Here is a 54,656-nt window from a genome sequence, read left to right as displayed (position 1 = left end):
GGCTCTGGAAGAAACCGGCATTCTGGTCGACGGGCTTTGCCGCCTCGATCATGGCATTGGCGGCGGCATCGGCTTCCGAAGCGATGGTGGCGCGGGTCGGCACGCCCTTCTCGGCATAGGAGCGCAGCGCCGCGAGCTCAGGCGCATCCGGCGCGATCGCAGCGAAGGTGTCGAGTTCGGTCGCGAATGGCGCACCGCGGTCGAGCGCCGATTTCAGCGCCGAGGCGGCGATCGCCAGTGCGATCTTGGGCTGCGAGGCCTGCGCCTCGACCTTGCCGGAAAGCTGCGACACGGATTGCTCCAGCGCCGTGACCCGGCCGTCCTCGGCCTTGGCCGCGTCACCGGTCGATTTCACCAATGCGTCGAGCCCGGCGATCTTCTCGTTGAGCGGACCGAGATCGACGGGCGCCGCGTTACCGTTCTTCTGCAGGTCGGCGAGGGTCGTCTCGATCTGGCCGACCTTGTCGCCGAGCGCCTTGAGGGCCGTGCCGTCGCCGCTCTGTCCTGCGGTGGATTTCAGCGCCGCGATATCGGCCTTGACCTGCTCGAGCGCCGAGGAAAGACCGTCGACCTTGGCGGACGCGCCGGTGTCGCCGCTTTCCTTCAGCGCCGCGATTTCGCTCTTCAGCGAAGCGAGCTCGCCATTGACGCCGTCGAGCGATCCGCCGCCCGACCCCGGCGCGCCGAGCAGGCCGACCGACTGCAGCAGGCCGGCGCCGGCAAGCGCGATCACGCCGCCAATGACGCCCGCGGCGATGGCGTTGACGCCGGTCTTGCGCGATGGCTGCAGCACGCGATCCTCACCCCGTGTCTCGCTTGATTTCGTTGCCGAAGCGGCAACGCCGGCAGCGGACGCGTCCTCGAAATTGTACTCGAAGCCCTTGGCCTGGCTCTTCGGGGCATCGGAGCCGCCGGGATACGGCGCCTCCGGCTCGTCCTTGCCGGCCTCGGGCTTGTCGGCCGCTGCCTGCGTGGCGTCGCTATGCTCCCACGGCTCGATATCGGCCTGCTCGGCATGGATCGGCTCTTCCGGCGCCTCCGGCTGCGAAGCGGCGACGGCCTCCTCAGCCTTCGCCTCGTCGGTCTGCGCGGCATTGGCCTCGGCCTTGGCGGCATCCTCGTCGGTGATTCGCGAGACGGCGCCGGGCTCGAGTTCGATGGTCACCGGCTCGCGCCGGGTCTTCGAATGTCGCATCTTCGGCGTCTTGACCATGCTTGGGCTCCGCGAACTGGCTTGGGGATGGTTCAAAGGGTCCAGGGGATGCTCTAGCACATCACCAAGCGGTGAAAAGGGGCGGTGTGATGACGCGGCCTAGCGCGGTTGCGACAAAAGCGCGAGAAGCGCATCCTCATCCGGTTGCAGCGCGATCTGGATCCTGCGCCCAGCGACCCTATCTAACGGCTCGGCGACGCGCGCGGAGAGCATCAAAAATTCCGTTTTTTCAAAAAGATGCTGCAAAGCCGGCCGGGCTATCAGCTTGACCAGCGCGGCGCTGGCCTTGACCGAATAAAGCAGCGCGGCCTCGACCGGATGGTCCGAGAGGCGGCCGACCACGTCGGCATCGCCATAGTCGATCCCGACCGTGTCGTAAGTCTCGATCGCCTGGACATGCGCGCCGGCCGCCGCCAGCCGTTGCTCGAATCCCGGGAAGCGGATGCGGCCGCACAAATACACGATTGCCTTGCCGGCAAGGCCGTCGGCGATGGCGTCGGCCAGCGCCTCGGCATCGCCCGGACCATCCGTGACGGACACAAATCCCGCTGCGCGGCAGGCTTCGGCCGTCCTTTTTCCAACCGCGTGGCAGGGCAGGTTTGCAAGCGCCGCGATCAGCACTTTCGGCGCATGCCGCACCGCATTGGCGCTGGTGACGGCGACCGCGACGGGATCGCCGCCGATGGTCACCTCGGCAGGCAATGCGCTCGTCTCCGTCAGCGGCAGCAGGACGGGCTGAAATCCCAGGGTTTCGAGGCGTCGTGCCGTGCGCGACGCGCCGGGTTCCGGCCTCGTCACCAGGACGCGGACCATGTCAGGCCCAGCCGTCGAAGAATTTAGCACCAGCCCTGGCGCGCACCGTCCGCGCGGCGTCGAGGCCGATCTCGGCAGCGTCCGCGGCCTCGCCTTCCAGCCGGACCTCGTGCGATTCCGTGCCGTCGGGTGAGATGATCAGCCCGGTGAAGGACAGTTTCTCGCCCGATACCGTCGCATGGCCGGCGATCGGCGTGCGGCACGAGCCGTCGAGCGCGGCGAGGAAGGCGCGCTCGCACGCCAATGCCTGGCCCGTCGGCACGTGATGGATCGCCGCCAGCATTCTCTCGACATCGCGATCGCCGATGCGCGTTTCGATGCCGATCGCGCCTTGCCCCGGCGCCGGCGGAAAATCCTCCAATGACATCAGGTCGGTGACGACATGTTCGAGCCCGAGCCGCTTCAGCCCGGCATAGGCGAGGATGGTGCCCTCGGCGACGCCCTCGTCCAGCTTGCGCAGCCTGGTCTGCACATTGCCGCGGAACATCACCACCTCGAAATCCGGCCGCATGCGGCGAAGCAGCGCCTGGCGGCGAAGCGACGACGATCCGACGGTCGCGCCATGCGGCAGGTCGGCGATTCGCTTCACGGTCTTGCCTATGAAGGCGTCGCGGGCGTCCTCGCGCGGCAGGAAGGTGGTAAGCTCCAACCCGCCGGGCAGCACGGTCGGCATATCCTTCGACGAATGCACGGCGATGTCGATGCGGCCGTCGAGCAGCGCTTCCTCGATTTCCTTGGTGAACAGGCCCTTGCCGCCGGCCTCCGACAGCGGCCGGTCCTGGATGCGGTCGCCGCTTGTCGAGATCGGCATCACTTCGAATGCCTGCTCGGGCAGCCCATGCGCCTGCATCAGCCGCGCCCGCGTCTCATGCGCCTGGGCGAGCGCCAGCGGGCTGCCGCGTGTTCCGATTTTCAAAGTTTGCATGGCGCGCGGTCCGTGATAACCCCCGTCGTTGACCGAGGTCTGTCGAAATTCAGGTCAGGCCGAGCCGAAGGTGGTGGCTTCCGAGAACCGGAGCGGAGCGTACTGTAGTACGTGAGCGCCGGAAGCGCAGAAAGCCACCACTTGCGGGCTGGCATCACCTGAATATCGACAGACCTCCGGTGACACAATCTTTATGGACAGCGACCAATTGATCCGCGTTCTGGGCATTGAGACGAGTTGCGACGAGACGGCGGCCAGCGTGGTGGCGCTGGACGGCACCGCTGCGCCCGAAATCCTGTCCAATATCGTGCTCAGCCAGATCGAGGAGCACGCGGCCTTCGGCGGCGTCGTGCCCGAGATCGCCGCGCGCGCCCATGTCGAGGCGCTGGACGGCATCGTCGAGGCAGCACTTGCCGACTCGTCCGTCTCTCTCGACGAGGTCGACGCGATCGCCGCGACGGCGGGGCCGGGCCTGGTCGGCGGGCTGATCGTCGGCCTGATGACCGCCAAGGCGATCGCCGCCGCCGCCGGCAAGCCCCTGATCGCCATCAATCACCTCGAAGGCCACGCGCTGACGGCGCGGCTGACCGACGGTCTCGACTTCCCCTATCTGCTGCTGCTCGTCTCCGGCGGCCACACCCAGATCGTCGCGGTGCGCGGCGTTGGCGACTACCAGCGCTGGGCGACCACCATCGACGATGCGTTGGGCGAAGCCTTCGACAAGACCGCCAAGATGCTCGGCCTGCCCTATCCCGGCGGACCGAATGTCGAGAAGGCCGCCGCCAGCGGCGATCTCCGCCGTTTCGCCTTTCCGCGTCCGATGAAGGGCTCGGCGCAACCGGATTTCTCCTTCTCGGGCCTGAAGACGGCGGTGCGCCAGGCGGCAACCGCCATCGCGCCGCTCAGCGACCAGGACGTCGCCGACATCTGCGCCTCTTTCCAGGCGGCGGTGGCCGACGCGCTGGGCGACCGTGTCGGCCGCGCCCTTGCCCGCTTCCGCCAGGAATTCCCCGGCCAGGCAAAGCCGGCGCTGGTCGTCGCCGGCGGCGTTGCCGCCAACCGCACGATCAAGGTGACGCTTGAAACGCTTTGTTCTGAAGCCGGCTTCGCCTTCATCGCGCCGCCGCAAAAACTCTGCACCGACAACGCGGCGATGATCGCCTGGGCCGGCATCGAGCGGCTGCGCGCCGGCATCGCCGACGAGAACACCGCCGATTTCGTGCCGCGTTCGCGCTGGCCGCTGGACAGCGTTTCGGCACCACTGGTCGGCTCTGGCCGGCGCGGTGCCAAGGCATGACCTCCAAGCGATCCATCGGCAACTGGCGCGTGGCGGTGCTTGGCGGCGGCGCCTGGGGCACGGCGCTGGCGCTTGCCATGCTGCGCGCCGGCCATGATGTCCGGCTCTATGCGCGCGACACCGAAACCGTCGCTGCCGTCGCCCGCGGCGAGAACCCGCGCTATCTGCCCGGCATCAGGATCGCGCCCGGCATCGCGGCCACCAGCGATATGGCTGCCGCCCTCGACGGCGCCGACTGCGTGCTTGCGGTCACGCCGGCGCAGTCGCTGCGCGCGGTGCTGGCTGCCGCCGCCGGCCACGTGCCGAAGGGCGTGCCGCTTGTGCTTTGCGCCAAAGGCATCGAGCGCGATACCGGCGCGCTGCTCTCGGCGATCGTCGCGGAAAGCCTGCCGGGCAATCCGGTCGCAGCGCTGTCCGGTCCGAGCTTCGCCAGCGACGTCGCGCGCGGCCTGCCGACGGCCGTGGTGGTCGCTGCCCGCGATGGCGATCTGGCGGCAGAGCTCGCCGCCCGCTTTTCGGCGGAAAACCTGCGCTGCTATTCCAGCGACGACCTGATCGGCGTCGAAATCGGTGGCGCGCTGAAGAACGTCTTTGCCATCGCCGCCGGTGCCGTCACCGGCGCCGGGCTTGGCGCCAGCGCCCAGGCCGCCATGGTGACGCGTGGCTTCGTCGAATTGCGCCGCATCGGCGCCGCCTTCGGCGCCAGGCCGGAGACGCTGATGGGGCTTTCAGGCCTCGGCGACCTCTTGCTCACCTGTTCGTCAGCGCAGTCCCGCAACTTCGCCTACGGCCTGGCGCTCGGCCAGGGCAAGCCGCTTGCCGGCCTGCCTCTGGCCGAAGGCGTGCCGACGGCGGGCATTGCCGCCCGCATCGCCGCCGAGCGCGGCATCGAAGCGCCGATCATTTCCGCCGTCGCTGCCATCCTCGACGGCAAGGTGACCATCGGCCAGGCCGTGACCGCGCTGATGACACGCCCGCTCAAGACCGAAACCGACATCTGAACCCTCGGAGTGAAAAAATGCTGTTTGCGTTGATTTGCAAGGACAAGCCCGGCAGCCTGCAGCTGCGCGTCGACACGCGGCCGGCGCATGCGGCGTTCCTGGAAGGTCTGATCGGCGAAGGCAGGCTTGCCTTTGCCGGTCCCTTCCTCGACGCCGACGGCAAGCCGGACGGCAGCCTGGTGATGATCGAGGCGCCCGACATGGCTGGCGCCCAAGCCCTGGCTGCCGCCGATCCTTATGCCAAAGCCGGCCTGTTCGAAAGCGTCCAGATCCGTCCGTGGAACTGGGTGTTCCAGAAGCCCGCCGGCGCATGATCGTTCGCTGCTCTCGCCGCGGCAAGGGCGAGAGGGTAAGCATAGATGGGAACGCCATGCGTGGCGGCAAGCGATGGGACAAGAGATATGAACTACTGGCTGTTCAAGTCCGAACCTTCGGTCTTTTCCTTCGAGGCGCTGAAGGCCAAGGGCAAGGCCGGCACGCAATGGGACGGCGTGCGCAACTATGCCGCCCGCAACAACATGAAAGCGATGCAGATCGGCGATCTCGGCTTCTTCTATCACTCCAATGAGGGGCTCGACATCGTCGGTATCGCCGAGGTCTGCGCGCTAGCGCACCCCGACACCACCACCGACGATCCGCGCTGGGAATGCGTCGACATCCGCGCCTTCAAGGACGTGCCGAAGCCGGTGACGCTTGAACAGGTCAAGGCCAATCCCAAGCTCGCCGAGATGGCGCTGGTCCGGCTTGGCCGGCTTTCCGTGCAGCCGGTGACGCCGGCCGAGTGGAAAGAGGTCTGCCGCATGGCCGAGCTCAACCCGGCACCGTGACGAAGCTCACGCCGAAGAGCGCGAAAAAGTTCATCCTCGACAACACGGCGCTAATGGCGCCGCCGCATGTGCCGGAAGTCATTTTGCATCTCGCCGACGAGGCGCATGAATTGTGGCTGCGCACCGAGGAGGAGCTGGCCGCAATTGGCTTGCCCCCGCCCTTCTGGGCTTTTGCCTGGGCCGGCGGCCAGGGTCTCGCCCGGTATGTGCTCGACCATCCCGAAACCGTGCGCGGCAGGCGCGTGCTCGATTTCGCCTCCGGTTCAGGCCTCGTCGCCATCGCCGCAATGAAAGCCGGCGCGAAGCAGGTGATCGCCGCCGACATCGACCCGTTCTGCGAGACGGCGATCGCGCTCAACCTCGAAGCCAATGCCGTCGAAGGGCAATTCCTCGGCGCGGATTGCGTCGGCTCCGACGACGGCTGGGACGTCGTGCTTGCCGGCGACGTCTTCTACGACAAGGCTTTCGCCGACAGCTTGCTGCCCTGGTTCGCCAGCCTGCGGGCGCGCGGCGCCGAGATCCTCGTCGGCGATCCGGGCCGAGCCTACCTTCCCAGGACCGGGCTGGAATCGCTCGCCGTCTACCAGGTTCCGGTGACGCGCGTGCTGGAGGATGCCGAGGTCAAGCGCACGACCGTCTGGCGCCTTGCTTGACGGGATGAGCGAACAAGCGTTCCATCGCATTTCGATCTGGAGGGGAAAGCATGGATTTTTCGGTCGTGAACTGGCTGGCGGTGGTCGCCGCCGCTGTCGTCGCATGGTTGTTCGGTGCCGCCTGGTACATGGGCTTGAGCAAGCCCTGGCTGAAGGCGGCCAAGCTCGACCCGGCCACCATGAAACGCTCGGCCGTTCCGTTCGTCGTCAGCTTCGTCGCCGAGCTGATCATGGCGCTTGTCCTGACACTGGTGGTGGGTGCGATAACCGGCGGCGAGCCGAACCCGATCGCGGGATTGCTGTTCGGCTTCGTGCTCTGGCTCGGCTTCATCGCCACCACGCTCACCGTCAACCATCGCTATGAAGGCTTCGGCTGGGCCCTGACGCTGATCGATGCCGGTCACTGGCTGGGCGTGATGCTGATCATCGGCGCCGTCATCGGCTGGTTTGGCGCGCCCGCCGCGCCCGCAGCTTGAGGCGGGTTGAGATTCAGGTCAGGCCGAGCCGAAAATGGCGGTTTCTGAGAACCGGCCTACGCCGGCCGTAGCCTTCATGGAGCGGAGACCCTTATGAGGGCTTCGGCCGGCGAAGGCCGGAGCGGAGCGTACTTAAAGTACGTGAGCACCGGAAGCGCAGGAAACCGACTTTTGCAGGCCGGCCTCACCTGAATATCGACGCGCCTTCACGTCGGCGTCCTTGCCGCTTCCTCGGTAAGCCATTCGCGGAAAGCGACGACGCGCGCGTCGTCCTTCACGGCCTCGGGATAGACCAGGAAATAGGCAAAGTCGGGCGCCACCTTGATGCCGAGCTCGAAAGGCTGCACCAGCCGTCCTTGCGAGAGGTCGCTGGCGACCATGGCGAAATCGGCCAGCGCCACCGCGTTGCCGTCGAGCGCCGCCTGCGTGGCGTCGGTCGAGGACCTGAACACCAGCGTGCGGCTGTCGTCGAAATCGTCGACGCCGGCCGCCTGCATCCACATACGCCAGTTCGGCCATGTCACGCCCTGCCGCGACCATTCGATGTGAGCGAGCGTATGGTTGAAGAGATCGCGTGGCTCCTTCAGCGGCGGACCTGACGCCAGCAGCGCCGGGCTGCAGACCGGGATGATGATGTTCTCGAACAGTCGGTGCGCGGCGAGCCCCGGATATCTGCCGGTGCCGAAGCGGATGCCAATATCGACGTCGTCGAGGTCGAAATCCCGGACATCGTAGGTGATGTCGAAGCGCAGCTCGATGCCCGGCTTCTGCTGGCGGAAGTCGTCGACCCGCCGCATCAGCCATTTCGTCGCGAACTGCGCGTCGAGCGTCACCTTCAGCAGTGCCGTGCCGCGCGTCATCTTGCGGGCGCGGCTGACGGCGCGGTTGAGCAGGTCTAGCGCATCGACCGAAGCCTCCAGCAACACGTTGCCCGCTTCGGTCAGCCGGATGGTGCGGCTGGTGCGCGTGAACAGCACCAGATCGAGCTGGTCCTCGATTTCCTTGATCTGATGGCTGACCGCCGCCGGGGTCAGGCCGAGCTCGTCGGCGGCGCGGGTGAAGTTGAGATGCCTGGCGGCCGCTTCGAACGTCCGCAGCGCGCGCGTCCCGGGCAGCAGCCTGGCCATGCGATCTCCAAATAAAACTTGATGATCAGAAAAGAACTACTCGTTTCTCGTTTGGTTTTCAATCCGGCATGATGGCCTCATCGAAACACCATCAAACCGGATTTGATATCCGGAGAAACACGGATAGAGCCATGTCTGATATCGCCCTGAAGCCCTGCACCCCTTTGGAATCCACTTCCAGCCTCACCCTTTGGCTGCGTTCGGCACGCGATTGGCTGCGCCAGGCTCGCGTCGCCGCCCGGCTCCCCCAGGAGTCGGTCGAAGACCTCTCCGACAACCAGCTGCGCGACATCGGCGCCGGGCGCCGCGACATCTCGAAGACGATGGACCGGGAGCTTCGCGAGATCGGGCTGCTCGGCACGGGTTGGCAGAAACCGGGAAAGAGGCAGTAGGGATTAGGCAGTAGGCAATAGGGACTAGGCAGTAGGGCAGGCGGACGCATCCCCCTACTCCCTACTCCCTACTCCCTACTCCCTACTCCCTACTGCCTATCTAACCACCCTCACCACCGTCCTATCCGACAGCAACGGAAGCAGCCTCGCCATGGTACGCGCCGTCACCGCCACACAGCCTTGGGTCGGGGTGAAGTCCGGCCGGGCCAGATGGAAGAAGATCGCGCTGCCGCGCCCGCGCCGGCGCGGCGCGATGTTCCAGTCGAGCACCAGGCAGACATCGTAGAGCCGGTCGTCGCGCTTCATCCGCTCATGACTCGCGCCATAAGGGATCTTCACTGGGCGATTGTAGTTGCGGTCGTCCGGCACCTCGCACCAGCCGAGATCCGGACCGACCGGCGCCATCGGCACCTTTGTCCTGCGCCCGCCCGGAAAATGATCGCCCCGAAAATAGCCTGACAGGATGCGCATCGACGCCAGCGGCGTCGCGCCATCCCCTTCATGCTTGTTGGCAGTGATGCCGCTGCGCCCCAGGGCGCAGGGAAACACCGTTTTGCCGGCTTGCAGGAAGCCCTGCGCGGGGTTGCCGGGCCGGGCGCGCACGACCAAAACCCTCAGGCCTTTCGGCAAAAATGCGCCCGCCTCATTGCGCGCGCGTTTTTTCTTGTATGATTGTGTCACGGAACAAATCACTGTGATCGGCTGTTGCGCCGGTGAGCTTCCGCATAAATGGGGGGAGGTCAACTGAATATTCTTTTTAAAACAACGGATTGATCCATGACATCACGCACCATCCTGATCGTCGATGACGACGACGACCTGCGCGCCACCCTGGTTGAGCAACTGGCGCTCTACGAAGAATTCGACGTCCAGCAGGAATCGACCGCCGCAAAAGGCGTTGCCACGGCGCGCGGCGGCGTCGTCGACCTGCTCATCATGGATGTCGGCCTGCCCGACATGGATGGCCGCGAGGCGGTGAAAATCCTGCGCAAGGGCGGCTACAAGGCGCCGATCATCATGCTGACCGGCCATGACACCGATTCCGACACGATTCTGGGTCTCGAGGCCGGCGCCAACGATTATGTGACCAAGCCTTTCCGCTTCGCCGTGCTGCTCGCGCGCATCCGCGCCCAGCTTCGCCAGCACGAGCAGAGCGAGGACGCCACCTTCTCCGTCGGCCCCTATACGTTCAAGCCGAGCCAGAAGCTGCTCATCGATCCGCGCGGCGCCAAGGTGCGGCTGACCGAGAAGGAAGCCTCGATCATCAAGTATCTCTACCGCGCCGACCAGAAGGTGGTGACGCGCGACGTGCTGCTGGAAGAGGTCTGGGGCTACAATTCCGGCGTCACCACGCACACGCTGGAGACCCATGTCTACCGGTTGCGCCAGAAGATCGAGCGTGATCCTTCCAATGCCGAAATTCTTGTGACAGAAAGCGGCGGCTACAAGCTGGTTCCTTAAACATTTCATGATCTAGAGCAATTCCAGGAAAAGTGTGAGGCGGTTTTCCGTCCGGAATTGCGTCAGAACCAACAGAATGAGCGGTCGGGGCGGGACCGCTTCGGGTACGATCCTGATACTGGAGGGTGATGGATCGGCTCGATGGATGCCTCGCACGGTGTGCAGGCTGTTAGTGTTGGAGCGTTTCTCGCGCGTCCTTTTAGAACGCGCCGCTCCAAAGGAGGGACTGGACTGACCGCTCGGGGACACAGCTAGGATGGCGCTGGATGACGACATCCAAATCCTGTCCAGCGTGAAGCTTTTCCAGGGCTTCACGCAGGAACAGCTGCGCCTGCTCGCCTTCGGCGCCGAGACCACGGTGCTCCAGGCCGACCATAAGCTCTACCGCGAGGACGACGTCGCTGACTCTGCCTACATTGTAGTCAGCGGCTTGATCGCACTCTATCGGGAGCTGGGCGGTGAACGCGTCCCGATCGGTACGGCAGGCCCGGGCACCATGCTGAGCGAACTGGCGCTGATCGCCGACACCAACCGGCTGACCAGCGCCTCCGCCGCGGTCGATTCGGAAGTGATCCGATTGAGCCGCAAGATGTTCCACCGAATCCTGGAAGAATATCCGGAGATCGCTGTGCTGCTGCATGAGCGCATCCTGGAGGAGTTCCAGCAGATGATCGCCCGCATTGAGAAACTGGCGCCGCGATTTACGGGTTAAAGCATGTCTCCCGAAAGTGGGCCCGGTTTCGGGACAAAGACATGCTTAAAATCAAAAACTTAAAGCAGGTCGCGTGAATTCTTTTTCACGCGACCTGCTTTAGGCCTGGCGAAACAGCGCAGGAGCGACTTCGTCATTCTAGCGCGGAGCAAGGAGCGAAGCGACGCGCGCAGACCCTAGAATGACGACCGCAAAGGCAGACGCCCATCCGCCACCACTCGCCTAATCCAAATCGAACCGCGCAATAACCGGCACATGGTCGGACGGCTTCTCCCAGCCGCGCGCCGCCTGCAGGATCTCGTAGCCGGCGAAATTCGGCACCAGGTTGGCGGACGACCAGACATGGTCGAGGCGGCGGCCGCGGTTGGATGCCTCCCAGTCCTTCGCGCGATAGCTCCACCAGGTGTAGAGTTTCTGTTCTGCAGGCACGTTGAGCCGCATCAGGTCGACCCAGCCGCCGGCCTCGCGCATCGCCTCGAAATTTGTCGTCTCGACCGGCGTATGGCTGACGACGTTGAGCAACTGCTTGTGCGACCAGACGTCATGCTCCTGCGGCGCGATGTTCAGGTCGCCGACCAGGATCGACGCGGATAGCTCGTCCTGGCTCGCCGGCATGCCGTTCATCTCATGGACGAAATCGAGCTTGTGCCGGAATTTGCGGTTGATCTCCGGATCCGGCTCGTCGCCGCCGGCCGGCACGTAGAAATTGTGCACCAGCACCGACTTGCCGCCCGCCTGGACCCTGACAGACAGATGCCGGCTGTCGTCGATCTCGCAGAACCGCCGCTTCTCCACCAGCTCGATCGGCCGGCGGGCGACGGTGGCGACGCCGTGATAACCCTTCTGGCCGTGGAACAGGATGTGCTCGTAGCCCGCCTTGCGGAAGGCTTTTTCCGGGAACAGCTCGTCGGGAACCTTGGTCTCCTGCAGGCACAGCACATCGGGCGCGTGCTCCTTCAGGAGCCGCTCGACGATCGGCATGCGCAGGCGCACGGAGTTGATGTTCCAGGTGGCGATGGTGAAGGGCATGCGGCGAGGTCCGGGACGGCTGAGCTCGCCGCACTAGTGCCAGTGAGCGCGGACGAAGACAAGCCGAAGCATGTCGCAAGCCTTCGAGATTGGCCAAAGCCTTCTCAACTTCGTCATTCCAGGGCGGAGCAAGGAGCGAAGCGACGCGCGCAGACCCTGGAATCCATGCCGTGACGTACGAGCGCTGCAACGCTGCAGGCCTCGGAAACTGAAGCTGGCACAGGATGATGTTCTTCTGCGCCGTATCGTTCTTCGGCAAGCGGAACGGCATGGATCCTAGGGTCTCCGCTCCGCTTCGCGTCGCTTCACCCTAGGATGACGAAAGCTACTGATCGGCCGGCCAAGTTGGCAATCTACCGCGTTCTGGTGTTGAGCTCGCGGTTCGCCGTATAGTCGATCGCGAAAGTGTCGGCGGGGAAGTTGCCGCCCTCCTTGACGTTGAAGATCATCACGGTCGTGTCTTTCCCTTGGGCGTCCGTGATCGTCCACTGGCGCAGTTCGTAGGTCTTCGGATCGAACATCATGGTGATCGTCGCATTACCGAACACCGACTTGTCGGAAAGCTTGATGGTGGTGAGGTCGTCCTCTTGCTTGACGGCCTTGACGCGCCCGCCGGAGAGGTCGATCCGGTCGTCGAGGAGCAGCTTCAGCGGCGTCTTCGATAGCGGGTAGAGGTCGGAGGTGTTGAGCTTCTTGTTGAGGATCACCACCGACTTGCCGTCGGAGATGACGCGGAAGTTCGAGGAGCCGTCATAGTTGAAGCGGATCTTGCCGGGGCGTTCGAGGAAGAACTTGCCGCCGGTCTGCTCGCCTTTCGGGCCGAACTGGACGAACTCGCCGCTCATCGACTTCACCGAGGAGAAATGGTCGGCGATCTTCTGCGCCGCCGGCGGCACGGCGGCCTGCGCCGCGGCCACGAGCTGGTAGCCCGGCACGAGGTTGAGAGCGGCGGCTCCGCCAAGCATCAAGCCGAAACCAAGCACCTGGCGACGGGTGAGGGCGAATTCTGTCGAGGTCTTCATGCCGGTCACTTCCTGTGATTCGTATGGTGGCAGTATCTGGGCTCCCAGTAGGGCTTAAGTTTGGCGGGCGCGCGACAGCTCCGTCGGACAAGTTCGGGCGATAGCCCATCGCAAAGGCGCGGGCGACAGCCCGTCGCTTGAACGCGCAAGATGATTTCCAGTTGCCTGCTGGCCCGGGCTGGCGTCTCCCCGGGCCAAGGGTTTGTCGAGATTCAGGTCAGGTCGGCCCCACCTGAATATCGATAAACCCTAGAATTTGTCCTCTTCGGTTGGCACCAAAATCTCGCGCTTGCCGGCATGGTTGGCCGGGCCGACAATACCTTCCTTCTCCATCTTCTCGATGATCGAGGCGGCGCGGTTGTAGCCGATGCCGAGCCTGCGCTGGATGTAGCTGGTCGAGGCCTTGCCATCGCGCAGCACCACCGCCACCGCCTGGTCGTAGGGATCGTCGGAATCCTCGAAGTTGCCGCCGCCACCGCCGCCGGAGCCGCCCTTGCCCGACGGGCCGTCGTCGTCCTCTTCCTCGTCGTCCTCGGTGATGGCGTCGAGATATTCCGGCACGCCCTGCAGCTTCAGATGGCCGACGACCTTCTCGACCTCGTCGTCCGAGACGAACGGGCCGTGCACGCGCTGGATGCGGCCGCCGCCGGCCATGTAGAGCATGTCGCCCATGCCGAGCAGCTGCTCGGCGCCCTGCTCGCCAAGGATGGTGCGGCTGTCGATCTTCGATGTCACCTGGAACGAGATGCGGGTCGGGAAATTGGCCTTGATCGTGCCGGTGATGACGTCGACGGACGGGCGCTGCGTGGCCATGATAACATGGATGCCGGCCGCGCGGGCCATCTGCGCCAGGCGCTGCACCGCGCCCTCGATGTCCTTGCCGGCCACCATCATCAGGTCGGCCATCTCGTCGATGATGACCACGATATAGGGCATCGGCTCGAGATCGAGGTCCTCGGTCTCGTAGATCGCCTCGCCGGTCTGGCGGTCGAAGCCGGTCTGCACCGTGCGCGAGATCTTCTCGCCCTTTTTCTCCGCTTGGCTGACGCGCGCGTTGAAGCCGTCGATGTTGCGCACGCCGACCTTGGACATCTTGCGGTAGCGGTCCTCCATCTCGCGCACGGTCCATTTCAGCGCGACGACCGCCTTCTTCGGATCGGTGACGACCGGCGTCAGGAGATGCGGGATGCCGTCATAGACGGAAAGTTCCAGCATCTTCGGGTCGATCATGATCAGCCGGCATTCCTGCGGCGTCAGCCGGTAGAGCAACGACAGGATCATGGTGTTGATGGCGACCGACTTGCCCGAGCCGGTGGTGCCGGCGACGAGCACGTGCGGCATCTTGGCGATGTCGACGATGACGGCCTCGCCGTTGATGGTCTTGCCGAGCGCCAGCGCCAGCTTGGCCTTGGTCGTCTCGAAATCGCGGCTGGCCATGATCTCTCTGAGATAGACCGTCTCGCGCTTGGCGTTGGGCAGTTCTATGCCGATGGCGTTGCGGCCGGGCACGACGGCGACGCGGCAGGCGATCGCGCTCATCGAGCGGGCGATATCGTCGGAAAGGCCGATGACGCGCGAGGACTTGATGCCGGGCGCCGGCTCGAGCTCGTAGAGGGTGACGACGGGGCCGGGGCGGACATGGATGATCTCGCCCTTGACGCCGAAATCCTCCAGCACGCCTTCGAGCAGGCGCGCGTTCTGCTCCAGCGCGTCCTTCGACAGGCTTGGATCCTTGGCGACGTTCCTCGGCTCGGATAGGAAATGCAGCGACGGCATCTCGAACGTGTCGGAACCGATCAGCGATGTCTGCGCCTCGCGCTGGACGCGGGCGCCCGGCACGGGTCGCGCCGCCGGCGCCGCGACGCGGGTCGCGGCATCGGAGCGGAAATTCTGTACCTTGGCGCCGGCGCCGCGCCGCTGCACGGGCGCCTCGTCGTCGAAGTCGTCGAGGTCGACGTCCTCGTCGTCGTCGAATATGTCTTGATCGGCCGGGTCGACCGAAGCGCTGCGGTCATTGACCATGGCGGCGAAGAATTCCGGCTCGACGCGGGCGCGGCCGCCGGGGCTCATCCGGGCCTCGGCGAACTCGGCCGATTCGACCCGCTCGGCGGCGCGCCGCCAGGCGCTGGCCTTGGGCTCCATCGGCGGTTCGAACTCGTCGCGCTCCCGCCTGCGGCGCTCGGCGCGGCGGTGCAGGAAGGCCCGGAACGACAGCCACCAATGGGTGACGGCGCCGAGCGCGAGGATGCCCTCGTCGCCCTCGTCCTCATCCTCGTCGAACAGCATCTCGTCCTGCTCGCGCCGATCGGGCTGGGCGGCGCGCTCCATGACGGCAAAGCCGTTCTTGCGCGCGATCAGCGCCGAGCCATAGGCAAACAGCCACAACATCGGCGCGGCGAGGATGACCGCTATGATGGTGGCGAAAAGCCCTTTCGGATAACCGCCGACCGCGATGCCCGGGATTTTCAGCACCATGTCGCCGAACACGCCGCCGAGCCCGGTCGGCAGCGGCCAGGTGTTGGGCGGCGTCACGCAGCCGGCGATGGCCGCGGCCGTGAGCGCGAAGCCGAACCAGGCGAAGCCGCGCTTCGGCAATTTGTCGACGCCGCGCGCGGAAAACAGAAGGAAGCCCCAGATCACCGCCGGCAACAGCCCCGCGACGGCGGCAAGGCCGAAGAACTGCATGGCGAGGTCGGAGAACACCGCGCCGGCATAGCCCATGGCGTTGGTGACGACGTTGCTGGTGGCATGCGAGAAGCTCGGGTCGGCGACATTCCATGTGGCCAGAGCCGCTATGCCGAAGGCGGTGAACAGGAACAGCCCGGCGCCGACCAGCCGCCCGACCTGACGCCGTGCGAATGCCTGGATGCCGTGCCCCGTATCGGTCAGCGCGAGCGGTGCTGAGGCGCCTGAACGCATGCTCTTCCCCGTGATCGTTGCCTGGCCGGGCGCATGTCGCACCTCGGCAGATTCGAACGCCAGACTATCGGGAGGAAGGTTAAGGCCGCATTAACCATGGCCCTTTACCGGGCTTCGGCTCGAACAAAGGTGGCAGGCTGCGCGGCCCGCCACCTCTGTGCATCAAATGACGAAACGATCGGGCCTTCGGGACCCGACCTTCAGCAAATCACTTGTGGCCGGCATATGCCATCAGGTTGGCGCAGAATTCGGCGTGAGGCTTGCTCATTGCCGCGTCCTGGCACTCCTTCATCATCGTGTCCTGCTTGTCCTTCGCCGTCGAAGCCCAGGCGGCCTTGAACTCGGCCTCGGGCTTCATGGTCTTCATGCTGGAATCGGTGAAGAACGGAGCCATATTGTCCGGCTCATCGAGAGCACCGGCAAGTGCAACGCCGCTGATCATCGAAAGAGCCATTGCTCCCAGGAAGATGTTCTTGAGGTTCATCAGATGGTTCCTTCCCTCTTGTTTGGCGGGCGCCTTGATGACGCCCACAATCCCATTACGGAATCTGGAGGGCCGATGTTTCACTCAGGCTCGATCAAGTGAATGTGATCGAAACTTCTCCTGACCGGGCGCCGAACAAAAAAGGAGGCCCGGAAGGTTGTTCCGGGCCTCAAGGCGTGAGCCCCTTTCGAGAGCGTCACGACGGGATCTTGGGAGGAATTCGGGCCGGCGGGAGGAGGATCCGCCGGCCCTTGGCAAAGGGTGGCCTTACGGCACCACTTCGCCGTGCTGGGTGACGTCGAGGCCTTCCACCTCTTCCTGGGTCGACGGACGCAGGCCGACCAGGGCCTTGACGATGTAGAGGATCACGAAGGTGGCGATCGCCGTCCACAGGATGGTGAAGGCGATGCCGTAGAGCTGCTTGCCGACCGAAGCGTCCTTGCCGAGCGCGTTGATGGCCGGATCGGCCAGCGCGCCGGTGAGCAGGGCGCCGACGATACCGCCGATGCCATGCACGCCGAAGGCGTCGAGCGAGTCGTCATAGCCGAGCGCATGCTTGAGCTTGACCGCCGACAGGTAGCAGATGACGCCGGCAAGGATGCCGACGATGAAGGCGCCGGTCGGGTTGACGAAGCCGGAAGCAGGCGTCACCGCGACGAGGCCGGCGACGGCGCCCGAGATGATGCCAAGCACCGAAGGCTTCTTGGCGACGATCCATTCGGCGAACATCCAGGCCAGCGCCGCGGCGGCGGTGGCGACCTGCGTGTTCATCATCGCGGCACCGGCGAGGCCGTCGGCCGCCAGTTCCGAACCGGCGTTGAAGCCGAACCAGCCGACCCACAGTAGCGAGGCGCCGATGACCGAGTAGACGAGGTTATGCGGCGCCATGTTGGTGGTGCCGTAGCCCTCGCGCTTGCCAAGCACCAGCGCGCAGACCAGGCCCGCGACACCGGCGTTGATGTGGACGACCGTGCCGCCGGCGAAGTCGAGCACGCCAGCTGTGCCGAGGAAGCCGCCGCCCCACACCCAGTGCGCGATCGGGGCGTAGACGAAGACCAGCCACAGGCCCATGAAGAGCAGCAGCGCCGAGAATTTCATGCGCTCGGCGAAAGCGCCGGCGATCAGCGCAGGCGTGATGATGGCAAAGGTCATCTGGAACATCGAGAAGACGAATTCTGGAATGTTCGAGACCCCCGGCAGCCACAGCGTCGAGACGGTGATGCCGTGGTGGAAGAACCGTGAGAAGCCGCCGATATAGGCGTTCATGGTGGCGGAGTCATTGGTGGTGAAGGCCAGCGAATAGCCGAACATGAACCACAGCACCGTCACCAGGCAGGTGACGGCGAAGCTCTGCATGATGGTGGCAAGCACGTTCTTCTTGCGCACCATGCCGCCGTAGAACAGCGCCAGGCCGGGGATGGTCATCATCAGCACCAGCGCCGTCGAGGTGAGCATCCAGGCGGTATTGCCGGTGTCGAGCGCGGGTGCCGGCGCGGCGGGCGCCGCGGCGGTGGCTGCCGGGGCGGCGGCCTGCGCGAAGGCGGCGACCGTGCTCATGGCGACGAGTGCGAGCGAAGCGGCCCCGCGTCCCGTCGTCTTCAAGGTGGAAGGAATATTCATTGAACTCTCCGTTGGAATGGGTGTTCGCCGCTTAGAGCGCGTCGGTGTCTGTTTCGCCGGTACGGATACGCACCGCCTGGTCTATGCCGAAGACGAAGATCTTGCCGTCGCCGATCTGGCCGGTCTTGGCAGCCGCGGTGATGGCTTCGACGGCCTTGTCGACCATGTCGGCGCCGACCGCGACCTCGATCTTGATTTTCGGCAGGAAGCTGACCGCGTATTCCGCGCCGCGATAGATTTCCGTATGTCCCTTCTGACGCCCGTAGCCTTTGACTTCGGTGACGGTCAGGCCCTGGATGCCGACGGCGGTGAGCGCTTCGCGCACCTCGTCGAGCTTGAACGGCTTGATGATTGCCATCACGATTTTCATAAGGTTTCACCCTTTGCTGTTGCGGTCCCCCGCGTTTGCACACCTTCACCGATCCCGAGGAGAGCCGGAGAGTGCCCGACAGGATTCAAGCTCCGTGCCAATTGCCGAAGCAGGGTGTTAACCTGTTGTAAACAAAGGGAACCGGTGACCCGCGCACAGTATTTGTGCGCGCGCGCATCGGGCTGCCAGATCAAAAAATAGGCAAAATCTGGAAAATGCCTATTTAGTAGGCTTGAACAGAAACCGGCTCAGCGTTTGAGTCGGATCAGGCCTTCCTGGGCGACCGAAGCGATAAGCGTCCCATCGCGCGCGAACAGCGAGCCGCGGGTGAAGCCGCGCGACCCTTGCGTCGACGGACTGTCCTGATTGTAGAGGATCCAGTCGTCCAGCGAATGGCTGCGGTGGAACCACATGGCGTGGTCGAGGCTGGCGGCCTGGATGTCGCGGTCGAAGATGGCGCGGCCATGCGCGAAGGTCGAGGTGTCGAGCAGCGTCATGTCGGAGAGGTAGGCGAGCACGGCCGCCTGCGTCGCGCGGTTTTCCGGCACCGGGCCAGTGGTGCGGATCCAGATGTTCTGCTGCGGATCGAGCTTTTCGCGGCTCGTGTAGTGCTTCAGCATCACCGGCTTCATCTCGATCGGCCGGTCGCGCTCCCAGTAGCGCCTGATGCCTTCCGGCACCGCCTCGCCGAATTTGCCGAGCAGCTCGGGCTGGGTGAGCAACGTGTCCGGCTCCGGCACGTCGCGCGGCATCGGCATCTGGTGCTCCAGCCCGACCTCGTCCTGCTGGAACGAGGCCTCCAGCGAGAAGATCGCCTGGCCATGCTGGATCGCCACGACCCGACGCGTGGTGAAGGAGCCGCCGTCGCGGATGCGGTCGACCTCGTAGACGATCGGCAGCTTGGTGTCGCCGGGCCGCATGAAATAGCCGTGCAGCGAATGCACGTGGCGCTCGGGCTCCACGGTTCGCTGCGCGGCGACCAGCGCCTGGGCGATGGTCTGGCCGCCGAAGACGCGCTGCCAGTCGACCTTGGGGCTGCGACCACGATACAGATTGTGTTCGAGTTGCTCGAGGTCGAGAATGTCGAGAAGCTCGTCCATGGCCGCTGTCATGTTTGAAATCCTTCGAGGATATGCCATGGCCGGTTTCGGACAGGACGTGCGGGCAGTCAAGGCCGCAAGCGGCGGCCGGCCGAAGCCGTGAAAGGATGATGCCATGGTCGACCGCAAGCCGGACGCAACGGGCGCCGATGGAAAGCGCGAGGCGCCGCTCGACGTGCTCATCGCCGGCGCCGGCTATGTCGGCCTCACCGCGGCCGTGTCGCTGAAGCAGGCACGCCCGGGCCTCGCCGTCGCCGTCGTCGACGCGGCGCCAGCCGGCGTCTGGCAGCGCGACGGCCGCGCCTCGGCCATCGCCGCGGCCGCCAGCCGTATGCTGGAGCAGCTCGGCGTCTGGGAGGACATCGCGCCGGAAGCGCAGGCGATCACCGAGATGATCATCACCGACTCGCGCGCCGCCGATCCGGTGCGTCCGGTGTTTCTGACCTTCGACGGCGAGGTGGCGCCCGGCGAGCCTTTCGCTCACATGGTCGCCAACCGAGACTTGAACGGCGCGCTGCGCCGCCGCGCCGAAAAGCTCGGCATCGATCTCATCGAAGGCATGGCGGTCAGCGCCTTCGATGTGAACGGCGCCGGCATCACCGTGCACCTGGCGGACGGCGCGACGCTGAAGGCGCGGCTGCTGATCGCCGCCGACGGCGTCAACTCGAAACTGCGCGACATGGCCGGCATCAAGACGGTCAAATGGGAATACGGCCAGTCCGGCATCGTCTGCACGGTGGCGCATGAGCGTCCGCACAATGGCCGCGCCGAGGAGCATTTCCTCCCCGCGGGGCCTTTCGCGACGCTGCCGCTGAAGCCGGACAAGGATGGAACCAACCGCTCGTCGATCGTCTGGGTGGAGCGCACGGAAGATGCCAAGGCGCTGGTCGCGGGCGACGAGTTCGTTTTCGAGCACGATCTGGAGCAGCGCTTCGGCCTGAAGCTCGGCGAAATAAGCGTCGCCGACAAGCCGCGCGCCTGGCCGCTCGGCCTGACGCTGGCCCGCGCCTTCGTCGCGCCGCGCTTCGCGCTGGCCGGCGACGCCGCGCACGGCATCCACCCGATCGCCGGCCAGGGCCTCAATCTTGGTTTCAAGGATGTCGCCGCGCTCGCCGAAGTCGTGGTCGAGGCCGACCGGCTCGGCCAGGACATCGGCGCGCTCGACGTGCTCGAACGCTACCAGCAATGGCGCCGCTTCGACACGCTGCAGATGGGCGTCACCACCGACGTCTTGAACCGGCTGTTCTCCAACGACATCGGCCCGCTGCGCGCCGTGCGCGACCTTGGCCTCGGCCTGGTCGAGCGCATGCCCAGGCTCAAGGATTTCTTCATCCGCCAGGCCTCGGGCCTGTCCGGCGACACGCCAAGGCTGCTGAAGGGCGAGGCGATCTAGCGCCCGATTGGCCGCAGCGCCTGTCCAGTCGTCATTCTATGGCGGAGCAAGGAGCGAAGCGACGCGGCGCAGACCATAGAATCCATTCCGTTACCTATAAGCGCTGCGACGATGCAGAATTTCTGCTCCGCCGCACCCCAAGTTCGAAGTCACGGCATGGATTCTCGGGTCAAGCCCGAGAATGACGAGGCGATAGGCCGTTTCGGTCAACCACCAAGGCATATGATCCGCTAACGAGCGCCCTTAATTAACCTCGAACCCCAGCTTCTGCCGCAACCTCAGCATCCGCTGGTCGGCGATCTTCAAGCTCTGCCCGCCGCCTTGCGCGACCCGGTTCAGCATCCTGAGCAGGTCGTCGCGCTCATGCGGATCGAGGCGTTCGCGCAGGAACGGCGCCAACTTGTCGATGACGATCGTCGTGTCGTCGACCTGCGCGGCCGCCCATTTGGCGTAAACGACAGCCTCATCGGTCTTCTTTGGGCCTTCCGCGATCTGCGCGATCACCTCGCGGATGACGGCCTCGCGCTGCGGCAGGATCGGACCGTGCTCCGCGACGATCGCGGTGATCAGCGTCGCCGCCGCCACCACCGGATCGTCGATCGCGGTCAGCGGCGAGAGCGCGGCCTGGTTGCGCAATTTCTTGCGGCGGATGTTGCCCTGGACGCGACCGACGACATCGGCGACCTCGCGAGCGGCGTCGCTCATATATTTCAGCCGGTACCACCAGATGGCGGCCGCTCCGAGCAGGCCGAGAATGGCGATCAGGAAAGGCATGCCGAATTCCCCCGAAATCGCGGCGACGATAAGAGAAGCGCGGCCCTCGTTCAACACGCAACGGTTGCGACTGATGAAGAAAAGCTGAACATCCCGCCGCAACCGCCTAATGCATGTCGCGCAAAAGTGACCTCGGTTTTGCGATGACGACACGCATCAAACAAACACCTAAAGCACGTTGTGTGAATCCGTTTTCACGCGACGCGCTTTAGGCCGGCATCACGAACCCGGTATGTCGTAGATAGCCCGCACCTCGACCGTCCCGAGCTCGGCCAGCGGGATGCCCTCGGCGATCTTCAGCGCTTCGGCAAGGTCCGTCGCCTCGACCATGACGAAGCCGAGCAGTTGCTCCTTGGTCTCGGCGAACGGCCCGTCGGTCACCAGCGCCTTGCCCTTGCGCCGCCGGAGCGATTTCGATGTCTTCACCGACTGCAGCGCCTGCGCGATGACCAGCTTGCCTTGTCGGTCGAGCTCCCTGTCATAGCCGAGCGAGTCGGCATCGAGCTTGGCCGCGCGCTCAGGCGTCAGCGCATAAAGGTTCTTCTCCTCGCCATAGACCAGCAAGACATATTTCATTTCGAGCTTCCTTTCATTGATGCGTCATAGCGGGCGAAGGCGACGGTGTCGGTTTTGCCGGCCGTCGCCGCATGATCGAGCAGGCATGCCGCGACGCCGATGATGGCGATGGCCGCCGCCAGCCGGCCGAAGCCGAGTGCCGGCGGATCCAGCCAGAACTCTTCAAGTCGCATGGCTTTTCGCCCCGGCCTTCCCCAGATCGCAAGAAACAGATTGTCCATCCTTAATCTCCATCGGCCGTAAGTGGCCGCCCGCAGGACGGTCGGGCCGACGGGAAGTCGACATTTTTTCACGCGCATTTTTCTCGCGAGTTTTCTGAAACACAATCATACCAGGCCGTGGATGGTCTTCCGCCGCGCCCGCGCTATAGTTTCCAGGAACGTCGGCGCCCGCCGGCGAGAACCCCGACAGACCAGGAGGAAATTCCATGGACCGCACCGCAAACGCCGTCTGGAAAGGCAATCTGAAAGAGGGCAAAGGCACGCTCGACACCCAGAGCGGCGCCTTGAAGGGCACGCCCTATTCGTTCAAGGCGCGTTTCGAGGACGAGAGCGGCAAATCCGGCACCAACCCGGAAGAGCTGATCGCCGCCGCCCATGCCGGCTGCTACGCCATGCAGCTGTCGCATTTCCTGGCCGAGAACGGCACGCCGGCCGCCGAGCTCGACGCCAGGGCCGTGGTGACGCTGGTGCCCGGCACCGGCATCACCGGCAGCGCCATCACTTTGGTCGGCAAGGTGCCCGGCATCGACGCGGCGAAATTCAAGGAACTGGCCGAGAAGGCCAAGGCCGAATGCCCGGTCTCGAAAGCGCTCGGCGCCATCAAGGTATCGTTGGACGCGAAGTTGGGGTGACTTGCGTTTCATTTTGAGGGGTTGCGATCCTTCGCCCCCCTCTCTGCCCTGCCGGGCATCTCCCCCTCAAGGGGGGAGATTGGATGTCACGCCAGCTTTCGCCAATCTCCAACGCCGTAAGCGGAATGCCGGCGCCGAAGCTGCCAATCTCCCCCCTTGAGGGGGAGATGTCCGGCAGGACAGAGAGGGGGGCCTCGCGCCAGCGTCTCCGGGGGCTTACAGCCCCAGCGCCTCGATCTTCGCCCGCAGCGCCGCGACTTCTTCCTCCAGCACCCTGACCCTCGCCTCAAGATCGCTATCCGAAGACGTCGCCGCCGACTGCCACGGTGCGACTGCCACCGCCGCCGCCTCGACCGGCCCGCTCAGCAAATGCACGTAGCGCTCCTCGCGCTGACCCGGCGCGCGTTCGAGCAGCTGGATCAGCGGCGGGCGGCGACCGATCATCAGGTCGAGATTGTCGCGAAGCTCCTCGATGGAGGCAAAGCGCGCCATGCGCTCCGAGCGGGCAAGCAATTCATGCGCGGTCTGCGCGCCGCGCAGCAGCAAGAGGCCGATCACCGCGATCTGCGGCGTGGTCAGCGAAAAACGCTGTGCCATCTGGTGCTCGTAGCGCTCGACCCGCGAGGCGAAGGCCTGGCGCACCAGGCCCTTCTGCTCGAGCGTGCTCAGCGCCCGCCTGATCTCGGTCAATTCCAGCGCCATCACCGGCTCGCGCGCGGTCTTCTGGTTGGCGGCCTGATGCGCGCCGTTCAGCGTCAGCGGATAGACGTCCGGCGTCAGCTCCTTCTTCTCGATCAGCGAGCCGAGGACACGGGCTTCGACAGGAGAGAGGATGGGGAGATCGGTCATGAGAGTTGCCTATCCTTTTGAAGTCGGCGGGACAGCGCCCCCCTCTGGCCTGCCGGACATCTCCCCCTCTTGGGGGGAGATCAGCAGCTTCGCCGACGGCACCTCATCCTTCAAGCCTGCAGATTGGCGAAAGCCGCGATGACAGCCAATCTCCCCCCAAGCGGGGGAGATGGCCGGCAGGCCAGAGGGGGCGCGAAGGATAGCTGCGTTCAAGGTTATCGCGAGCGAACAGCCTTCGCCTCAGACCCTTCTCTCCACCATCATCTTCTTGATCTCGGCGATCGCCTTGGCGGGATTGAGGCCCTTGGGACAAGTCTGCGCGCAGTTCATGATGGTGTGGCAGCGATAGAGCCGGAACGGATCTTCGAGGTTGTCGAGCCGCTCGCCGGTCGCCTCGTCGCGGCTGTCGATCAGCCAGCGATAGGCCTGCAGCAGGGTGGCCGGGCCGAGATAACGATCGCCGTTCCACCAGTAGCTCGGGCAGGATGTCGAGCAGCAGGCGCACAGGATGCACTCGTAGAGCCCGTCGAGCTTCTCGCGGTCCTCATGGCTCTGCAGCCATTCCTTGGCCGGCGTCGGCGAGACCGTCTTCAGCCAGGGTTCGATCGAGGCATGCTGGGCGTAGAAATTGGTGAGGTCCGGTACGAGATCCTTGATCACCGGCATATGCGGCAGCGGATAGACCTTCACCGCGCCGGAAATGTCCTCCACGCCCTTGGTGCAGGCCAGCGTGTTCGAGCCGTCGATATTCATGGCGCAGGAGCCGCAGATGCCTTCGCGACAGGAGCGGCGCAGCGTCAGCGTCGGATCGATCTTGTTCTTGATCCATAAGAGCGCGTCGAGAACCATCGGCCCGCAATCGTCCATGTCGACGAAATAGGTGTCCATGCGCGGGTTTTCGTCATCGTCCGGCGACCAGCGGTAGATGCGGTATTCGCGCAGGTTCGTCGCGCCCTCCGGCTTCGGCCAGGTCTTGCCCTGCTCGACCTTCGAATTCCTGGGAAGTGTCAGTTCGACCATTACCTGCGGTCCTTTCGGATGACGAGCTTCAGCCCGGACCAGATTTCGTTCACGGCGGCGACCTTGACGTCGACCAGATCGCGCTTCAGCGCCTCTGACCGGATCACGTCCTCGGTGACGTCGGTCGGCACTTTCGAGGCCTTCTTCGGCCAGGAGACCCAGACCATGCCGTCGCGCTTGATCGCCGTCTCGATGCCGGCAAGGCCGTCCTCGATCTCGGCGCGCTGCCGGGTGAAGGCGTGCACGGCATCGTATTTCTGGCGACCCGAGATCGCCGCCCAATCGGCAAGCCGGTCGACGCCGGCAAAGGAGACGGCTTCAGCCAGTCCATCGAGCTCCGGCGGCAGCGCGATGAAGGCGGCCACCATGCCGTCCTTCAGGCCGAGCTTGGCCGGAAGGGGCGTGCCGGAATATCCGGTGGCCGCGAGCGCCATGATCAGTACACCCTGGCCTTCGGCGCGATTTTGGCCGGGTTGATGCCGCCGTCCTTTTCCGCCAACAGCAGTTCTGTGTGCACGGGCCGGTAGGTGAGCGTCACCTTGCCGTCTTCGCTCAGATGGGCCAGTGTATGCTTGCGCCAATTGGCGTCGTCGCGGGCGGAGAAATCCTCGCGCGCATGCGCCCCGCGGCTCTCCTTGCGGGCCTCGGCGCCGTAGACCGTGGTGATGGCGTTGGCCATCAGGTTTTCCAGCTCCAGCGTCTCGACCAGGTCGGAATTCCAGATCATCGAGCGGTCGGTGACCTTGATGTCCTTCAGCTCGCCCCAGATCTGCGAAACGCGCTTGCAGCCGTTCTCCAGCGATTCCTGCGTGCGGAACACCGCGGCGTCTTCCTGCATCGCCTTCTGCATCTTCTCCCGCAGCACGGCCGTCGGCGTCGGGCCGTTGGCGTGCCGCAGCCGGTCGAAACGGTCCATGATCTTCTCGACCGAAGCTTCGTTGGGCGCGGGGATCGCCGACTTGCGGTCGATGACCTGGCCGGCGCGGATCGCCGCCGCGCGGCCGAACACGACGAGGTCGATCAGCGAGTTGGAGCCCAGCCGGTTGGCGCCATGCACCGAGGCGCAGGCGGCCTCGCCGACCGCCATCAGGCCGGGTGACACGCGATCGGGATTTTCGGCCGTTGGGTTGAGCACCTCGCCCCAGTAATTGGTCGGCACGCCGCCCATATTGTAGTGCACCGTCGGCAGCACCGGGATCGGCTCCTTGGTGAGGTCGACGCCGGCGAAGATCTTGGCCGATTCCGAAATGCCCGGCAGCCGCTCATGCAGCACGGCCGGATCGAGATGGTCGAGGTGCAGGAAGATATGGTCCTTCTTCGGACCGACACCGCGCCCCTCGCGTATCTCCATGGTCATGCAGCGCGACACTACATCGCGCGAGGCAAGGTCCTTTGCCGACGGCGCGTAGCGCTCCATGAAGCGCTCGCCCTCGGAGTTGACGAGATAGCCGCCTTCGCCGCGCGCACCCTCGGTGATCAGGCAGCCGGCGCCGTAGATGCCGGTCGGATGGAACTGCACGAACTCCATGTCCTGCAGCGGCAGGCCAGCGCGTGCGGCCATGCCGCCGCCGTCGCCGGTGCAGGTATGCGCCGAGGTGGCGGAGAAATAGGCGCGGCCATAGCCGCCGGTCGCCAGCACCACCATCTTGGCCGAAAAACGATGGATGGTGCCGTCGTCGAGGTTCCAGGCGACGACGCCGGTGCAGGTGCCGTCCGGTTCCATGATCAGATCGAGCGCGAAATACTCGATGAAGAACTGCGCATTGTTCTTCAGCGACTGGCCGTAGAGCGTGTGCAGCATGGCATGACCGGTGCGGTCGGCGGCCGCGCATGTGCGCTGCACCGGCGGGCCTTCGCCGAAATTCATCATCATGCCGCCGAAGGGCCGCTGGTAGATCTTGCCCTCTTCGGTGCGCGAGAACGGCACGCCGTAATGCTCGAGCTCGTAGACCGCCGCGGGCGCCTCGCGCACCATGTATTCCTGCGCGTCGATATCGCCCAGCCAGTCCGATCCCTTGACGGTGTCGAAGAGGTGCCACTGCCAGTTGTCCGGGCCCATATTGGCGAGCGAGGCCGCGATCCCGCCTTGCGCCGCGACCGTATGCGAGCGCGTCGGGAACACCTTGGTGATGCAGGCGGTGCGCAATCCCTGCTCGGCCATGCCGAGCGTGGCGCGCAGGCCGGCGCCGCCGGCGCCGACGATCACGACGTCGAATTTGTGGTCGACAAAAGTGTAGGCGGAAGCCGTCTTGCTTGTATCCTTGGCCAAGGCCTTCAGCCTCCGAATGCGAGTTTGAGCAGGGCAAACAGCGAAGCGACGCCGACTGCAACGCAGAAAAAGGTGTTGAGGGCGATCAGCGCCAGCTTCATGCCTTCGCCGTGCACATAGTCCTCGATGATGACCTGCATGCCGAGTCGCATGTGGTAGAGGCCGGAAATCAGTACCAGCGCCAGCACCAGCGCCACGAAGGGATTGGCGAGCGACGCCCGCACTTCCGTGTAGCCATGGCCGTTGACCGCGATCAGGAAGCCGACGAAGAACAACAGCAGCGGGATGTTGGCGATCGCGGTCAGACGCTGGCGCCAGAAATGCTGCGTGCCTTCGCGCGCCGAGCCCAGGCCGCGCACCTTGCCGAGCGGCGTGCGCATATCGGTGTTGTTCGCGCTCATCAGAAAGCTCCCCGCGCCATGTAGCCGGCGATCCAGATCAGCAGCGTCAGCACGATCGAGCCGGCGAGCGTCGCCCAGGCGATCTTCGAGGCCGTATGTTTTTCCAATCCCGCGCCGGTGTCCCAGACGAGGTGGCGCAGCCCGCCCAGCATGTGGTGCATCAGCGCCCAGGTGTAACCGAACAGAACCAGCCGGCCGAGCCAGGAACCGAAGGCCCAGTTGACCCCGTCGAAGGCAGCCTGCGAGCTCGAAGCGGCGATCAGCCACGCCGCCACCAGCAGCGTCCCGAAATAGAGCGCGCCGCCAGTGATGCGATGGATGATCGACATCGTCATCGTGATCGGCGGCCGGTAGATCGTCAGATGCGGTGAAAGCGGTCGTTCACGTCTGGCAATTGCGCGGGTGGCTGGTGATTTGCTCATGGCTCCCCCAGTTCGGCATCCTGGAGCCGCGATGCGGCGTTTGCCGCCCTCACATATGGCTTCGGACAGCCGGTTTCTAATGCTCTTTTTGCACCGCGTCAAAGCCGGAAAATCGTTTTGGAAACATCATTTAGTCTGACAAACTGGCCGTCGCGCGCTTCAATCGATTAGCGGCTGTTTCGAAGCCGGCGCAACGTTCGCTGCAGTGCAGCAATCAGATGACCACGAGATGCCCGAGTGCATCGAGATTCGGGGCAGGCCGGCCTCACCGAACTTCGTCGCAGCTCAGCGTTTGCAGGTCTGCGGCGTCGACCCTCTTTTCATCACCAGCGCCTCGCGCCCGTCGATCACGATTGCGTCATGCGTCGCGGCTTCCTGGTAGCGGCTGCTCTGGTTGGCGGGCGAAGCGGCGAACTCCTCGGTCGAGCCATCGGGCCGCATGACGCGTAATGCGCTGCCCACATTCTGGATGGTGATCATGCCGCCATTGCCGCATCTGTAGGTGGCCGTGCCGATGCCGGACCGCGGCGTGGTAAGGTCGGTGAAGATCTTGGTTGGCGGTGCGGCAGGTGGCACGGGCGTCTTGGCCGTAGCAGATCCTGGGGCCGCAGCAGATCCTGGGGCCCCCGCGGAGGTCGGGGGCGCTGTGGGTACCGCCGCGGCGGGCGTGGCGGACTGCTGGATTGGCGCAGGCGAAGCCGGCGCGGCATTCGCCGCCTTCGGCGCACCGTCCTGCGGCACGCAGGCCGCGGCCGCGAGAAGCAGCGGGATGGCGATCGATACCCCAACCGTGTGGCCAAAGTTCATAAGCTGCCCTTTCGTGCGCGGCACGCTACAGCAATTCCAGGAAAAGTGTGAGCGGTTGGGCTCGGCGCCTTCGCCGTAGCCTCCGTCCGGAATCGCGTCGAAACAAAGAGATAGGCGGTTGCCGTTTCCGTGAAGTGGTGAACCGCTGTAGCCACGCGGCGCCGCGAGATCAAGTTGACCCGGAGTCAGCGCAGCTCCCGACCGGCCCGTTTCCTGGGAAGCCGGTCCGCTCAAAATTAACCATGTTCCTTAAGAACCGGCGCCGAAAGCCGCCCGCCTCTTAACAAAGGTTAAGAAAGGGTTAATTTCCGATTCGAACCATATTCCAGGCGCGATCGTGCCGACCAAGGGAGAGCGACATGCGTTCGAATTCAGTGCGGGCAAGCGTTGCCGCCGCTGCGCTGGCGGGGCTGGTGACGGCAATCGCCGCGCCGGCCGAAGCCGGCCTGCGCCATCACGACCGCGTCTATGCCGATTCCTTCGGCAATCTCGTCATCGACAGCGCCGCCGGCTACAAGCGCATCATCGTCGGCGAGGGCAAGCTTGCGAAAAAGCTTTCCGAATTCACCAGCGCCGGCCAGCCGGATGTCGTCTATGACGATGCGGACGAGCCCGGCTCGCCCGGCTGCTACCAGCCGCCGGTGCTGGTGAAGGGCCGCTCCTATATGTACGGGCTTTCCGACGGCGAGATGCCCAATCTCAGCCCTTGCCGTTGAAGATCGTCGGCGCCTGGCGCCGCCGCAGCGCGCCTGACACGCGAACGCAGTCGCGCCCGGCATTCTTGGCGTCGTAGAGCGCTGCGTCGGCGCGCCGCAAAAGATCGGCGAAACCCTCATCGGCGGCAAGCTCGGCCACGCCGAAGCTCGCGCTGCAGCGGTGCTCGGCGGGCAGGCCATCGATCGGCAGGGCGCCGAACGCGTTGCGCGCGCCTTCGGCAAACAGCCGCGCCGCGGCGAGATTGGTGCCCGGCAGGATGATGGCGAACTCCTCGCCGCCGATGCGGCCGGCGACATGGTGTTCGGCCGCGGCTTCGCGCAGGAAACCGGCGAAGCTCTCGATCACGCGGTCGCCGCAGGCATGGCCGTAGCTGTCGTTGATGCTCTTGAAATAATCGAGATCGGCGATCACCAGCGCCACCGGCACGCCGCGCCGGACGGCATCCCGCATGGCAAGGTCGGCATGGCGTTCGAAGCCGCCGCGGTTGTAGAGCCGCGACAAGGTGTCGGTTTCCGATTTCGAGGTCGCCTCGTTGAGCGCGTCGCGCACCAGCACGGCCAAGGCAAGCAGCGCCAGCGCCAACCCGAACACGGTGCCGAGCGATTGCGAGACCAGCGCGTAGCTGGTCTGCACATAGGCCTGCGGGTTGGCGCCCCAGCCGCCCAGTGCGCCGGCGATGAGCGGCTTGGAAGCGAACTGCACTGCGCTGGCGCCAAGCACCAGCGCAAGCAGATGGTCGAGCCGCGCCAGCCTTTGCCTCGAGGACAACACGATGCCGAGCGCGGTGAACTGCATGACGGCGTAGGGAAGCTGGTAGGCCATCATGCGCGTCAGCGAGTGGCGCGGCAGGTCCTGCACCAGATAGACGGCGACGGAGGCGACGACGAGGAAGCACAGCATCGGCGACCAGGGCGGCCTCACACCATATTTGTGGGCGATCCCGCCGTTGAAGGCGACGGTTGCGCCGAGGAACACGGCAAAGGCGGCAACGACCGGCAGCCGCGCGTTCGCGAAGGCGGGGATACTGAATTCGATGGCGAAATAGGCCATGCCGAGCAGGTAGCTGAAGGCAAGCCAGCGCGCCGACACGCGCCCGGTGCCATAGACGGCAACCGCCATGAATGCCGCCGCCAGCAGCCCGGCGACGACGAGGTTGATCATCAGTATGAAGTCGGCGCTGCCCATATGTTCCTTCGTCGGATGGTCCGGACAGAAAAGCATCGACGGGCGAAAAACACGTTAACGCTAACTGTGGCAGAGACCGCAGACCTCCGTGATTAGCCGGAAACGCCCGTTGTTTCGTCACTCTTGGGCGGAGCAAGGAGCGAAGCGACGCGCGCAGACCCTGGAATCCATGCCGTGACATCCGTGACGCGCAAAGCAGGTCAGAATTGGGCAGAGTTCACAGCGGACCAAGACGCTTGTTTCAGGGCCGCCGCATCCTTCGATTGAGGTCACGGCATGGATCCTCGGGTCTGCGCGCGTCGCTTCGCTCCTTGCTTCGCCCAAGGATGACGAAGCTGCATTCGCTCCGGCCAATCGCGAACGTTGCGTTCGCCTACTGGGTTTGGGCGTGGGAGGTCAACCCGCCTCAGCCGACGGCGAGCGGTTCGGTGACGAACGTCGTTTCAGGCCGCTCGTAGGACAGACGAACGCTGTCGCGGCCGGTCTTCTTGGCCTTGTAGAGCGCCTCGTCGGCGCGCCGCATCAATGGCATCAGCCCTTCCCTGCCGGAGCGGGCGGCAACGCCGAAGCTCGCGGTGACCCTGATGCCGGGCGGCAGGCCGTCGATCGCGCCGGCCGAATAGAAGGAACGGATCGCTTCGGCGAAGAGCCTTGCCGCCCCCAGGTCGCTGAGCGGCAACAGCACGGCGAACTCTTCGCCGCCGATGCGCCCGGCGGCCCCGCGCGCGCCGGTGGCGGAGCGCAACTTGGATGCGAAGTCGGCGATCACCCGGTCGCCGGCCTCATGTCCGTGCCGATCGTTCAGCGCCTTGAAGTGATCGAGGTCGGCCAGCACCAGGGCGACGGGAAAGCCGGCCTTGCCGCACTGGTCGAGCAGCAGCGTCGCCCGCTCCTCGAAACCGCGGCGGTTGAGGATCCCGGAGAGCGGGTCGGTATGGGTCTCGGCCTTCAGCGCCCTCATCACGTCGAGCGCGGCGGCCGTGAACAGGCAAAGCGCGATCAGCAGCGACAACAGCGCATGCGAAAGCAGCGCCGTCGTCCAGTAGGAGGAACCGTAGAAGCCGTCATAGCTGGGGAACGGCCCATGCGCGATCACGACGACCAGCGTGCGGACGATGAAGTTCAGCCCGGAAAGCAGCGACAGCGCGAACAGGATCTTCTCGGTCGGGCCGTTGTTGCGTACCGTTCTCAGTTCGGCGGCGACCAGCAGGCTGAGCGCGCCGAAGCCGAAATTCATCCCAAGCACGCGCCAGGTGAGGTCCGGCTGGACAAACATGAACCAGATGAAGGCGCAGAGCCCGCCTCCGGTCACGATACCGATGCCGACATAGGGCACGCGCCGCCCGTAGCGCGCGACGATCGCGCTGGACAGGCAGCAGGCAGCGATCGTGAAGCAGATGTTGGAGGTGAGCTTGGTCAGCGCCACGCCGACCGGAAGCGTAAAATATTGCAGCAGGAATCCCGGCGCCGACAGGCAATAGCTCGCGCCGAGCGCCGCCAGATACGGGCGATGGCGCTGATAGGAAAAAAGCACGAGGAACGCGGCGCCAAGCGCCAGCGCTATCGTCGGATTGAGCAGCGCTATGAGCAGACCGGTGTCCAAAGGACTGCGACTTTCCCCAACTTACCCAACGGGAGATACTAGGACTTAAGCCCAAACAAGCGGTTAAGCCCTCCGATAAATACGTCGCGGAGCCATACGGAACCGGCCTGCCGAAGCGGCGTTGTCGGGCCAGGCAGGAGCGCCAGACAGGAGACGATCGAGATGGCCGAGACGATCACTTTGACCGATCACGATGAAATCCGCTCCTGGGCGGCAGCGCGCGCCGGTTTCCCGGCCATCGTCGATGTCTCGCCCGAGGCCGGAACGCAGGCCATGCTGCGCCTGGTTTTCGACCAGCAAGCCTATGAGGACCAGGACCGGCCGGAGCGACCGCCCAATGCCGGTGGCTACGAGTTGGTCGAATGGGATGAGTGGTTCAAAATCTTCGACGAGCGGCAGCTCGCATTGGTCGTCGCCGCCGACGAGCCCGGCCGGCGCGAGGAGTTTCACGAGATCGTTCGCAGATAGAAAGCAAAGGGCCCGGACGACGTGTCCGGGCCCTTTGTTGAGCGCTGCGGTTACTTCCAGTCGCGGATGTCGACGAAGTGGCCGGCGATCGCCGCGGCCGCGGCCATGGCCGGCGACACCAGGTGCGTGCGGCCCTTGAAACCCTGCCGGCCCTCAAAATTGCGGTTCGAGGTCGAGGCGCAGCGCTCATGCGGCTTCAGCCGGTCGTCGTTCATGGCCAGGCACATCGAGCAGCCCGGTTCGCGCCAGTCGAAACCGGCGGCGACGAAGATCTTGTCGAGGCCTTCGGCCTCCGCCTGTTCCTTGACCAGGCCGGAACCCGGCACGATCATGGCGTTGACGCGCGGGTTGACCTTCTTGCCCTCGACCACCTTGGCAGCGGCGCGCAAATCCTCGATGCGGCCATTGGTGCAGGAGCCGATGAAGACGCGGTCGAGCGCGATGTCGGTGATCTTGGTCCCCGGCGTCAGGCCCATATAGTCGAGCGCGCGGATCTTCGACGTACGCTTGTTCTCGTCCGCGATCTCTTCGGGATTGGGCACGATGCCCTGCACCGAGACGACGTCCTCGGGCGAGGAGCCCCAGGAGACGATCGGCGGCAGCTTGGCCGCGTCGAGCACAACCACCTTGTCGAAATGCGCGCCTTCATCCGAATTGAGCGTCTTCCAATAGGCGAGCGCTGCGTCCCAGGCGGCGCCCTTCGGCGCACGCGGCTTGTCCTTCACATAGGCGAAGGTCGTCTCGTCCGGCGCGATCAGGCCGGCACGCGCGCCGCCCTCGATCGACATGTTGCAGATCGTCATGCGGCCTTCCATCGACAGCGAGCGGATCGCCTCGCCGGCATATTCGATGACGTAGCCAGTGCCGCCTGCGGTGCCGATCTCACCGATGATGGCCAGGATGATGTCCTTGGCGGTGACGCCTTCGGGCAGCTGGCCGTCGACGCGCACCAGCATGTTCTTGGCCTTGCGCTGGATCAGCGTTTGCGTCGCCAGCACATGCTCGACCTCGGACGTGCCGATGCCATGCGCCAGCGCGCCGAAAGCGCCATGCGTGGAGGTGTGGCTGTCGCCGCAGACGATGGTCATGCCCGGCAGCGTAAAACCCTGTTCCGGCCCGATGATGTGGACGATGCCCTGGCGGATATCGTTCTCGGAATAATATTCGATGCCGAAATCCTTGGCGTTCTTGGCCAGCGCCTCGACCTGGATGCGGCTTTCCTCGTTCTTGATGCCGAACTTGCGCTCGGGCGAGGTCGGCACGTTGTGGTCGACCACGGCCAGCGTCTTTTCCGGATGCCGGACCTTGCGGTTGGTCATGCGCAGGCCCTCGAAGGCCTGCGGGCTGGTGACTTCGTGCACGAGGTGGCGGTCGATGTAGAGCAGGCAGGTGCCGTCGTCCTGGCGGTCGACCGTGTGGTCGTCGAAGATCTTGTCGTAGAGGGTGCGCGGTGCGCTCATGTGCGTAAATCCGTCGATATGAGAAATGGGAAAGCTGACGGCCTTCGGCCGGCAAGCGACTTCGGTCAGTCGGCCTGGCTAAGTCGGCTGGTGAGCGCGCCGCAGACCCGCGCGGAAAATCGCGACGGCAGGCGCTTCCTGTCCTGCAGCACGAAACCCTTGTAGGCCGGATCGCTGAAAAGCTTTTCCATGGCGGCGTAGATAGCAATGTTTTGGCTTTTCGGCAATTAGCGCGACGCTCCCCTTCTCCCCTTGCGGGAGAAGGTGTCGCCGAAGGCGACGGATGAGGGGTGCTCCAGATGCCACCAACGTCTCACTCCGCTGGAACACCCCTCATCCGTCTCGACGCTACGCGCCGATCCACCTTCTCCCACAAGGGGAGAAGGTAAGTAGCGCTCACATCACCTCAAACACAAACGTCTTCACCAGCGCTTCCGGATCGCCGATGGCGTAGCAGCGGAACCATGGGCTTTGCTCCACCAGGCGCCATTTCTTCGTCCGCTCCATCTCGTCGAACACCGCCTGAAAACCGCCGCTCTCGAAAACCTGGTCTCGCACGGTGAAGATGGCGTGGCCGCCGCTTTTGGTGATGCGCGCCAGCTCGTGCAGGCCGGAGGCCGGCGCATGGCCGATGGTGAAGACGCCGGTCGAGAAGAAGGCGCGGAAATGCCGGTCGGGCCAGGGCAGCGGTCCGCCGAGCATCGCCTTCTTCAGCTCGCTATAGGCCGGCTTGCCATCGGCCTGGCGGCTGCCGGCGATCTTCAGCATGTCGTCGGAGAGGTCGAGCCCGGCGATGTCGCCATAGCCCAAAGCCTTCAGCGACGGCCCCGACAGGCCGGTGCCGCAGCCGGCGTCGAGCAGCGGACCTTCGCCCGCCGGCACGTGCCGCGCCACCCAGGCGGTGATGAGGAAAGGCAGGAGATAGCCGAGCGAGGCGGTCTCGCTGTCATAGGTCGCCGCCCAGTCGGCATAGGCCTTGGCAAGCCCTTCCGGCGTGTCGGCCGTGTAGACGGAGTCCAGCGCCGCATTGGCCTTGTCGAAATTCATGAAACGATCCTCTTGGCCTTAGGGTGTATTGAGATTCAGGTCAGGCCGAGTCGAAAATGGTGGCTTTCGAGAACCGGCCTACGCCGGCCGTAGCCTTCATAGAGCGGAGACACTTATGAGGGCTTCGGCCGGCGAAGGCCGGAGCGGAGCGGACATTCGGGTCCGTGAGCACCGGAAGCGCAGAAAACCATCATTTGCAGGCCGGGCATCACCTGAATATCAACACACCCTGGATCGTAGCGCGGACTTTTGCCGCCGGCTATTCCTGAAGCTGGCGGCGCAGCCGCTGTTCCAGCGCCCGCAGCGCCAGCGACAGGCCGACGGTCAGGATGAGGTAGATATAGGCGACGATCGAATAGGTCTCGAAGAAGCGGAACGAGCCGGCGGCATAGACCTTGCCGATCTGGGTGATGTCGGCGACGCCGAGCACGGAGACCAGCGAGGAATCCTTGACCATGGCGACGAAGTCGTTGCCGAGCGGCGGCAGGATCATGCGGATCGCCTGCGGGAAGACGATCAGCCGGAACCGCTGCGCGCGGCTGAGCCCAAGCGCCTTGGCGGCCTCGATCTGGCCCTTCTCGACCGACTGGATGCCGGCCCGGAACACTTCCGAGATGAAGGCCGAGTAGCCGATGGTCAGCGCCATGATGGCGCGCCACAGCAGCGAGACATCGCGCACCAGCAGTTCGCCCATCAGGCCGGCCCCCTGCAGCGGCGCGGTCAGCGCGTTCCAGGCCGCGACGAAGGCCGGCGCGCCGGCGAAGGCGATCCAGAACAACAGCACCAGGATCGGCACGCCGCGGATGATCTCGACATAGAAGCGCGCGACCTGGCGCAGCCACTGCGATCCCGACAGCGCCATCAGCGCGATGCCGAGCCCAAGCGCGGAGGCCAAGGCGAAAGCGACCGCGGTGACGAAGATGGTGATGCCGATGCCCTTGGCGACGGTGGCGAAGACCTGCGCATAGAGGTCGCTGGAGGCAATGGCGAGGGCGGCGGCCAAAGCAAGGACGAGGGCGGCCGCCAGCCACCAGGGGAATTCGGGTTTGGCAGCGGATGTTACGGGCGGCATCAGTTCCCAACGCTGGTGAATAGATGCCTTCGCAAGAGCTGCTGATCTCCCCCCTTGCGGGGGAGATGTCCGGCAGGACAGAGGGGGGTGCTGTCCCGCCGGCCCATCAACTGACTACGATCACAGCCTCTGATCGGATTCGATTCGAAGAGGCGTGAAATCGAAACCTCGCGTTCCGGCACACCCCCCTCTGCCCTGCCGGGCATCTCCCCCGCAAGGGGGGAGATCGGACGTCGCGGCGGCTTTCGCCAATTACCGACGTTGAAGGATAGGCGGCGCACACGCACCACTCTCAACAACAGGGCCTACTGCCCCATCTTGTAATCGAGGAACCACTTCTTGTTGAGCTTGTCGAACGTGCCGTCGGCCTTGAGCGCGGCGATCGCGGCGTTGACCGGCTTCACCAGGTCGGAGCCCTTCGGGAAGATGAAGCCGAAATCCTCGGTGCCGAGCGGCCCGCCGATCAGCTTCAGCTTGCCTTCGGAAGCATCGACATAGCCCTGCCCGGCGGTGCCGTCGGTGAGCACGACATCGACGTCGCCCGTCTTCAGCGCCTGCACCGTCGCGCCGAACGTCTCGAACAGCTTTATGCGCGGGTTCTGCTCGTTGCCGTCGAGCACGCTGTAGACGGCGGTGTAGAACGGCGTGGTGCCGGGCTGCGCGCCGATCAGCCCGTCCTTGAAGGCGCCGAAGCTCTTGGCGTCGGTGAAGCGGCTTTCATCGCCGCGCACCAGCATGAACTGCTCCGAGCGCATATAGGGGTCGGAGAAGTCCACCTTCTCCTTGCGGTCGTCCTTGATGGTGATGCCGGTCATGCCGATGTTGTACTGGTTGTCGGAAACCGCCTGGATCATCGCGTCCCAGGAGGTGTTCTGATACTCGACCTTGAAGTTCAGCCGCTTGGCGATCTCGTCCATCGCGTCATATTCCCAGCCGATCTGCTTGCCGGTCTTCTTGTCGATGAACTGCAGCGGCGGATAGGCGTTTTCCGTCACCACCACGACCTTTTTGCCACCGAGATCGGGCAAATTGTCGGCGAGTGCGGCGACAGGCGCGAGAACGCAGGCCACCATGGCGGCCAGCAGCAGTTTCGACTTGGTCATGACAAATCCCCGAATGTGCGACCGCGCAGCAATTTTCGCGGCCGGGAAAAATCCTGGCACCGACTTTAGCTTGCCGCAAGCGCCTTGCAAGCCGGTCTGCCGCGACCTGGCGCGCCAATACGCAATCCGATGCTCTTCAAGGATGGTTTCGAGGATGACCGTTGCCGTGATCAGTCCTGGTCCGCCGTGGACTCGCGCAGTCCGGCGACCAGCCGTGTCAGCGTGCCGTGCAGGGCTTTGAGCTCGGCCCGCTCCAGCGGCATGCCGCAGCTAAGCCCTTCCTGCACGTCCTTCATCTTCGCCCGCAGCGCCTCGCCCTTGGCTGTCGGCTCGACCAGCACCCGGCGTTCGTCGGCGCTGTCGCGCCGGCGCGTCACCAGGCCCCCCGCTTCCATGCGCTTGATCAAGGGCGTCAGCGTCGCCGAATCGAGACCCAGCGCTTCACCAAGCTCGCCGACCGTGCTCGGCGAACGCTGCCACAGCGCCAGCATCGCCAGATATTGCGGATAGGTGAGGCCGAGCGGATCGAGCAACGGTCGATAGAGCTTCGTCATCAGCCCGCTTGCCGAATAAAGCGCGAAGCAGAGCTGCTGGTCGAGACGCGGCACGGGAAACGCCCCGGCGCTATCCGCCGGGACGTCGCTGGGCCGAATTTCGGTTTCAGTCGTCATGCTGCCTTTGCCGGACGCGCCACCGTCGAGAGCGCCACATCGATATTGCCCCGGATGGCGTTGGAATAGGGGCAAATCTTGTGCGCTTCCGATACAAGCGCCTCTGCGCCCGCCTGATCAAGCCCCTTGATCTCGGCCGCCAGCGAAACGCCAAGACGGAAGCCGCCCTGGTCGTTCGGATAGAGGCTCACCGTGGACGTGACCGAAGCGTCCTGCAGCGGCAGCTTCTGCTGGCGGGCGACGAAACGCACCGCGCTTTCGAAGCAGGCCGCGTAGCCGACCGCGAAAAGCTGCTCGGGATTGGTGGCGCCACCCTTGCCGCCGAGTTCCTTCGGCATCGCCAGATCGACCTTGAGCAGGCCGTCGCTGGTCTCGCCATGACCGTTGCGGCCGCCGCTGACGTGAGCCTGGGTGCTGTAAAGTGCCGACATTTTCATCTCCATTTGATTTGTACACGATCATTTGGTGTACAAGATAATTAGCTGTCAACGACGACGAAGCGGTTTTCTTGCCGCAAGCGATCACGGCTTGGTGAGATGAAGGCGGTGGCAGAAATGAAAAAGGCGGCCGAAGCCGCCTTTCCAAAATTTGTTTCGCAAAAAACCTTATTCGGCCGAAGCAGCCTCGGCGGCGGCCTTCTTCTCAGCGGCTTCCTTGGCGGCCGTCTCGGCGGCCAGCGCCTGGGCGGCGGCGACCTTCTCGGCCTCGATGCGGGCGCGTTCGGCGGCCAAAGCATCACGCTCTTCGTCGTTCAGCTTGCGGGCGCGCACGCCGGTGTTTTCCGAAATGCGGGCCGACTTGCCGCGACGGTCGCGCAGGTAATAGAGCTTGGCGCGGCGCACCTTGCCGCGGCGCACGATCTCGACGCCCTCGACCATCGGCGAGTAGACCGGGAAAACGCGCTCGACGCCTTCGCCGTAGGAAATCTTGCGCACAGTGAAATTCTCCTGGAAGCCGGAGCCGGCGCGGGCGATGACGACGCCCTCATAGGCCTGGACGCGGGTGCGGGTGCCTTCGGTGACGCGCACCTGGACGCGCACGGTGTCGCCCGGCTGGAATTCGGGTAGCTTGCGCTTGGCTTCGATCTTGGCGGCCTGTTCGGCCTCGAGCTGACGGATGAGATCCATCTCAAATATCCACTTCTTGTTCTTCCGACAGTCAGAGCGTCCTCAGCTCACCTTGCAGTTCCAATGACCGCTCGGCTATGCCCTTTGTCGAAACATCGGGCAGGGACGACTACACCGCACTTGTTGACGGGTCCGAAAGATCGTTCTTCCGGTTCGGGCGGCGACATACAGCCATTTTGCCGCTTTGTCACGCCCCTAATGCATGTCGCCCGGAAGTGTGCGCGGTTCTGGGACGACGACATGCATCAAAACAAGGACTTTGAGGCATATTTTGCGTCCATGGCCCACGTTTATTGCGGCCGTGCCGGGTTGCGCGGGCCTCGCAAGCTTTCTAAGCGGGGAAAATGACTTTTTTCGATGCCGTCTTGCTCTTTCTGTCGGGTTTTGTCTCCGGCGCGGTCAATGCCGTCGCCGGCGGGGGCACTTTCGTCACCTTCGGCGCCATGACGCTGGTCGGCGTACCGCCGATCGTCGCCAACGCCACCTCCTCGGTGACGCAGTTTCCCGGCTACATCACCTCGACGCTCGCCTATCGCGACGACATAAAACATTTCTGGCGCCAGGCGCTGCTGCTTTGCATCATCTCCGCCTTCGGCGCGCTGGCCGGCTCGCTGATCCTGCTCGCGCTCTCCAATCCATCCTTTCGAGCGCTCGTCCCCTGGCTGCTGATCGCCGCGACCGCGCTGTTCGCCGCCGGGCCGTGGCTTAAACCGACAGCCGGACCGGAGCACCAGGCCTCGGTCGGCACGCTTGCCGGCTCGCTGGCGCAATTCCTGACGTCAGTCTATGGCGGTTTCTTCGGCGCCGGCATGGGCGTGATGATGCTGGCCACGCTCGGCCTGACCCAGGCCGGCGACTATCACAAGCTCAATGCGCTGAAGAACATGCTGGCTGTGGTCATCGCTGCCATCGCCATCCTCGTCTTCGTTTCCGGCGGCGTCGTCGCCTGGCCGCAAGCGATCGTCATGATCCCGGGCGGCGCGCTCGGCGGCTATGCCGGCGTCTGGATCGCCAAGCGCGTGCCGCAGGGCGTCGTGCGCGGCTTCGTCGTCGCCGTCGGCCTGTTCCTCGCCTTTTACTACTTCAACAAGGGCTGATCCGCCGCCAAAAGATCCGGCCGCCGTTCCCGCGTCAGCTTCTCGGCCTCGGCGCGCCGCCAGTCGGCAATCTTCTTGTGGTTGCCGGAGATGAGCACGTCCGGGATCGGCCTGCCCTCGAATTCCTGCGGCCGCGTGTAATGCGGATGCTCGAGCAGGCCGTTCTCGAAACTCTCTTCCTCGCCCGAGACGGCATTGCCCATGACGCCGGGCAACAGCCGCACAACGGCGTCGAGCAACACCAGCGCCGCGGGCTCCCCGCCCGACAGGATGAAATCGCCGATCGAGACCTCCTCCAGCCCCCGCGCCTCGATCAGCCGCTGGTCGACGCCTTCGAAACGGCCGCACAGGATGACGGCGCCCGGCCCGGCGGCCAGCTCGCGCACGCGCGCCTGCGTCAGCGGTTTTCCGCGTGGGCTCATCAGCAGCTTCGGACGTTCATCGCCCGGCGGCGAGGCGTGGTCGATCGCTCTTGCCAGCACGTCGGCGCGCATCACCATGCCGGCGCCGCCGCCGGCCGGCGTGTCGTCGACGGTGCGATGCTTGTCGGTGGCGAAATCGCGGATCTGGATCGCCTCAAGCGACCATGTCCCGGCCTCCAGCGCGCGGCCGGCCAGCGATAGGCCGAGCGCGCCCGGGAACATCTCCGGATAGAGCGTCAGCACCGAAGCGGCAAAGCTCAACGGTTGCCCCCGGCGTCCTTCGGTCCGCGCGGCCTGCCCTTCGGGTCGAAGCCGGCATCCTTGGGCACTTCGCCGTCTTCTTCGTCTTCAACCAGCCCCGCCGCTTGAGGGTTGACCTCCACGAATCCGTCGGCGATCGAAACATGCGGCACCGCGGCTTGCGTGAACGGGATCAGCACGCCCTTGCGGCCGGCAAGCGTGACGTCGAGGATATCGCCGCCGCCGAAATTATGCACGGCGACGACCTTGCCGATGACGCCCGTGTCGTCCCGGACGTCGAGGCCGATGAGGTCGGCGTGATAGAATTCGTCCTCCTCGCCATCGTCGGGCAGCACCGAGCGGTCGACGAAAAGCTCGGTGCCGGCCAACGCCTCGGCGGCGTTGCGGTCAGCGACGCCCTTGAAGCGCACGACCACGACGGTGCCAGCCGACCTGATGTCCAGGATCAGGAAGGCACGGCCATCCTTGGCAAAGAGCGGTCCGTAATCGGCCAGCGCCAGCGGATCGCCGGTGAAGGTCTTCACCCGCAATTCGCCCTTGATGCCGTGCGCGGCACCGATCACGGCCATCTGTACGGGATTTTCGAGCTTCGACATCGGCGGCGCTTCCTTTGCTCTGCTCTAACCCCGTCAAGCCGTCATTTCAATGATCGCCTCTTCACCGCTTCCTAACCCGCTTGCCCGAAACTGCCGTCATGCAGGAATTCCTCATCCCGGCAAAACCCGACCTTCAGGCGGCGCGCGAGACGTGGCTGAAGACACTGGCGCGCGAGCGCCGGCTGTCGCCGGAAACGGTCGAGGCCTATGAGCGCGACACCCGCCAGTTCCTGCATTTCCTGACCGGACATTGCGGCGGTCCGCCCGGTATTTCGGACATCGCCGACCTGCGCCCGGCCGACCTGCGCGGCTTCCTCGCCAAGCGCCGCAATGACGGCGCCGGCGCCCGCACGCTGGGGCGCGGCCTTGCCGGCATCCGCTCGCTGCTGCGCTTTCTCGAACGGCGAGGCGTGGTCAATGCTGCGGGTGCTGCGGCGCTGCGCGCGCCGCGCCAGCCGAAATCGCTGCCCAAGCCGCTGACGGCAAGCGACGCCAGGCAGGTCGTGGCGGTGGAGGGCCAGCTTGCGGAGGAGCCATGGATCGCCGCCCGCAACGCCGCCGTGCTGACACTGCTCTACGGCTCCGGGCTGCGCATCTCCGAAGCGCTTGGATTGACCGGCGGCGACCTCGCCTCGGAGGTCGACACCGTGCTGCGCGTCACCGGCAAGGGCGGCAAGACGCGGCTGGTGCCTGTGCTGCCGGTGGCCCGCAAGGCGGTCATCGAATACCGCCGGCTCTGTCCCTTCCACATCGACGCCAAGGAACTGCTGTTCCGCGGCGCGCGTGGCGGCCCGCTCAACCCGGCCATCGTCCAGCGCGAGATGGCGAAGCTGCGCTCGGCGCTCAACCTGCCCGACACCGCGACGCCGCATGCCTTGCGGCATTCCTTCGCCACCCATCTGCTCGGCCGTGGCGGCGACCTGCGCACCATCCAGGAACTGCTCGGCCACGCCAGCCTGTCGACCACGCAGATCTACACCGGCGTCGACACGGCAAGGCTGCTCGATATCTATGAGAAGGCGCATCCAAGGGCGTGAGACCGCCGACTTCCTCATTCTAGGGCGGAGCAAGGAGCGAAGCGACGCGCGCAGACCCTGGAATCCATGCCGTTACCCTGATCGTAGGGCGCAACGGAGCAGAATTCTGCACCCTTGCAACACGTTGAAGTCACGGAATGGATCCTCGGGTCTGCGCGCGTCGCTTCGCTCCTTGCTCCGCCCGTGGATGACGACCCGATGGGCGTTTCCGCTAACCACCAAGGGCATCCCATGCGACTCCGCACCTCAAACAATTTCACCCCGCCGGTTAACCGTTTTGCCGCTTTTCGGCGCTAAGACGCTTCTCATGAAACGCGTCATCGCCATCGCCGACCGCGCGGCCCTTGTCTCGTTGAAGCTGCTCGCGGCGCTCAACCTGCTGTTCTTCCTGTCTTTCCTTGTCGTTCTGCTGCTTGCCGGCCGGGCGCATGCGCAAGCCCCCAGCTGCGCCGGCGCCGATCTTTTGACCGCGCTGGAAAAGAGCGACCCCGCCGCCTTCAAGAAGGTCGAGACCGAGGCCGCGGCCGTCCCCAACGGCAAGGGACTGCTGTGGAAGCTGGAGAAACCGGGCGAAAAGCCGTCCTATCTGTTCGGCACCATGCACATGACCGATACACGCGTCACCACGCTGCCGGCCGCCGCGCAGAAAGCCTATGACGGCGCCGGCACGATCGTCATCGAGACCACCGATGCGCTCGACAAGGCCAAGATGATGGCCGCCATGGCCAGCGAACCCGGCCTGATGATGTTCACCGACAACACCACACTGTCGTCACTGCTGTCGCCGGACGATGCGGCGGCGCTAAACAAGGGGCTCGACGCGCGTGGCATTCCGCCGGCGACGGTTGCCAAGATGAAGCCGTGGATCCTGTCGGCGATGATGGCGTTGCCGGCCTGCGAGGTGGCGCGCCAGAGCGCCGGCGAACCCGTGCTGGACGTCAAGCTCGCTTCGGACGCCAAGGCCTCGGGAAAGGACGTCGAAGGGCTCGAGACCGCCGTCGATCAGTTGCGCGCCATGGCCTCGCTGCCGCTCGAATTCCATATGAAGAGCCTAGTCGAGACGATGAAGCTCGGCGACAAGGTCAACGACGTCAACGAGACCATGATCGTGCTCTACCAGCGTGGCGAGGTCGGCATGTTCTGGCCGCTCTTCCGCGCCGTTTTGCCGGAGACGGCGGACGACAAGGCCGGCTATGCCGCCTTCGAGCAGACCATGATCACCAGCCGCAACAAGGTGATGGCGGCGCATGCCGGGCCGATATTGGCCAAGGGCAACGTTTTCATGGCAGTCGGCGCCATGCATCTGCCCGGTCCGGAAGGACTGGTCGAGGATTTTCGCAAGGCAGGGTATATTGTTACCGCCGTCAACTGAGTCGTCTGGCGGCTGGCGGACCTGAAAACGCCGGTTTTTCAGCGCTTTCCGCCCGTTCGCGTGAAACCCGATGCGGGATCAGCGCGTTGATGGCTGTTATTTTGATGACTTTCATCCAAGGAGGACACGTTTCATGGCGAACCCTAACGACCCCTTCACCCCTTCGAGCACGCCTCCCACCTCGAGTGGCGGTGGTGGCGGCAGCGGGTGGCTGATCGCCCTTGTTGTCATTATCCTGGCTATTGTTGCGTATTATGTCTTTGGCAGAAGCGGCGGCGAGCACGCCCCGGCCCCGGCTGAGCCGCCGGCCGCCAGCACGCCGGCCCCTGCGCCTGCAACGCCTGCCCCAGCCCCTGAGCCGGCACCCGCTCCGGCGCCTGCCCCGGCTCCCGCGCCGGCCCCGGCTCCTGCACCCGCGCCGGCCCCTGCTCCGGCACCGGCCCCTGCTCCGGCACCTGCCCCGGCGCAGTGATCGGGGCTACAGCTTGACGACGAACGGCCCGCCTTTTGGCGGGCCGTTTTGTTGAGGGCTATCATGCCTTCGTCATACTCGGGCTTGACCCGAGTATCCATGCCGTGACCGTTGCCATGGAGCGCAACGGCGCAAAATTCTGTAACCGCTGCAACGCCTTAGCGTCACGGCATGGATCCTAGGGTCTGCGCGCGTCGCTCCGCTCCTTGCTTCGCCCTAAAGCAGGTCGCGTGAAAAAGGATTCACGCAACCTGCTTTAAGTCTTTGATCTTAAGCATGTCTTTGTCCCGAAACCGGGACCACTTCCGGGAGACATGCTTTAGGATGACGAAGCGATGGGCTTTCGATGTCGGCGCGTGGCGCGTCCTTAAATATGAATAGGCTTGAAGAATGTCGCCAGCGCGGCTTCCTTCACCGCTTCCGACATCGTCGGATGGGCGTGGCAGGTCCGCGCCAGGTCTTCCGACGAGCCGCCGAATTCCATCAGCACCGCCGCCTCGTGGATCATCTCGCCGGCGCCGAAGCCGACGATGTGGACACCGAGCACGCGGTCGCTCGCCTTGTCGGCCAGGATCTTCACGAAACCGTCGGTATGCAGCATGGCGCGCGCGCGGCCGTTGGCGCTGAATGGGAATTTCCCGGCCTTGTAGTCGATGCCCGCCTTCTTCAGCTCCTCCTCGGTCTTGCCGACCGAGGCGATCTCCGGGCTGGTGTAGACGACGCTCGGGATGACGTCGTAGTTCACATGGCCGGCCTGGCCGGCGATCGTCTCGGCGACCGCGACACCCTCGTCCTCGGCCTTGTGCGCCAGCATCGGCCCGGCGACGACGTCGCCAATGGCATAGATCCCGGGCACGTTGGTCCTCAGATGCCCGTCGGTCCTGACGCGGCCGCGCTCGTCGACCTCGACGCCCGCTTCCTTCAGGCCGAGGCTGTCGGCATAGGGGCGGCGTCCGGTGGCGACCAGCACGACATCCGCCTCGATGGTTTCGGCAGCACCGCCCTTGACCGGCTCGAAGGTGACGGCGGCGCCCTTCTTGGCCTTGGCGACGCCGGTGACCTTGGCGCCGAGCTTGAACTCGAAACCCTGCTTGGACAGGAGCCGCTGGAACTGCTTCGATATCTCGCCGTCCATGCCGCCGAGGATAGTGTCGAGAAACTCGACGACCGTGACCTTGGCGCCGAGCCTGGCCCAGACCGAGCCTAGCTCCAGCCCGATGACGCCACCGCCAACCACCACGAGGGTGGCTGGCACCTTGGCCAGCGACAGCGCGCCGGTGGAGGAGACGATCACCTTCTCGTCGAAATCGACCTTGACGCCCGGAATGCCCGCGACATCGGAGCCGGTGGCAATGACGATATTCTTCGTCTCGATCTCCTCGACCTTGCCGTCCTCGCCGGTCACCGAAACCTTGCCGGCGCCGACCACCTTGCCGGTGCCGCGAAAGGCATCGATCTTGTTCTTCTTGAACAGGAAGGCGACGCCGTTGACGTTGGAGGCGACCGTCGTGTCCTTATGCGCCATCATCTTCTTCAGATTGAGTTTTGGCGCCGGTATCTCGACGCCGAGCGTATCGAAGGCGTGGCCGGCCTCGGCGAACATCTCGGAAGCGTGGAGCAGCGCCTTCGAGGGAATGCAGCCGATGTTGAGGCAGGTGCCGCCGAAGGTGGCGTTCTTCTCGACCACCGCCGTCTTCAGCCCGAGCTGTGCCGCCTTGATGGCGCAGACATAGCCGCCCGGTCCCGATCCGATGATTACGACGTCATAAGCCATATGGTCTTGTCCTTTTATCTGGCCTCAGCGGCCGCCGCTCACATTCAGGATCGAGCCCGTTATATAGGAGGCCGCGTCCGACAGAAGATAGAGAACCGCGCTGGCAACTTCATCCGGCGTGCCTGCGCGTTTCATCGGCAGCAGGTCCTGCATCCGCGCCACGCGGTCGGGCTGCCCGCCCGAGGCGTGGATTTCGGTGTCGGTGATGCCGGGGCTGACCGCGTTGACGCGGATACCTTCGAGAGCCACCTCCCGCGCGAGCCCGATGGTCATGGTGTCGATCGCGCCCTTGGAGGCGGCGTAGTCGACATATTCGCCGGGCGAGCCGAGCCTTGCTGCCGCCGAGGACAGGTTGACGATGGCGCCGCCCTTGCCGCCGTGACGGGTCGACATGCGCTTCACCGCCTCGCGCGCGCAAAGGAAGGAGCCGACCACGTTGATGCGCATCATGCGCTCCAGCCGCGCCACGCTCATCTCGTCGACCCGCGCCTTGACATCGACGATGCCGGCATTGTTGACGAAGGCGTCGAGCCCGCCGAAATTTTTGTCGACCATCTCGAACATCGCGAGGACATCGGCCTCGTTGCCGACATCGCCCTTGACCGCGAAGGCATCGCCGCCGGCGGCTTTCAGCTCGGCGACCAGCGCGTCTGCCGCCGCCTGGTTGGAGGCGTAGTTGATGGCCACGCGGTAGCCGGCCTGGTTCGCCTGCCGACAGATGGCGGCGCCGATGCCGCGGCTGCCGCCGGTGACCAGCAGCGTCTTCAAGTGCGCGCTCATTCCTGGCAGCCTTTCAGCACGAAGATGTCCCATGGCACCTTGGAGAAGCCGGCGGGGCCATAGGCCGCCGACATTTCGAGCGACGGCCCGAGATCGGGAAAGATCAGGGTTTTCGGCGCGTCGGCGCCTTCGGCCGGCAGCAGGCCGACGCTGCCCTTCTCATCAGTGCTGTAGATGACGCCCTCCCAGACCGTGCAGGCGGCAAGCTCCTCGCCGGTGACGTCGCCGGTCGGGCATTTGTACATCAGCGAGCCATGCGGCCGCGCGGCGCTGCCCTCGGTCCACATGGCGATGCCGTCGAGCACGACATTGTTGTCGAGGATCATGCGGAAGGAATTGGTGATGGTCGCCGAGGTGCCGGCCGGCGTGAAGTCGATCTCGGCGCCGCTCTGCGCCTCGCCATAGACGGCGAGCTGGATCGGACAGGCAGCCCGCGCGCCGGAAGTCGCGGCCGTGAGAGCCAGCGACCCGGCCATCAATCCGATCATGGGCGAGGCGGCATTCGTCATCACTTTGCCTGGTTGTTTTCGCGGCCATCGGCATTTTCGAGCACGCCGAAATCGGTCATCAGGACCACTGGCTCGCCTACCGCGTCCAGCCCCCAGAAGGATGGGTAGAAACCATCGCCCCAGCCGCTCCAGAACATCGCGATGTTGACCGGATTGGCGGCGTCCGGATGATGCATGACGAACCGGTCCTGGTTGGGCGCGAACTCGGCCGCCAGCACATCGTCATAATAGTTCTGATCGGGCTTGAGCTTGTCCTGCGCGGCCGTCATCAGGGCCATCGCCGCCTTGTCCATGAACGCGCCGAGGCCGGCATCGACGGGGTAGCCGAAGATCTCGTCGCCGTTCAGCGTCGAGACGTCCTGTCCGGGCAGGACGGCGAGTTCCCAGCGCACCGGCACCCCGGAATGGAAGCGCAGGAAAGCGGCGGCGACGCGACCCTGCGCCTCGAACAGCGTGACCGGATAGCGCCCGGACTTCACCTTGCGGGCCAGCGCCGGCCAGTCGTCGGTCGTGATCAGGGGGTCGCAGGCGATGATCTCGCCAGTCGGCAGTTCGAGCTCGCCGATCGGCGTGACGGCGATCTTGCGCTCCGCCAATTGCACGTCGCTGAGCGCGAAGACGCCGAAATTGCTGCTGGCCGTCGCCGCATCCCAGTCGGCGGCCACTGCCGGAGATGGCAAGGCGGCGGAGAGGCCAAGCACCACGATGCTTCGCCCGAAAATCCGCCGCCGCAAGCCGCGCGCCGCCCGACCCAGACCGAACCCTAAATCCTCCAGCCAGCCGCTCACGGCACGACCGATCCGATCACAGATCGAGAACCAGCCGCTCGGGGTCCTCCAGACTTTCCTTGACGCGCACCAGGAAGGTCACCGCTTCCTTGCCGTCGACGATGCGGTGGTCGTAGCTGAGCGCCAGATACATCATCGGGCGGATGACGATCTGGCCGCCGACCACCACCGGCCGGTCCTGGATCTTGTGCATGCCGAGGATGCCGGACTGCGGCGCATTGAGGATCGGCGTCGACATCAGCGAGCCATAGACGCCACCATTGGAGATCGTGAAGGTGCCGCCCTGCATGTCGGCGACCGACAGCTTGCCGTCGCGGGCGGCGAGGCCCAGCCGACCGATCTCCTTCTCGATCTCGGCGATGGACATCTGGTCGGCATCGCGCACCACCGGCACCACCAGGCCCTTCTCCGTGCCGACGGCGACGCCGACATGGGCGAAATTCTTGTAGATGATGTCGGTGCCGTCGATCTCGGCATTGACCGCCGGGATCTCCTTCAGCGCATGCGTCACCGCCTTGGTGAAGAAGCCCATGAAGCCGAGCTTCACGCCATGCTTCTTTTCGAACACGTCCTTGTATTTGGACCTGAGCGCCATCACCGCGCTCATGTCGACCTCGTTGAAGGTGGTGAGCATGGCGGCGGTCGACTGCGCTTCCTTCAGGCGGCGCGCGATGGTCTGGCGCAGCTTGGTCATGCGCACGCGTTCCTCGCGCGGCGCATCCTCGGTTGAGGACGGCGCCCGCGCCACGACCGGCGCCGGAGCAGCCTTCGGCGTCTCGGCCGGCTGCGAGGGCGCGCCCCTGGCGATGGCGTCGAGCACATCGCCCTTCAACACCTGGCCGCGCTTGCCCGAACCGGAGAGCTGGTCGACCGCGAGATTAGCCTCCGCGATCAGCTTGGCGGCGGCAGGCGCCGGCGGCATCGTGCGTGGCTCGATCTGACCGGCATCGCCAGCGATTCTGGCGGTTTCGGCCGCGGCCTGCTTGCCAGTGGATGCAGCATCCGGGCTGGAGGCTTGCGCCACCGCCTGCGGCTTGGTCGCCGGGGCTCCGCCGCCCACCGAAATCGAGCCGAGCAGCGCCCCGACATTGACCGTCTCGCCTTCCTTGACGGTGATCTCGGCCAGCGTTCCGGCGCCCGCGGCGGGCACTTCCACCGTCACCTTGTCGGTTTCGAGTTCGACCAGCGGCTCGTCGGCGGCGATCGCGTCGCCGACCTTCTTGAACCACTTGCCGACGGTCGCCTCGGTGACGGATTCGCCGAGAGTGGGGACGCGGATTTCGGTAGCCATTGTGCCTGTCCGTTGTCTTCTTGAGGTCTGTTTCGTCAGGTCTGTTTATTCACCAAGCGCGTCGTCGAGCAACGCTGCCAGCTGGCTGAGATGCTTCGACATCAACCCTGTCGCCGGCGAGGCCGAGGCCGGCCGCCCGGTGTAGCGCACCCGCTGATGCTTGGCGTCGATATGCGCCAGCACCCATTCGAGATAGGGATCGATGAACGACCAGGCGCCCATGTTCTTGGGCTCCTCCTGGCACCACACCATCTCGGCATTGCGGAAACGCGACAGTTCGGTGATCAGCGCCTTGGCCGGGAACGGATAGAGCTGTTCGACGCGCAAAAGGTAAATGTCGTTGATGCCGCGCTTCTCGCGCTCCTCGTAGAGATCGTAGTAGACCTTGCCCGAGCACAGCACGACGCGGCGGATCTTGGAGTCCTTCACCAGCTTGATCGACTGGTTGGCGAGCAGCTGCGCATCGTCCCACAACAGGCGGTGGAACGAGCTTTCGCCCGACATCTCAGGCAGCGTCGACACCGCCCGCTTGTGGCGCAGCAGCGACTTCGGCGTCATCAGGATCAGCGGCTTGCGGAAATCGCGCTTCAGTTGCCGGCGCAGGATATGGAAGTAGTTGGCCGGCGTGGTGACGTTGGCGACCTGCATGTTGTCTTCCGCGCAGAGCTGCAGGAAGCGCTCCAGGCGCGCCGACGAATGCTCCGGCCCCTGGCCTTCATAGCCATGCGGCAGGAGGCAGACGAGGCCGGACATGCGCAGCCACTTGCGCTCGCCGGACGAGATGAACTGGTCGAACACGACCTGGGCGCCATTGGCGAAGTCGCCGAACTGCGCTTCCCAGAGCGTCAGTGCCTTGGGCTCGGCCAGGCTGTAGCCATATTCGAAGCCGAGCACGGCCTCTTCCGACAGCATCGAGTTGATGACTTCGTAGCCCGCCTGCGCCGCCGACAGATTGTTGAGCGGGATGTAGCGGTTCTCGTCGCGCTGGTCGTAAAGCACCGAATGGCGTTGCGAGAAGGTGCCGCGTTCCGAATCCTGGCCGGAAAGCCGGATCGGATTGCCGTCGAGCAGGATGGCGCCGAAGGCCAGCGCCTCGGCCGTCGACCAGTCGATGCCTTCGCCCGACTCGATCGCCTGGCGGCGGTTTTCGAGGAAGCGCAGGATGGTCTTGTGCGCCTCGAAATCCTTCGGCACCTCGGTCAGCTTCTTGCCGATCTCCTTCAGCGTGCGCACCGGCACGGCGGTCTTGCCGCGCCGCTGTTCGTCCTGGTTGTCGGCGGTGCGCAGGCCCGACCACGCGCCATCCAGCCAGTCGGCCTTGTTCGGCTTGTAAGCCTGGCCAACTTCCCATTCGGCTTCCAGATGCGCGCGCCAGTCGGCCCGCATCTTGTCGACCTCGGCCTGGGTGACGTGGCCCTCGGCGATCAGCCGATCGGCATAGACCTGCACCACGGTCTTATGGGTGCGGATGTTGCGGTACATGATCGGCTGGGTGAAGGCCGGCTCGTCGCCCTCATTGTGGCCGAAGCGGCGGTAGCAGAACATGTCCACCACCACCGGCTTGTGGAACTTCATGCGGAACTCGGTCGCGACCTTGGCGGCATGCACCACCGCTTCCGGGTCGTCGCCGTTGACGTGGAAGATCGGCGCCTCGATCATCTTGGCCACATCCGACGGATAGGGCGACGAGCGCGAGAAGCGCGGATTGGTGGTGAAGCCGATCTGGTTGTTGATGATGAAATGCAGCGTGCCGGCGACGCGATGGCCGCGCAGGCCCGACAGGCCGAGAATCTCGGCGATCACGCCCTGGCCGGCAAAGGCGGCGTCGCCATGCAAAAGCAGCGGCATCACCTTGGCGCGCTCCGACAGCGGCACGACCTCGCCGCGCTCGCGGCCGGCGAGCTGGTCCTGCTTGGCGCGCGCCTTGCCCATCACGACAGGGTCGACGATTTCCAGATGCGAGGGATTGGCCGTCAGCGACAGATGCACCTTGTTGCCGTCGAACTCGCGGTCCGACGAGGCGCCGAGGTGATACTTCACGTCGCCCGAGCCTTCGACTTCGTCGGGAGCGGCCGAACCGCCCTTGAATTCGTGGAAGATGGCGCGGTGCGGCTTGGCCATCACCTGGGAGAGCACGTTGAGGCGGCCGCGATGCGCCATGCCGAGCACGATTTCCTTCAGGCCGAGCTGGCCGCCGCGCTTGACGATCTGCTCCAGCGCCGGGATCAGCGACTCGCTGCCGTCGAGGCCGAAACGCTTGGTGCCCTTGTACTTGACGTCGATATACTGCTCGAAGCCCTCGGCCTCGACCAGCTTCGACAGGATCGCCTTCTTGCCGGTGGCGGTGAAGGTGATCTCCTTGTCGGCGCCTTCGATGCGCGCCTGGATCCAGGCCTTCTCTTCCGGGTCGGAGATGTGCATGAACTCGACGCCGAGCGTCGAGCAATAGGTGCGGGTCAGGATGTCCAGCATCTGCCGGATAGTGCCGAATTCGAGCCCCAGCACATTGTCGAGGAAGATCGGCCGGTCGTAATCGGCTTCGGCGAAGCCGTAATTCTCCGGCGACAGTTCGTTATAGTCCTCGAGCGGCTTGGCGATGCCGAGCGGATCGAGATTGGCGTGCAGATGGCCGCGCATGCGGTAGGCGCGGATCATCATGATGGCGCGCACGGAATCGCGCGTCGCCTGGTGCACGTCGGCGTCGGAAAGCACGGCGCCGTTGACGACCGCCTTTTCCTTGACCTTCTTTTCGATCGCCTTTTCGACCAGGCCCCAATTGCCGTCGAGCGCCGAGACCAGCTCGCCATTGGCCGTGAGCGGCCAGGAAGGCTTCGCCCAGGAGGCGCCCTTGGCGTTCTTGCGGACATCGCCCGCGTCGTCCTTCAGCGCGGCGAAGAAATCCTGCCACTCCGGATCGACCGAGCCCGGATTGTCCTCATAGGCCGCGTAGAGCGCGTCGATGTAGTCGGCATTGCCGCCATAGAGGAATGAGGTGAGCGAGAATTGGTCGTTGGCCTGATCTTGCCTTGCCATGTCGTTTCAGCGGAGCCTGGCTCCGTCTCCTTCTTGGAGCGAATAGTGAGTAGCGAATAGCGAATAGGGATCTCCCAAGCCGCGCGCCGCTACTCTTTTCCCTATTCGCTATTCGCTACTCACTATTCGCTACTCACTTAACCCTTGATCGCCTCGACCAGCGTCGTGCCGAGCCGAGCCGGCGACGGCGAAACCTTGATGCCGGCCGATTCCATAGCCGCGATCTTGTCTTCCGCGCCGCCTTTACCGCCCGAGATCACCGCGCCCGCATGGCCCATGGTGCGGCCGGCCGGCGCCGTGCGCCCGGCGATGAAGCCCGCCATGGGTTTCTTGCGGCCGCGCTTGGCTTCGTCCTTGAGGAACTGCGCGGCGTCTTCCTCGGCCGAGCCGCCGATCTCGCCGATCATGATGATCGACTTGGTCTCGTCGTCGGCGAGGAACATCTCCAGCACATCGATGAACTCGGTGCCCTTGACCGGGTCGCCGCCGATACCCACGGCCGTGGTCTGGCCGAGGCCGACATTGCTGGTCTGGAAGACTGCCTCATAGGTAAGTGTTCCCGAGCGGGAAACAACGCCGACCGAGCCCTTGCGGAAGATGTTGCCGGGCATGATGCCGATCTTGCATTCGTCGGGCGTCAGCACGCCCGGGCAGTTCGGGCCGATCAGCCGCGAGGTCGAGCGATCGAGCCGCGCCTTGACCTTGACCATGTCCATCACCGGGATGCCTTCGGTGATGCAAACGATCAGCGGGATCTCGGCCTCGATCGCCTCGATGATGGCTTCGCCCGCGCCCGCCGGCGGCACATAGATGACGGAGGCGTTGGCGTCGGTCCTCGCCTTGCCCTCGGCCACGGTGGCGAAGATCGGCAGGCTCTCGCCCTTGGCGCCGGTCCAGGTCTCACCGCCCTTCTTGGGATGGATGCCGCCCACCATCTTGGTGCCGTGATAGGCCAGCGCCTGCTCGGTGTGGAACGTGCCGGTCTTGCCGGTCAGACCCTGAACCAGCACCTTGGTATTCTTGTCGACGAGAATGGACATCGCGGCCCTTTTCTAAAATCCGTTGATCGTGGAAGGCGAGACGCGCCGGTAGACGCCGCTCACCATGTCTTGCCAGGCATCGCTGCCGGCGGGCTTGAACTGAAGTTTCATGCGGTAGGTATCAGTGCCGTCAAAACCATAGGTCACGCGGGCGGCGCCGCGCGGCGACGACCGTTCCAGGACCAGCTCGTTGCCGCTCCATGTGCCGGTGGCCGGCGCGGCCGGCACGTACCCCATCGAGTCGAACTGATGCATGGTGACGAGGCTGTTCTGCTGGTCGAAGCCGAACACATTGTGCGCGCCGAACGAGACCGTGCCGTCGCGGCGCTGGCGATAGCGCTGCACCACGAACAGGCCGCCGAACTGCGCCTCGGCCTGCACTTCCGATGTCGCCGCGCCGGCGTCGGTCCATTGCGTCGCCGCAACCTCTTCCTCGCCGCGCCACGCGCCGACCAGCGCCTGCAGGCGCTGGTGACCGTCCGAGAGGGAAGAGAAGGGCGACGCGTTCATGGCTCAGTGCGTGCGGAAAGGGTTGATGGCGACCACGGCACCGTAGGTCTGCCCATGGCTGAGATCTTCGGTGTACAGTTTCTTGACGCCAAGGCGCTCGGCAGCGGCGATGATTGCGCCGTCCCAATAGGAAATCCGATACCGCTGCGCGTTCTCGATGCCGCGCATGACCACCGCGCTGTCCAAATCCTGGCAAGGCTTCATGGAGATAGCGGCAACCCATTCGGCCGCTTTGGCCGGCGCCAGCACGACGTCGGCTCGTTTGGTCACGTTCACATAAAACTCCTGCAGCACCTGCGCCGAGGTCGAGTAGTCTTCCTTGGCAATCAACTCCACGGCGCGTTCATATTTGGCGCGCTCGGATTTGTGCCCGATGGCCGCATAAACCAAGACGTTTGTGTCGAGGAAGCACTCAG

At 64.9% G+C, this 54,656-nt stretch carries 60 protein-coding genes (3 of these 60 cut by a window edge); 16 read left to right on the top strand and 44 right to left on the bottom strand.

Going from position 1 to position 54,656, the window contains the following annotated elements; all coding sequences use genetic code 11:
- From AC0YKC_RS20980 to hemC, 3 genes are all read right to left on the bottom strand, one after another.
- Positions 1–1,213 carry the 5' portion of a COG4223 family protein gene (locus tag AC0YKC_RS20980; protein ID WP_488512386.1) on the bottom strand. Its footprint begins 251 nt before the window's first position, so 1,213 of the gene's 1,464 nt are visible here — the first part of the coding sequence; it begins with the start codon at positions 1,211–1,213; its stop codon lies beyond the left edge, outside the window.
- A gap of 99 nt (positions 1,214–1,312) precedes the next feature.
- Positions 1,313–2,026, bottom strand: a complete 714-nt coding sequence (locus tag AC0YKC_RS20975; protein ID WP_488512385.1) for a uroporphyrinogen-III synthase — start codon at positions 2,024–2,026, stop codon at positions 1,313–1,315.
- 1 nt (position 2,027) lies between these two features.
- Entirely contained in the window at positions 2,028–2,951 is a 924-nt protein-coding gene (hemC, locus tag AC0YKC_RS20970; RefSeq protein ID WP_320297477.1) for a hydroxymethylbilane synthase, read from the bottom strand.
- Between the two features lie 211 nt (positions 2,952–3,162).
- Between hemC and tsaD the strand changes: the two genes are divergently transcribed.
- The 6 genes from tsaD (at position 3,163) to AC0YKC_RS20940 (ending at position 7,205) form a co-directional block, all read left to right on the top strand.
- Entirely contained in the window at positions 3,163–4,248 is a 1,086-nt protein-coding gene (gene tsaD / locus AC0YKC_RS20965) for a tRNA (adenosine(37)-N6)-threonylcarbamoyltransferase complex transferase subunit TsaD (protein WP_488512441.1), read from the top strand.
- The gene (locus AC0YKC_RS20960) at positions 4,245–5,249 is read left to right on the top strand and encodes an NAD(P)H-dependent glycerol-3-phosphate dehydrogenase (RefSeq protein WP_488512384.1); all 1,005 of its coding nucleotides are present in this window, start codon (positions 4,245–4,247) and stop codon (positions 5,247–5,249) included. Before tsaD ends, AC0YKC_RS20960 begins: the two co-directional genes overlap by 4 nt.
- 17 nt (positions 5,250–5,266) lie before the next feature.
- Positions 5,267–5,563, top strand: coding sequence for a YciI-like protein (locus tag AC0YKC_RS20955; RefSeq protein WP_320297475.1), 297 nt, complete (start codon positions 5,267–5,269; stop codon positions 5,561–5,563).
- 87 nt (positions 5,564–5,650) lie between these two features.
- Entirely contained in the window at positions 5,651–6,076 is a 426-nt protein-coding gene (locus AC0YKC_RS20950; RefSeq protein ID WP_040991460.1) for an EVE domain-containing protein, read from the top strand.
- Positions 6,073–6,729 carry a class I SAM-dependent methyltransferase gene (locus AC0YKC_RS20945; protein WP_488512383.1) on the top strand — a complete coding sequence of 219 codons (657 nt, stop codon included), beginning with the start codon at positions 6,073–6,075 and terminating at the stop codon, positions 6,727–6,729. The genes AC0YKC_RS20950 and AC0YKC_RS20945 overlap by 4 nt, the downstream gene beginning before the upstream one ends.
- A gap of 50 nt (positions 6,730–6,779) precedes the next feature.
- Positions 6,780–7,205, top strand: a complete 426-nt coding sequence (locus tag AC0YKC_RS20940; RefSeq protein WP_488512382.1) for a DUF1761 domain-containing protein — start codon at positions 6,780–6,782, stop codon at positions 7,203–7,205.
- Positions 7,206–7,411: 206 nt separating this feature from the next.
- Here the strand turns inward: AC0YKC_RS20940 and gcvA are convergent, their stop codons facing one another.
- Positions 7,412–8,332: a transcriptional regulator GcvA gene (gcvA, locus tag AC0YKC_RS20935; RefSeq protein ID WP_488512381.1), complete on the bottom strand. Its 921-nt coding sequence runs from the start codon at positions 8,330–8,332 to the stop codon at positions 7,412–7,414.
- 131 nt (positions 8,333–8,463) lie between these two features.
- On the opposite strand from gcvA, the gene AC0YKC_RS20930 reads away from it, so the two are divergent.
- Positions 8,464–8,724 (top strand): hypothetical protein, encoded by a 261-nt coding sequence (locus AC0YKC_RS20930; protein WP_488512380.1) that lies wholly within the window; start codon positions 8,464–8,466, stop codon positions 8,722–8,724.
- A 96-nt stretch (positions 8,725–8,820) separates the two neighbouring features.
- Here the strand turns inward: AC0YKC_RS20930 and AC0YKC_RS20925 are convergent, their stop codons facing one another.
- The gene (locus AC0YKC_RS20925; RefSeq protein ID WP_488512440.1) at positions 8,821–9,417 is read right to left on the bottom strand and encodes a L,D-transpeptidase family protein; all 597 of its coding nucleotides are present in this window, start codon (positions 9,415–9,417) and stop codon (positions 8,821–8,823) included.
- A gap of 84 nt (positions 9,418–9,501) precedes the next feature.
- Between AC0YKC_RS20925 and AC0YKC_RS20920 the strand changes: the two genes are divergently transcribed.
- Positions 9,502–10,185, top strand: a complete 684-nt coding sequence (locus tag AC0YKC_RS20920; RefSeq protein ID WP_320297469.1) for a response regulator transcription factor — start codon at positions 9,502–9,504, stop codon at positions 10,183–10,185.
- Positions 10,186–10,441: 256 nt separating this feature from the next.
- Complete coding sequence (locus AC0YKC_RS20915; RefSeq protein ID WP_320297468.1) at positions 10,442–10,897, top strand: cyclic nucleotide-binding domain-containing protein; 456 nt, start codon at positions 10,442–10,444, stop codon at positions 10,895–10,897.
- A gap of 222 nt (positions 10,898–11,119) precedes the next feature.
- Here the strand turns inward: AC0YKC_RS20915 and xth are convergent, their stop codons facing one another.
- The 7 genes from xth to tesB form a co-directional block, all read right to left on the bottom strand.
- Entirely contained in the window at positions 11,120–11,926 is an 807-nt protein-coding gene (gene xth, locus AC0YKC_RS20910) for an exodeoxyribonuclease III (protein WP_320298872.1), read from the bottom strand.
- A 353-nt stretch (positions 11,927–12,279) separates the two neighbouring features.
- Entirely contained in the window at positions 12,280–12,948 is a 669-nt protein-coding gene (locus AC0YKC_RS20905; RefSeq protein WP_320298873.1) for an outer membrane lipoprotein carrier protein LolA, read from the bottom strand.
- Between the two features lie 249 nt (positions 12,949–13,197).
- On the bottom strand, positions 13,198–15,867 hold the full coding sequence (locus AC0YKC_RS20900; RefSeq protein ID WP_488512378.1) for a DNA translocase FtsK: 2,670 nt from the start codon (positions 15,865–15,867) through the stop codon (positions 13,198–13,200).
- 208 nt (positions 15,868–16,075) lie between these two features.
- The gene (locus AC0YKC_RS20895; RefSeq protein WP_320298875.1) at positions 16,076–16,351 is read right to left on the bottom strand and encodes a hypothetical protein; all 276 of its coding nucleotides are present in this window, start codon (positions 16,349–16,351) and stop codon (positions 16,076–16,078) included.
- Positions 16,352–16,618: 267 nt separating this feature from the next.
- Positions 16,619–17,953, bottom strand: coding sequence for an ammonium transporter (locus AC0YKC_RS20890; protein WP_488512439.1), 1,335 nt, complete (start codon positions 17,951–17,953; stop codon positions 16,619–16,621).
- Positions 17,954–18,002: 49 nt separating this feature from the next.
- Positions 18,003–18,341 (bottom strand): P-II family nitrogen regulator, encoded by a 339-nt coding sequence (locus AC0YKC_RS20885; protein ID WP_006327120.1) that lies wholly within the window; start codon positions 18,339–18,341, stop codon positions 18,003–18,005.
- 248 nt (positions 18,342–18,589) lie between these two features.
- A complete protein-coding gene (gene tesB / locus AC0YKC_RS20880; protein WP_320298876.1) occupies positions 18,590–19,453 on the bottom strand; it encodes an acyl-CoA thioesterase II in 864 nt (287 codons plus the stop codon).
- Between the two features lie 103 nt (positions 19,454–19,556).
- Here tesB and AC0YKC_RS20875 point away from each other — a divergent pair, with 103 nt between their 5' ends.
- A complete protein-coding gene (locus AC0YKC_RS20875) occupies positions 19,557–20,834 on the top strand; it encodes a ubiquinone biosynthesis hydroxylase (RefSeq protein WP_488512375.1) in 1,278 nt (425 codons plus the stop codon).
- 243 nt (positions 20,835–21,077) lie between these two features.
- On the opposite strand, the gene AC0YKC_RS20870 is transcribed toward AC0YKC_RS20875, so the two are convergent.
- The 3 genes from AC0YKC_RS20870 to AC0YKC_RS20860 form a co-directional block, all read right to left on the bottom strand.
- Positions 21,078–21,608 carry a hypothetical protein gene (locus AC0YKC_RS20870; RefSeq protein ID WP_320298878.1) on the bottom strand — a complete coding sequence of 177 codons (531 nt, stop codon included), beginning with the start codon at positions 21,606–21,608 and terminating at the stop codon, positions 21,078–21,080.
- Between the two features lie 219 nt (positions 21,609–21,827).
- On the bottom strand, positions 21,828–22,184 hold the full coding sequence (locus AC0YKC_RS20865) for a YciI family protein (protein WP_320298879.1): 357 nt from the start codon (positions 22,182–22,184) through the stop codon (positions 21,828–21,830).
- Positions 22,181–22,405: a hypothetical protein gene (locus AC0YKC_RS20860; RefSeq protein WP_488512374.1), complete on the bottom strand. Its 225-nt coding sequence runs from the start codon at positions 22,403–22,405 to the stop codon at positions 22,181–22,183. Before AC0YKC_RS20860 ends, AC0YKC_RS20865 begins: the two co-directional genes overlap by 4 nt.
- A 206-nt stretch (positions 22,406–22,611) precedes the next feature.
- Here AC0YKC_RS20860 and AC0YKC_RS20855 point away from each other — a divergent pair, with 206 nt between their 5' ends.
- Positions 22,612–23,037, top strand: a complete 426-nt coding sequence (locus AC0YKC_RS20855) for an OsmC family protein (protein WP_127862816.1) — start codon at positions 22,612–22,614, stop codon at positions 23,035–23,037.
- A 216-nt stretch (positions 23,038–23,253) separates the two neighbouring features.
- On the opposite strand, the gene AC0YKC_RS20850 is transcribed toward AC0YKC_RS20855, so the two are convergent.
- From AC0YKC_RS20850 to AC0YKC_RS20820, 7 genes are all read right to left on the bottom strand, one after another.
- Positions 23,254–23,886, bottom strand: a complete 633-nt coding sequence (locus AC0YKC_RS20850) for a YceH family protein (RefSeq protein WP_434724503.1) — start codon at positions 23,884–23,886, stop codon at positions 23,254–23,256.
- Positions 23,887–24,126: 240 nt separating this feature from the next.
- The gene (locus tag AC0YKC_RS20845) at positions 24,127–24,906 is read right to left on the bottom strand and encodes a succinate dehydrogenase iron-sulfur subunit (protein ID WP_320298883.1); all 780 of its coding nucleotides are present in this window, start codon (positions 24,904–24,906) and stop codon (positions 24,127–24,129) included.
- Positions 24,906–25,340 (bottom strand): DUF3052 domain-containing protein, encoded by a 435-nt coding sequence (locus AC0YKC_RS20840; protein WP_488512373.1) that lies wholly within the window; start codon positions 25,338–25,340, stop codon positions 24,906–24,908. The genes AC0YKC_RS20845 and AC0YKC_RS20840 overlap by 1 nt, the downstream gene beginning before the upstream one ends.
- A 2-nt stretch (positions 25,341–25,342) precedes the next feature.
- On the bottom strand, positions 25,343–27,175 hold the full coding sequence (gene sdhA / locus AC0YKC_RS20835; protein WP_320298885.1) for a succinate dehydrogenase flavoprotein subunit: 1,833 nt from the start codon (positions 27,173–27,175) through the stop codon (positions 25,343–25,345).
- Between the two features lie 5 nt (positions 27,176–27,180).
- On the bottom strand, positions 27,181–27,576 hold the full coding sequence (sdhD, locus tag AC0YKC_RS20830; RefSeq protein ID WP_488512372.1) for a succinate dehydrogenase, hydrophobic membrane anchor protein: 396 nt from the start codon (positions 27,574–27,576) through the stop codon (positions 27,181–27,183).
- Positions 27,576–27,998: a succinate dehydrogenase, cytochrome b556 subunit gene (sdhC, locus tag AC0YKC_RS20825; protein ID WP_488512371.1), complete on the bottom strand. Its 423-nt coding sequence runs from the start codon at positions 27,996–27,998 to the stop codon at positions 27,576–27,578. The genes sdhD and sdhC overlap by 1 nt, the downstream gene beginning before the upstream one ends.
- A 285-nt stretch (positions 27,999–28,283) precedes the next feature.
- The gene (locus AC0YKC_RS20820; RefSeq protein ID WP_488512370.1) at positions 28,284–28,574 is read right to left on the bottom strand and encodes a hypothetical protein; all 291 of its coding nucleotides are present in this window, start codon (positions 28,572–28,574) and stop codon (positions 28,284–28,286) included.
- Positions 28,575–29,164: 590 nt separating this feature from the next.
- Here AC0YKC_RS20820 and AC0YKC_RS20815 point away from each other — a divergent pair.
- Positions 29,165–29,521 carry a hypothetical protein gene (locus AC0YKC_RS20815; protein WP_488512369.1) on the top strand — a complete coding sequence of 119 codons (357 nt, stop codon included), beginning with the start codon at positions 29,165–29,167 and terminating at the stop codon, positions 29,519–29,521.
- On the opposite strand, the gene AC0YKC_RS20810 is transcribed toward AC0YKC_RS20815, so the two are convergent.
- Positions 29,505–30,707: a GGDEF domain-containing protein gene (locus tag AC0YKC_RS20810; protein ID WP_488512368.1), complete on the bottom strand. Its 1,203-nt coding sequence runs from the start codon at positions 30,705–30,707 to the stop codon at positions 29,505–29,507. The two genes, AC0YKC_RS20815 and AC0YKC_RS20810, sit on opposite strands and share 17 nt — an antisense overlap.
- A 406-nt stretch (positions 30,708–31,113) precedes the next feature.
- Entirely contained in the window at positions 31,114–32,310 is a 1,197-nt protein-coding gene (locus tag AC0YKC_RS20805) for a GGDEF domain-containing protein (RefSeq protein ID WP_434724508.1), read from the bottom strand.
- Between the two features lie 162 nt (positions 32,311–32,472).
- Between AC0YKC_RS20805 and AC0YKC_RS20800 the strand changes: the two genes are divergently transcribed.
- Entirely contained in the window at positions 32,473–32,778 is a 306-nt protein-coding gene (locus tag AC0YKC_RS20800; RefSeq protein WP_320298084.1) for a hypothetical protein, read from the top strand.
- A gap of 50 nt (positions 32,779–32,828) precedes the next feature.
- Here AC0YKC_RS20800 and leuC read toward each other — a convergent pair whose 3' ends face one another.
- The 8 genes from leuC to rplS form a co-directional block, all read right to left on the bottom strand.
- A complete protein-coding gene (leuC, locus tag AC0YKC_RS20795) occupies positions 32,829–34,238 on the bottom strand; it encodes a 3-isopropylmalate dehydratase large subunit (protein ID WP_488512367.1) in 1,410 nt (469 codons plus the stop codon).
- Between the two features lie 65 nt (positions 34,239–34,303).
- Complete coding sequence (locus tag AC0YKC_RS20790) at positions 34,304–34,465, bottom strand: hypothetical protein (RefSeq protein ID WP_434725781.1); 162 nt, start codon at positions 34,463–34,465, stop codon at positions 34,304–34,306.
- Between the two features lie 169 nt (positions 34,466–34,634).
- Positions 34,635–35,285, bottom strand: coding sequence for a class I SAM-dependent DNA methyltransferase (locus AC0YKC_RS20785; RefSeq protein ID WP_488512366.1), 651 nt, complete (start codon positions 35,283–35,285; stop codon positions 34,635–34,637).
- 259 nt (positions 35,286–35,544) lie between these two features.
- Positions 35,545–36,357 carry an amino acid ABC transporter permease gene (locus AC0YKC_RS20780; protein ID WP_488512365.1) on the bottom strand — a complete coding sequence of 271 codons (813 nt, stop codon included), beginning with the start codon at positions 36,355–36,357 and terminating at the stop codon, positions 35,545–35,547.
- A 305-nt stretch (positions 36,358–36,662) separates the two neighbouring features.
- Positions 36,663–37,460, bottom strand: a complete 798-nt coding sequence (locus tag AC0YKC_RS20775; RefSeq protein ID WP_488512364.1) for a transporter substrate-binding domain-containing protein — start codon at positions 37,458–37,460, stop codon at positions 36,663–36,665.
- Positions 37,461–37,630: 170 nt separating this feature from the next.
- Positions 37,631–38,131, bottom strand: coding sequence for a MarR family winged helix-turn-helix transcriptional regulator (locus AC0YKC_RS20770; RefSeq protein ID WP_320298089.1), 501 nt, complete (start codon positions 38,129–38,131; stop codon positions 37,631–37,633).
- Positions 38,128–38,568: an organic hydroperoxide resistance protein gene (locus tag AC0YKC_RS20765; protein ID WP_488512363.1), complete on the bottom strand. Its 441-nt coding sequence runs from the start codon at positions 38,566–38,568 to the stop codon at positions 38,128–38,130. Before AC0YKC_RS20765 ends, AC0YKC_RS20770 begins: the two co-directional genes overlap by 4 nt.
- A gap of 168 nt (positions 38,569–38,736) precedes the next feature.
- Positions 38,737–39,258 (bottom strand): 50S ribosomal protein L19, encoded by a 522-nt coding sequence (rplS, locus tag AC0YKC_RS20760; protein WP_140810401.1) that lies wholly within the window; start codon positions 39,256–39,258, stop codon positions 38,737–38,739.
- 344 nt (positions 39,259–39,602) lie between these two features.
- On the opposite strand from rplS, the gene AC0YKC_RS20755 reads away from it, so the two are divergent.
- The gene (locus AC0YKC_RS20755; RefSeq protein WP_488512362.1) at positions 39,603–40,355 is read left to right on the top strand and encodes a sulfite exporter TauE/SafE family protein; all 753 of its coding nucleotides are present in this window, start codon (positions 39,603–39,605) and stop codon (positions 40,353–40,355) included.
- Here the strand turns inward: AC0YKC_RS20755 and trmD are convergent.
- Positions 40,337–41,038 (bottom strand): tRNA (guanosine(37)-N1)-methyltransferase TrmD, encoded by a 702-nt coding sequence (trmD, locus tag AC0YKC_RS20750; RefSeq protein WP_488512361.1) that lies wholly within the window; start codon positions 41,036–41,038, stop codon positions 40,337–40,339. The genes AC0YKC_RS20755 and trmD overlap by 19 nt on opposite strands.
- Complete coding sequence (rimM, locus tag AC0YKC_RS20745; protein ID WP_434724514.1) at positions 41,035–41,634, bottom strand: ribosome maturation factor RimM; 600 nt, start codon at positions 41,632–41,634, stop codon at positions 41,035–41,037. The genes trmD and rimM overlap by 4 nt, the downstream gene beginning before the upstream one ends.
- A gap of 98 nt (positions 41,635–41,732) precedes the next feature.
- Between rimM and AC0YKC_RS20740 the strand changes: the two genes are divergently transcribed.
- A complete protein-coding gene (locus AC0YKC_RS20740; protein WP_488512360.1) occupies positions 41,733–42,671 on the top strand; it encodes a tyrosine recombinase XerC in 939 nt (312 codons plus the stop codon).
- Positions 42,672–42,978: 307 nt separating this feature from the next.
- A complete protein-coding gene (locus tag AC0YKC_RS20735) occupies positions 42,979–44,043 on the top strand; it encodes a TraB/GumN family protein (RefSeq protein WP_488512359.1) in 1,065 nt (354 codons plus the stop codon).
- 839 nt (positions 44,044–44,882) lie between these two features.
- Here the strand turns inward: AC0YKC_RS20735 and lpdA are convergent.
- Positions 44,883–46,289, bottom strand: a complete 1,407-nt coding sequence (gene lpdA, locus AC0YKC_RS20730; protein ID WP_488512358.1) for a dihydrolipoyl dehydrogenase — start codon at positions 46,287–46,289, stop codon at positions 44,883–44,885.
- A 24-nt stretch (positions 46,290–46,313) separates the two neighbouring features.
- On the bottom strand, positions 46,314–47,069 hold the full coding sequence (locus AC0YKC_RS20725; protein ID WP_488512357.1) for an SDR family oxidoreductase: 756 nt from the start codon (positions 47,067–47,069) through the stop codon (positions 46,314–46,316).
- Positions 47,066–47,578, bottom strand: coding sequence for a hypothetical protein (locus tag AC0YKC_RS20720; protein ID WP_488512356.1), 513 nt, complete (start codon positions 47,576–47,578; stop codon positions 47,066–47,068). The genes AC0YKC_RS20725 and AC0YKC_RS20720 overlap by 4 nt, the downstream gene beginning before the upstream one ends.
- Positions 47,578–48,312: a DUF4241 domain-containing protein gene (locus AC0YKC_RS20715; RefSeq protein WP_488512437.1), complete on the bottom strand. Its 735-nt coding sequence runs from the start codon at positions 48,310–48,312 to the stop codon at positions 47,578–47,580. Before AC0YKC_RS20715 ends, AC0YKC_RS20720 begins: the two co-directional genes overlap by 1 nt.
- A gap of 70 nt (positions 48,313–48,382) precedes the next feature.
- On the bottom strand, positions 48,383–49,657 hold the full coding sequence (gene odhB / locus AC0YKC_RS20710) for a 2-oxoglutarate dehydrogenase complex dihydrolipoyllysine-residue succinyltransferase (protein WP_320298100.1): 1,275 nt from the start codon (positions 49,655–49,657) through the stop codon (positions 48,383–48,385).
- Between the two features lie 45 nt (positions 49,658–49,702).
- Positions 49,703–52,690 (bottom strand): 2-oxoglutarate dehydrogenase E1 component, encoded by a 2,988-nt coding sequence (locus tag AC0YKC_RS20705; protein ID WP_320298101.1) that lies wholly within the window; start codon positions 52,688–52,690, stop codon positions 49,703–49,705.
- A gap of 137 nt (positions 52,691–52,827) precedes the next feature.
- Positions 52,828–53,730: a succinate--CoA ligase subunit alpha gene (sucD, locus tag AC0YKC_RS20700; protein WP_488512355.1), complete on the bottom strand. Its 903-nt coding sequence runs from the start codon at positions 53,728–53,730 to the stop codon at positions 52,828–52,830.
- Between the two features lie 12 nt (positions 53,731–53,742).
- Positions 53,743–54,240: a DUF1579 family protein gene (locus tag AC0YKC_RS20695; protein WP_488512354.1), complete on the bottom strand. Its 498-nt coding sequence runs from the start codon at positions 54,238–54,240 to the stop codon at positions 53,743–53,745.
- A 3-nt stretch (positions 54,241–54,243) separates the two neighbouring features.
- Positions 54,244–54,656, bottom strand: partial view of a PIN domain-containing protein gene (locus AC0YKC_RS20690; protein ID WP_488512353.1) — the 3' portion only. 7 nt of this gene lie beyond the right edge of the window; the window shows 413 of its 420 coding nt (coding positions 8–420); its start codon lies beyond the right edge, outside the window — the gene reads right to left on this strand; the stop codon is at positions 54,244–54,246.
- Positions 54,653–54,656 carry the 3' end of a hypothetical protein gene (locus AC0YKC_RS20685; RefSeq protein ID WP_320298104.1) on the bottom strand. 227 nt of this gene lie beyond the right edge of the window, so the window shows 4 of its 231 coding nt (coding positions 228–231); its start codon lies beyond the right edge, outside the window; its stop codon occupies positions 54,653–54,655. The genes AC0YKC_RS20690 and AC0YKC_RS20685 overlap by 11 nt, the downstream gene beginning before the upstream one ends.

The organism is Mesorhizobium sp. CNPSo 4661 (genome assembly GCF_057784215.1).
Note: the sequence above shows the minus strand (reverse complement) of the source record. Positions and strands in the feature narration are given on the sequence as shown.

What these genes read in the sequence shown, in the direction of transcription:
- sdhD (WP_488512372.1), bottom strand. Translation starts at nt 27,576, where the DNA reads ATGAGCGCGAACAACACCGATATGCGCACGCCGCTCGGCAAGGTGCGC.
- leuC (WP_488512367.1), bottom strand. Translation starts at nt 34,238, where the DNA reads ATGAGCGCACCGCGCACCCTCTACGACAAGATCTTCGACGACCACACG.
- AC0YKC_RS20850 (WP_434724503.1), bottom strand. Translation starts at nt 23,886, where the DNA reads ATGACCGATCTCCCCATCCTCTCTCCTGTCGAAGCCCGTGTCCTCGGC.
- AC0YKC_RS20810 (WP_488512368.1), bottom strand. Translation starts at nt 30,707, where the DNA reads ATGGGCAGCGCCGACTTCATACTGATGATCAACCTCGTCGTCGCCGGG.
- AC0YKC_RS20950 (WP_040991460.1), top strand. Translation starts at nt 5,651, where the DNA reads ATGAACTACTGGCTGTTCAAGTCCGAACCTTCGGTCTTTTCCTTCGAG.
- AC0YKC_RS20885 (WP_006327120.1), bottom strand. Translation starts at nt 18,341, where the DNA reads ATGAAAATCGTGATGGCAATCATCAAGCCGTTCAAGCTCGACGAGGTG.
- AC0YKC_RS20695 (WP_488512354.1), bottom strand. Translation starts at nt 54,240, where the DNA reads ATGAACGCGTCGCCCTTCTCTTCCCTCTCGGACGGTCACCAGCGCCTG.
- sucD (WP_488512355.1), bottom strand. Translation starts at nt 53,730, where the DNA reads ATGTCCATTCTCGTCGACAAGAATACCAAGGTGCTGGTTCAGGGTCTG.
- AC0YKC_RS20780 (WP_488512365.1), bottom strand. Translation starts at nt 36,357, where the DNA reads ATGCCGCCCGTAACATCCGCTGCCAAACCCGAATTCCCCTGGTGGCTG.
- hemC (WP_320297477.1), bottom strand. Translation starts at nt 2,951, where the DNA reads ATGCAAACTTTGAAAATCGGAACACGCGGCAGCCCGCTGGCGCTCGCC.
- sdhC (WP_488512371.1), bottom strand. Translation starts at nt 27,998, where the DNA reads ATGAGCAAATCACCAGCCACCCGCGCAATTGCCAGACGTGAACGACCG.
- xth (WP_320298872.1), bottom strand. Translation starts at nt 11,926, where the DNA reads ATGCCCTTCACCATCGCCACCTGGAACATCAACTCCGTGCGCCTGCGC.
- rimM (WP_434724514.1), bottom strand. Translation starts at nt 41,634, where the DNA reads ATGTCGAAGCTCGAAAATCCCGTACAGATGGCCGTGATCGGTGCCGCG.
- AC0YKC_RS20770 (WP_320298089.1), bottom strand. Translation starts at nt 38,131, where the DNA reads ATGACGACTGAAACCGAAATTCGGCCCAGCGACGTCCCGGCGGATAGC.
- AC0YKC_RS20915 (WP_320297468.1), top strand. Translation starts at nt 10,442, where the DNA reads ATGGCGCTGGATGACGACATCCAAATCCTGTCCAGCGTGAAGCTTTTC.
- AC0YKC_RS20775 (WP_488512364.1), bottom strand. Translation starts at nt 37,460, where the DNA reads ATGACCAAGTCGAAACTGCTGCTGGCCGCCATGGTGGCCTGCGTTCTC.
- AC0YKC_RS20705 (WP_320298101.1), bottom strand. Translation starts at nt 52,690, where the DNA reads ATGGCAAGGCAAGATCAGGCCAACGACCAATTCTCGCTCACCTCATTC.
- AC0YKC_RS20845 (WP_320298883.1), bottom strand. Translation starts at nt 24,906, where the DNA reads ATGGTCGAACTGACACTTCCCAGGAATTCGAAGGTCGAGCAGGGCAAG.
- AC0YKC_RS20720 (WP_488512356.1), bottom strand. Translation starts at nt 47,578, where the DNA reads ATGACGAATGCCGCCTCGCCCATGATCGGATTGATGGCCGGGTCGCTG.
- tesB (WP_320298876.1), bottom strand. Translation starts at nt 19,453, where the DNA reads ATGACAGCGGCCATGGACGAGCTTCTCGACATTCTCGACCTCGAGCAA.
- AC0YKC_RS20740 (WP_488512360.1), top strand. Translation starts at nt 41,733, where the DNA reads ATGCAGGAATTCCTCATCCCGGCAAAACCCGACCTTCAGGCGGCGCGC.
- AC0YKC_RS20940 (WP_488512382.1), top strand. Translation starts at nt 6,780, where the DNA reads ATGGATTTTTCGGTCGTGAACTGGCTGGCGGTGGTCGCCGCCGCTGTC.
- lpdA (WP_488512358.1), bottom strand. Translation starts at nt 46,289, where the DNA reads ATGGCTTATGACGTCGTAATCATCGGATCGGGACCGGGCGGCTATGTC.
- AC0YKC_RS20865 (WP_320298879.1), bottom strand. Translation starts at nt 22,184, where the DNA reads ATGAAATATGTCTTGCTGGTCTATGGCGAGGAGAAGAACCTTTATGCG.
- AC0YKC_RS20765 (WP_488512363.1), bottom strand. Translation starts at nt 38,568, where the DNA reads ATGAAAATGTCGGCACTTTACAGCACCCAGGCTCACGTCAGCGGCGGC.
- AC0YKC_RS20960 (WP_488512384.1), top strand. Translation starts at nt 4,245, where the DNA reads ATGACCTCCAAGCGATCCATCGGCAACTGGCGCGTGGCGGTGCTTGGC.
- AC0YKC_RS20800 (WP_320298084.1), top strand. Translation starts at nt 32,473, where the DNA reads ATGGCCGAGACGATCACTTTGACCGATCACGATGAAATCCGCTCCTGG.
- AC0YKC_RS20860 (WP_488512374.1), bottom strand. Translation starts at nt 22,405, where the DNA reads ATGGACAATCTGTTTCTTGCGATCTGGGGAAGGCCGGGGCGAAAAGCC.
- AC0YKC_RS20785 (WP_488512366.1), bottom strand. Translation starts at nt 35,285, where the DNA reads ATGAATTTCGACAAGGCCAATGCGGCGCTGGACTCCGTCTACACGGCC.
- odhB (WP_320298100.1), bottom strand. Translation starts at nt 49,657, where the DNA reads ATGGCTACCGAAATCCGCGTCCCCACTCTCGGCGAATCCGTCACCGAG.
- AC0YKC_RS20735 (WP_488512359.1), top strand. Translation starts at nt 42,979, where the DNA reads ATGAAACGCGTCATCGCCATCGCCGACCGCGCGGCCCTTGTCTCGTTG.
- AC0YKC_RS20725 (WP_488512357.1), bottom strand. Translation starts at nt 47,069, where the DNA reads ATGAGCGCGCACTTGAAGACGCTGCTGGTCACCGGCGGCAGCCGCGGC.
- gcvA (WP_488512381.1), bottom strand. Translation starts at nt 8,332, where the DNA reads ATGGCCAGGCTGCTGCCCGGGACGCGCGCGCTGCGGACGTTCGAAGCG.
- AC0YKC_RS20875 (WP_488512375.1), top strand. Translation starts at nt 19,557, where the DNA reads ATGGTCGACCGCAAGCCGGACGCAACGGGCGCCGATGGAAAGCGCGAG.
- AC0YKC_RS20815 (WP_488512369.1), top strand. Translation starts at nt 29,165, where the DNA reads ATGCGTTCGAATTCAGTGCGGGCAAGCGTTGCCGCCGCTGCGCTGGCG.
- AC0YKC_RS20905 (WP_320298873.1), bottom strand. Translation starts at nt 12,948, where the DNA reads ATGAAGACCTCGACAGAATTCGCCCTCACCCGTCGCCAGGTGCTTGGT.
- AC0YKC_RS20840 (WP_488512373.1), bottom strand. Translation starts at nt 25,340, where the DNA reads ATGGCGCTCGCGGCCACCGGATATTCCGGCACGCCCCTTCCGGCCAAG.
- AC0YKC_RS20855 (WP_127862816.1), top strand. Translation starts at nt 22,612, where the DNA reads ATGGACCGCACCGCAAACGCCGTCTGGAAAGGCAATCTGAAAGAGGGC.
- AC0YKC_RS20870 (WP_320298878.1), bottom strand. Translation starts at nt 21,608, where the DNA reads ATGCCTTTCCTGATCGCCATTCTCGGCCTGCTCGGAGCGGCCGCCATC.
- AC0YKC_RS20930 (WP_488512380.1), top strand. Translation starts at nt 8,464, where the DNA reads ATGTCTGATATCGCCCTGAAGCCCTGCACCCCTTTGGAATCCACTTCC.
- rplS (WP_140810401.1), bottom strand. Translation starts at nt 39,258, where the DNA reads ATGGATCTCATCCGTCAGCTCGAGGCCGAACAGGCCGCCAAGATCGAA.
- AC0YKC_RS20895 (WP_320298875.1), bottom strand. Translation starts at nt 16,351, where the DNA reads ATGAACCTCAAGAACATCTTCCTGGGAGCAATGGCTCTTTCGATGATC.
- AC0YKC_RS20900 (WP_488512378.1), bottom strand. Translation starts at nt 15,867, where the DNA reads ATGCGTTCAGGCGCCTCAGCACCGCTCGCGCTGACCGATACGGGGCAC.
- AC0YKC_RS20920 (WP_320297469.1), top strand. Translation starts at nt 9,502, where the DNA reads ATGACATCACGCACCATCCTGATCGTCGATGACGACGACGACCTGCGC.
- AC0YKC_RS20755 (WP_488512362.1), top strand. Translation starts at nt 39,603, where the DNA reads ATGACTTTTTTCGATGCCGTCTTGCTCTTTCTGTCGGGTTTTGTCTCC.
- AC0YKC_RS20975 (WP_488512385.1), bottom strand. Translation starts at nt 2,026, where the DNA reads ATGGTCCGCGTCCTGGTGACGAGGCCGGAACCCGGCGCGTCGCGCACG.
- AC0YKC_RS20955 (WP_320297475.1), top strand. Translation starts at nt 5,267, where the DNA reads ATGCTGTTTGCGTTGATTTGCAAGGACAAGCCCGGCAGCCTGCAGCTG.